Origin of the sequence: Catellatospora sichuanensis (assembly GCF_007483665.1) — a bacterium.
Lineage (GTDB): Bacteria > Actinomycetota > Actinomycetes > Mycobacteriales > Micromonosporaceae > Catellatospora > Catellatospora sichuanensis.
Genome location: NZ_VIQO01000031.1, coordinates 57,672 through 115,342, shown reverse-complemented (window position 1 = coordinate 115,342; position 57,671 = coordinate 57,672). Strand labels below are relative to the sequence as shown.

Here is a 57,671-nt window from a genome sequence, read left to right as displayed (position 1 = left end):
GGCGGTGTCGCCGTGGCCGGGGAAGTGCTTGGCGACGGCGGTCACTCCGGCGCCCTGCTCGAAGCCTGCCACCTGCGCCGCGGTCAGGCCGGCGACCTGGTCGGGGTCGGCGCCGAAGGACCGGACCCCGATGACCGGGTTGGCCGGGTTGACGTTGACGTCGGCGACCGGTGCGTACGGCTGGCGGATGCCGACCGCGCGCAGTTCGCGTCCGGTGACCTCGGCGGCCAGGTGGGCGGCGGTGGTGGAGCGCGCCGCGCCCAGTGCCATCGAACCGGGGAACTGTGCCGAGGGTGCGGGCATCCGCTGCACCACGCCCTGTTCCTGGTCGGTGGAGATGAGCAGCGGCACCTCGCCTTTGCGGCCGGTGCCGAGCGCGGCGGTCTGCAGCCCGTTGGACAGCGTCGCGATCTGCCGTACGTTGTCGAGGTTGTGCGACCAGGCGAAGTAGACGACGCCGCCGAGGTGGAACCTGTCCACGACCTCCGCGGGGGTCTCGACGCCGAAGGCCGCCAGGTTCGCGGCTCGGTCGGCTGGGGCGGGATCGGTGGCGTCGGCACCGTAGACATAGGTGCTGAAGAGCTGGCCGACCTTCTGCTCGAGACTCATGTGCCGCAGCGTCGAGGTCACCCAGCCGTGTTCGGCGGCGGGCGGATGAGCGGGCTGAGCTGGGGCGGGACCGGGGATGGCGACCGCCAGGGCCGCGACGGCGGCGACGAAGTTCCTCATCGACGACCTCCTTGGGAGAGTTGTTCGATTACGTGAAAGTTAGCTACGTAGTAGAGCAAGGTCAAGAAGCTAATCTTCAAAACTTTGGTATGCGCCGCCATGCAGGCATCGGAGCTGCTGAATTCGTCTGTCCACTGTGTATGCTCGGCCAGGGGTGGACGCCGATTGATCGAGCCTTACGACCACCGCGCGGATGCTGGCACGAGTGAAGGACGTGCCTTCCCGTAATCGCAGCGTAACTTTGGGTTGATACAAGTTCGCGTGACCTGGTCAATGCCGCACAGTCACACGAACCGTCGTCATATCCGCGAAAGCCCAGAAAGGGAGCACCCGATGCGGGACGCCTCACTGGTCGTGGTCGCCAGCCGCCTGCCCATCAACGACGCCGCCGCCTCCGAAGGCGTCTTCGAGTGGCGCCGCAGCCCCGGCGGCCTCGGCGAAGCCCTGCACCCCGTGCTGATCAACACCCCGGCGACCTGGATCGGCTGGGCGGGCAAACCCGGCCCCACCCCACCACTGCCCGACGTCGACGGCGTACACCTGATCCCGGTGGAACTGACCGACTCCGACGTCCGCGACCACTACGAAGGCTTCGCCAACTCGACGCTGTGGCCGCTCTACCACGACGCCGTCGAGCCCGCAGTACACCACCGCCGCTGGTGGGAGGCCTACCAGCGGGTCAACCAGCGCTACGCCGACCACACCGCCCGCGTCGCCGCCCACGGCGCCGTCGTCTGGGTGCAGGACTACCACCTGCAACTCATGCCCGCGATGCTGCGCGCCCAACGGCCCGACCTGCGCATCGGCTTCTTCCTGCACGTGCCGTTCCCGCCCCCGGAACTGTTCATGCAGCTGCCACGCCGCACCGAACTGCTACGCGGCATGCTCGGCGCCGACCTGATCGGATTCCAGCGCACCCAGGCCGTCCACAACTTCCACCAGCTCGCCGCGAAGGTCCTCGACACCACCGTCGACGAGCGCGGCGTACAGGTCGACGGCCGCGTCGTGTACACCGGAGCGTTCCCGGTGTCGATCGACACCGCCGAGATGGAAGCGCTGGCCAGCCACGACGAGGTTGTGGAAAAGGCCGCCAAGCTGCGCGCCGACCTCGGCGGCCCCCGGCGGGTGATCCTCAGCGTGGACCGGCTCGACTACACCAAGGGCATCGAGCACCGGCTCAAGGCATACCGCGAGCTGCTGGCCGACGGCAGGCTCAAAGTGCCCGAGACGGTGCTGGTGCAGGTCGCGATCCCGAGCCGGGAACGCGTCGAGCAGTACCGGCTGCTGCGCGACCGGGTCGAGCGCGAGGTCGGCCGGATCAACGGCGACTTCGGCCGCCTCGGCGTCGCCGCGGTGCACTACCTGAGCCAGGTCTTCGACCGCACCGAGCTGGCCGCGCTCTACCGCGCCGCCGACGTCATGGCGGTCACCCCGCTGCGCGACGGCATGAACCTGGTCGCCAAGGAGTACGTCGCCGCCCGGGTCGACGGGTGCGGGGCACTGCTGCTCAGCGAATTCGCCGGGGCCGCCGCGGAACTGACGCAGGCCTACCTGGTCAACCCGCACGACGTGGAGGGCCTCAAGGACACCCTCGTCGAGGCGCTCGAGGCGGACCCGACCGAGCCGACTGCCCAGATGGCGGCCATGCGGGCGCACGTACGCGACCACGACATCCAGGCCTGGGCCCGGTCGTATCTGACCGCGCTGGAGGCGGCCTGCGCCGGTCGGTGACGGCCCGGCCGGTCCGGCACATCGCGACCGCGGCTGCCGGCGACCCTCGTCGTCGCGAGGCGATCCTGACGGTCCGACGAAACGTCAGGCGTCCGGACGCGGCCGAATCACGCCCGCCGCCACCTGTGACGAGTGCCGTGCCGCCTTGGCCCGCAGGTTCTCCTCCTCCGCTGCGACGCCCTCGTCGGCGTATCCCATCCACCCGCAGCTGCTGTCGCCGCATACCGCCACCAGGAAGCGGCCACCCGGCCCATCGCCCGGGTCCGCTTCGACGATCTCGACCAGGTGGTCGGTTCGCGGCAGCGACGCCCGCTGCCTGTTGAGCCGGGCCTGCTCACCGACCCAGCCGGCCTTGTCCCGGTATCTCGGCGGCACGAGCCGGTGCGGGCGGTTGAACGCGTTCATCACCCACTGCAGCACCGTCAACGGCAAGGCGGCCGCCAGCAGCAATGCCGCCACCGCGAAGAACACGGCCATCAGCACGACCGCTGCCGGCGGGTCGTCGGACGAACTCCCGTCATCGAAACCGAGAATTCCGTATACGAGCAGTCCACCGCCGACAGCGGCGAAGCCGCCGTACCACGCGGTCACCGCCAGCAGCCCGCTCAGGTAACTGCGCGGGAAGATCGAGAAAAGGCGGAGATGTCTGATCGGCGACCGGCGCTCACCACGCCAGACCGCGGGCAGGGCGCGCCACAGCGAGACGAGGTAGGGCGGCAAGCCCAGCACAGCGACCGCGCTGACGACGAAGACCAACACGTTCTCCACCCGCGGCAAGGTAGGCCGTCGCCGCCAGCGGCTCGCGCACAGTCATCCCCGACGATCCGCGAGGTATGCCCCGGCCGCTCTGTCCCGAAGGCCACCATCGCGGGCTGCTCGCGAGATCCGACTGGCGCAGTTGATATGCAACTAGTTTCATAGCATGATGGCCGGCGTGGCCCTCGAACACGCGATCCTCGTCTCGCTGCTGGAGCAGCCCGGGTCCGGCTACGAGCTGGCCCGGCGCTTCGACCGCTCCATCGGCCGGTTCTGGACCGCCACCCACCAGCAGATCTACCGCGTCCTCAAACGCATGGAGACGGACGCCTGGGTCACCGCCGAGGAGATCGACCAGGACGGCCGCCCTGACAAGCGCCGCTACTCCGTGGCCACACCCGGCCGGGCAGCGCTGACCACCTGGCTGCGCGAACCGGTCCAGCCGGAGACCGTCCGCCACGAACTCGCCGTCAAGATCCGCGGCGCGGCGTTCGACGACGCCGCCGGCCGGGCGGCGCTGATCAGCGAGGTCGAACGCTACCGCGCCGACCACGAGACCACCCTGAGCCGTTACCTGGCCGGCGAACAGCGCGACTTCCCCGACGCCGCCGAACTCGACGACGGACAGCGACTGCAGCACGTCGTGCTGCGCGGCGGCATCGACTACGAGCGCATGGTCCTGGCCTGGCTCGACGACGTCCTCGACACCCTGCACAACCTCAGCCGCTGAACACCGGAAAAGGAAGATCACCATGGCTAACCCGTTGCTGCTGAACCCGCGCACCTACGACCCCGCACACCTCGACGACGACACCCGCAGACTGCTGCGCGCCACCGTCGACTTCTTCGAGAACCGCGGCAAGAAGACGCTCGTCGACAGCTACAACGACCGCACCTGGTACGCCGACTTCCTCGACTTCGTCGCCAAGGAAGGCCTGTTCGCGACGTTCCTGACCCCGGCCGCCGACGGCACCGGCACCCGCTGGGACACCGCCCGCAACGCCGCCCTCAGCGAGATCCTCGCCTTCTACGGCCTCGGCTACTGGTACACCTGGCAGGTGACCGTCCTGGGGCTGGGCCCGGTATGGCAGAGCACCAACCCGACCGCCCGCGCCCGCGCCGCCCAGCTGCTCGCCGACGGCCACGTCATGGCGTTCGGCCTGTCCGAGCGCACCCACGGCGCCGACATCTACTCCACCGACATGATCCTCACCCCGGACGGTGCCGGCGGATTCCGGGCCACCGGCGGCAAGTACTACATCGGCAACGGCAACGTCGCCGGACTCGTCTCCGTGTTCGGCCGCCGCGCCGACGTCGAAGGACCCGACGGCTACGTCTTCTTCGCCGCCGACAGCCGCCACCCCGCCTACCACCTGGTCAAGAACGTGGTGAGCGGGCAGATGTACGTCAGCGAGTTCCGGCTCGACGACTACCCGGTACGCGAGCAGGACGTGCTGCACACCGGCAAGGCCGCGTTCGACGCCGCGCTCAACACCGTCAACGTCGGCAAGTTCAACCTGTGCACCGCCTCCATCGGCATCTGCGAGCACGCGATGTACGAGGCGGTCACCCACGCGCACCGGCGGGTGCTCTACGGCAAGAAGGTCACAGACTTCCCGCACGTGCGCCGCGAGCTCACCGACGCGTACGCCCGGCTGGTCGCGATGAAGCTGTTCAGCGACCGCGCCGTCGACTACTTCCGGACCGCGGGCCCCGACGACCGGCGGTACCTGCTGTTCAACCCGATGACGAAGATGAAGGTCACCACCGAGGGCGAGCGGGTCGTCGACCTGCTGTGGGACGTGATCGCCGCGAAGGGCTTCGAGGCCGACACCTACTTCGACAAGGCCGCCAAGGACATCCGGGGCCTGCCGAAGCTCGAGGGCACCGTGCACGTCAATCTCGCGCTGATTCTCAAGTTCATGCCGAACTACCTGTTCAACCCGGCCGGGTTCGCGCCCGTGCCGACCCGGCAGGACGCCGCCGACGACGAGTTCCTCTTCCAGCAGGGGCCCGCCCGCGGCCTGGGGGCGATCCGGTTCCACGACTGGCGCGGCCCTTACGACAAGTACGCCGACCTCGCCAACGTCGCGGTGTTCCGGGAGCAGGCCGACGGACTGTGCGCACTGCTTCAGGCCCACGCCCCGGACGAGGATCAGCAGCGTGACCTGGACTTCCTGCTGACCATCGGGCAGCTCTTCGCGCTGGTCGTGTACGGGCAGCTGATCCTGGAACAGGCCGAGCTGACCGGCCTGGACCGCGACCTGCTCGACGAGATCTTCGCCGTCCTCGTCGGAGACTTCTCCGCATACGCCACCGAACTGCACGGCAAGGCCGCCACCACCGACGCGCAGGCCGCCTGGGCCGTGGCGCAGCTACGCCGCCCGGTCCGGGACGTCTCGCGCACCGCCGCCGTGTGGGCGCAGGTCGAAGCGCTCTGCGGGGCGTACGAGATGCAGCCGTAGGCGATGTCTAAGGAGGACGTCGCCGATGGTCACCTCGGCCCGGTGGGCGCACGTCACCGATCTCCACGGTCCAGAGCAGGTCGGTGACCTGTTCGAGCGCCTTGGCGAGGTGCCGGTCGTAGGTGCTCAGCGGCAGGTCGAGGACCTCGGCGGCGGCCTCCTGGGTGGGCGCGGCGCGTACGTAGGTGCGGTGCGGGACGGCCCGCATCTGCTCACCTTGGGCTCGTCGCCGAGCCGGATCACGGCGTCTTCAATCGTGGCCCGCAGCCGGGCGACGTCCGGTCCGGACGCCGTGACCGCGAGCGCGGAACCAATGAGAAGGTTGCCGCAAAGCCGGTCTCGCGCGGCCGTGGCGATCATCGTCGGAGGTATAGCCTGAGCTATAGTTGCGCGGGTGGGCAGGGTTTATGACTGAATTCCAGGACTGGGACAATGTGCGGGCAGAGCTGCACGACGGCGACGATCCCGCCCTCGAGGCCGAACGAGCACGAACTCTCGCCTGGGTGCATGCCTACCACCTCGCTGAGGAGCGACGTCGGCTTGGTCTCACGCAGCGCGACGTGGCGCGGCTGATGAACGTCACGCCCGGACGGGTGAGCCAGATCGAAAACGGTGACCTGGACGCCAACGAAGTCGCGACGCTGGCCCGTTATGCGCAGGCGTTGGGCGCCCGGATGCGCATCATCTTCGACTACGGCGACGATCTTCGTCAGATTGCGTAGTCGGTCACGGCCGACGCCATTGCGCTAGGCGTCGAACGGGACGGTCAAGCGGCGCCGTAACGGGACCAGCCGGGCCGCCGCGCCGGACTCGCCCTGCAACCGCACGGGCCCGTTCGGAGTCGTGATCACGTAACTGGGAAAGGGCTGGACGGGATGATGCGCAGGCTTGTAGCTTGCAGTCGAACGTGACACCGCCCGAGGAGGTGAGACCCATGAACGCTGTATCGATGTGGGTGCTCCCTCTTCCGTCACGGTCGGGCGATTGATGTAGGTGTCGCCGGGAGCGCCTCGCCAACAGGCACTCCCGAAAGGCAACACCCATGCACTCTCCTCAGTTCACCACCGAGCCGTCGTCGACCGATACGATCGAGCGCGACTCCACCGTGGGCGACGTACCCGGACTCCCATCGACGGCCTCCGGCACCGACCGCGCGCCCCTCATGTTCGACGTGATCATTGCCGGGTGCGGGCCGACCGGTGCGATGCTGGCCGCCGAACTGCGGCTGCACGATGTGCGGGTACTCGTCCTGGAGAAGGAAACCGAGCCCGCGTCGTTCGTCCGCATAGTCGGCCTGCATATCCGCAGTCTCGAGCTGATGGCGATGCGCGGGCTGCTGGAGCGCATTCTCGAACACGGAAGAAAGCGTCCGGCCGGCGGCTTCTTCTCCGCCATCGACAAACCCGCGCCCGAGGGCCTGGATTCCGCGCACGCCTATCTGCTGGGCATCCCGCAGCCGGTCATCGTTCACCTGCTCGAAGAACACGCGATCGAACTGGGTGCGCAGGTCCGGCGCGGTGGTGCGGTGGCCCGTTTCGAGCAGGACGACGAGGGTGTGACCGTCGAACTGGCCGACGGGCAACGGCTGCGTTCGCGTTATCTCGTCGGCTGTGACGGCGGGCGCAGTACGGTGCGCAAACTGCTCGGCGTCGGCTTCCCCGGCGAGCCCTCGCGGACCGAGACGCTGATGGGCGGGATGGAAGTGGGTGTGCCGCAGGAGGAGATCGCCGCCAAGGTGGCCGAAATCGGCGTGACCGACAAGCGGTTCAGCCTCAGGCCCTTCGGCGAAGGGGTCTATCAAGTCATCATCCCCGTCGCGGGAGTCAGCGATCGTGCGGAACCGCCCACCCTCGACGATTTCAAACAACAGTTGCGCGCCGTCGCCGGAACCGATTTCGGCGTGCACTCCCCGCGCTGGTTGTCCCGCTTCGGGGATGCCACACGGCTGGCCGAACGTTATCGGGTCGGGCGGGTGCTGCTGGCCGGCGATGCGGCACACATCCATCCACCCATCGGCGGACAGGGCCTCAACCTGGGCGTTCAGGACGCATTCAACCTCGGCTGGAAACTGGCCGCACAGATCCGCAGCTGGGCGCCGGAAGCACTGCTGGACACCTACCAGGCCGAACGTCATCCGGTCGCCGCGGACGTGCTGGACAACACCCGCGCCCAGATGGAACTGGCGTCCACCGGACCGGGCCCGCAGGCCGTGCGCAGGCTGCTCACCGAACTGATGGACTTCGACGAGGTGAACCGCCATCTGATCGAGAAGATCACCGCGATCGGCGTCCGCTACGACTTCGGCGCAGGCCCCGACCTGCTCGGCCGCCGCCTGCGCGACATCGACGTGAAACAGGGCAGCCTCTACGGTCTGCTGCATCGCGGCCGCGGCCTGCTGCTGGACCGCACCGAACGCCTGACCGTCGACGGCTGGTCGGACCGTGTCGATTACCTCGGGGACCCCACCGCGGTACTGGATGCTCCGTGCATCCTGCTACGCCCCGACGGCCACGTCGCCTGGATCGGCGACGACCAGCAGGACCTGGACGACCACCTCGCCCGCTGGTTCGGCAAGCCCGCCGACTAATTTCGCCTGAGCAACCGAAACACCTGTCTCGTCGGGTCATCGGCACCTGCGCGATCATCGGATATCCCCGACGCGCGGCTGGGCGGCGTCCTGCACCGGGAGGAGTTCACTGGCGTCACGTGCGGTCGCCGGAGGGAGAGGAGAACGGCATCCGCTGCTCGACGTGGGAACGCAGGACGAGGTCGTCCATCGTGTCCATCAGCCACAGGTCGGCCGGGGTGACGGGCACCTGGATGCGGGCCTGGTACCGGCGGACCAGTTCGCGCAGTGCCATGTAGTCCTCGCCGTGGATGTCGTCGGTCAGCTGCAGGTAACCGGCGAGCAGCGGGCGGTGCTCGGCTGTCAGCCAGGCCCGCACCGCCTCCAGCTGCCGTGCCGAGGCGGCGTCGGCGGCCTGCACCGGCAGGTAGATGCGCCCGGTGTTGAACCGTCCCAGCCATGGACCGCGGACGACCAGGTTGACCGCGGTGAGCGGCTCGTCAGGCAGCTCCGTGTTCGGGCCGAGGTCCGGTGCCAGCGTCGTATGCACCAGGTCGGCGCGCAGCCGCAGGCCGGGCCACCAGATGGCGGGCCCGAGCGCGCCGCGCAGGTCGTCGATGAACGCGGCGAAGTCGGCGTCGGCGCGCAGGGCGGCGTCGTCGACGGGGATGATCGCGGATCTGATCGGCGGCCAGTACTCCGCGGGCGACAGGTCGTCGCCCGCCAGCGGAGGCCGTGTGGCCTCGTGCAGCAGGGGTAGGTGTCGCCGCCGGTAGTGGTCGTCGAGGCGGAGTATGTCGTTGTCGTCCCAGTCGAACTGCGCTCCCTGCACGTCCAGGTTGGCGAGCGGGTCCAGCAGCGGGTGGGGCGTCGCGGTCACGGGCGGCCTCTCCGGGTGGCGGACCCGTCAGCTTATGTCCAGCGACCGGCGACGCTCCCGACCCACTGCGACGGCGGACGTGTCGAAAGTCGTCCGCCGTCTATGGACGTGGGGTCGGTTCCGGGCGGTTGGGAAGGACACCTTCCGCTTCGAAACGAGGAGAAGGTGTCCTTCCTTGCGGGGTCACGCGATATTGAGGAGGCATCCGGGCAGGTGGTAGATGCCGTCGTAGAAGCGCAGGTCGAGGCTGGCCAGGTCGGTCGCACCGCCCGGCACGGTCTGGCGCAGCACGCGTTCGTTGCGCCACAGCATGGCCTCGCCCTGTAGGCAGGGAATCGACAGGGACGCGTCCGGCCCGGCCCGGTCGCCGATGTCCAGCCGCCGCAGCGGGGTGCCGTCGCGCAGCGAGAACTCGATGAAGACCACCCCGTACGCGGCGCCCCGGGTGTCGGCCTGGACCGCGATCACGTCGTCGTGCACCTGGTACAGCCGTGGGGTCGCGTTCACCCGGATGGTCTCACCGGGGCGCAGCAGCGCGCCGACGTCCACGGTCAACTGCCGTGGCGTGCCCGTGCCTGGGTCGGTGACGGTCAGCGGGAAGGACTGGGCGGTGAGGGTGCGGTCGTCGTCGGTGCGCAGCAGCGTGCCGTCGTCGAGCACGGTCAGGGGCTCGTTCCAGCCGGTGACGAGCGTCATCTCGCGGGAGGTGCCGTCGGCCGGGGTGTGCACGAAGGGCAGGGCCGGGAAGTTGTCCGCCAGCAGTACGTGCCGGCCGGACCGGGACCAGGCTCGCACCTCGCCGGGCAGGCGCCGTTGCGTGGTGCCGGTCAGGTCCCGCAGGACGGTGCTGGACTGCCGGTCGGACCAGCTCAGCCAGCGGCCGTCGGGTGAGAGCCGCGTGTATCGCACCTGCGGCTGCAGGCGCAGCCGGTACCAGCCGGACTCGGCGGCGATATGGAGTTCGACGCCGTCGGCGGTCGACTGCGACCGGACCAGCGACGCCCGGCCGACGCCGCGGTCGGCGGGCAGGTCGGGCAGCGCCGCGCCGGCGGCCGGCAGCCTGCTCGGCAGGGTCGGGACGATGCCGAGACCGACCGGGGCAGGCGAGACGCTCGGCGACGGGGTCAGTGGCGGCGGCGGTGTCGTGGGGCCGCGCAGTGCGTACACGGTGATGCCCAGTACCACCGGCAGCAGTGCGAGCGCGGCGGCCGTGACCACCCGGCGGGCCCGCCGGGTCCGGGCCTTGGTGAGTGCGGCGTCCGCGTCGGCGTACTGGCCGGCCTGCTCGGCGAACAGCGGCAGCGCGCGGCGCAGGTGGCCGAGGGCCACGTGGGTCTGGCTCTTGACGGTGCCGATCGAGCAGCCCATGGCGGTCGCGGTCTCGGCCTCGGAGAGGTCTTCGTAGAAGCGCAGCACCACGACGGTGCGCTGGCGCGGTGTCAGGGTGTCCAGCGCCTGCCCGAGCGCGAGCCGGTCGACGATCTGATGCGGTTCGTCGGGCCCGGCCCGTTCGGGCACCTGCGCGACCGGGCGTGCCGGGCGTCGCCGCCACCACGTGATCCGCTCGTTGATCATGATGCGGCGTACGTACGCCTCGGGCTGGCCGTGCTCCACGATCTGCCGCCACCGTGCCGCCGCCTTGGCCAGCGCGGTCTGCACCAGATCCTCGGCGGCATGGTGCTCACCCGTGAGCAGGTATGCCGTGCGCGACAGGGCACCACCCCGCGCGACGACGAAATCGTGAAAGCCGTCGTACCTGTCCATCCGTCACCTCCGCCACCAACACGCGGCAGGCCGCCGGCGGGTTGGGGATTCGCGCACCGATTTTCGGCCCGGCGCGCGGATCATAAGAGGTCGGTGATGCTCACGCGGGTTTGCGGCCGGACCAGATACCCGTGACGCGCCGCAGGACACGATCGCCGGCCGGGAGCTCCAGCACCCGACGGTGGAACTCGCGGTGGTGCTCTTCCGGCAGGTCCTCGATGAACGCGCGGTAGCCGTGGCTCATCGCCCACCGCCACAGCGTCGCGTTGTCCCGGAACTCGATGCGGACCTCGGCCTGGTCCTCACGCAGATCCACGAATCCGGCCTCTTCGAGCAGGACGGCGGCGTCGACCGGGCGGCCCATGCCCCCGTTCGGGGGCAGGTGGACCGCGAACTCCTGGAACAGGGCGTCCAGGCGTCGGCCGAGCGGAAACGCGTCGGGGTCCGGCTGCACACCCCGGTCGTAGTTGCTCGTGCGGGCGCTGCCGCCGGTGAACACGAAGCGGCCGCCGGGCGCCAGGACCCGATACGCCTCGGCTACTCCGGCCGCGGGATCGTCGAGGACGTGGATGACGAAGGAAGAGACTGCGAGATCGAAGCTGTCTGAAGGAAGGTCCAGGGCCTGCACGTCCATGACGTATGCGCGAGCCGCGGGAAAGTCGGCGGCCAGGTGTTCGACCATCGCCGGTGACGCGTCGACGGCCGTCACGGCACAGCCCCGGGTCAGCGCCGGGGCGGTCAGCGCGCCCCGTCCGCAGCCCAGGTCGAGCAACCGGCAGCCGCCGGGCGGATCGAGCACATCCACGATGGCCCTGCCGAACTCGGCGAAGAACGGAGCCACCTGGTCATAGTCCGCGGCGACACGCTCGAACAGCTTCCACGCCGATTCGTTCACAGCGGACGAGTCTCATGACGTTCAGGGGCCCGCGCAACGCATTTTCTGATGCCCGAGCCGTCACCGGGAAGGGCGGCGTCGATGCCTTCGGGTCGGGCAGATCCCACCGAGCAGGCACGCCAAGCCGTGTTCGCGCACTGGAACCCGAGTTGCCGGGCCGGTTGCACTGATGCTAAATCTGCATTGGCACTCCGGTACGGCGAGTGCTTATGCAGAAGGGGGATGCCGTTGAGCCAGGTCGAGACGTTCGAGTTCCAGGCGGAGGCGCAGCAGCTGCTGCAGCTGGTGATCCACTCCATCTACTCGAACAAGGACGTGTTCCTGCGAGAACTCGTCTCCAACGCCTCCGACGCCCTCGACAAGCTGCGGCTGGAGTCGCTGATCGACAAGGAGCTCCACGCCGACACCAGCGACCTTTTCATCGAGCTGGCCGTCGACCGCGAGCAGCGCACCCTGACCGTCTGCGACAACGGCATCGGCATGACGCGCGCTCAGGTCGTCGACCTGATCGGCACGATCGCGCGGTCGGGCACCGCTGAGTTCGTCAGCCGCTGGCAGCAGGCCAAGCACGACGGCACGGCCGAGCTCATCGGCAAGTTCGGCATCGGGTTCTACTCCAGCTTCATGGTGGCCGACCGGGTCGTCATGGTGACCCGCCGCGCGGGCGAGACCGAAGGCACCCGCTGGGAGTCGACCGGCTCGGACACGTACGAGATCTCCACCGTCGCCGACGTGGCGCCAGGCACCACCATCACGCTGCACCTCAAGGCCGCCGACGAGGACAGCGCCCTGTTCGACTACGCCGACCCGGCGGTGCTGCGGCGCATCGTCAAACGCTATTCAGACTTCATCGCCTGGCCGATTCGGATGCGCACGCCGCAGGCCGAGGGGACCGAGACCGTCAACTCGATGAAGGCACTGTGGTCCCGGTCCGCCGCCGAGATCAAGCCCGAGGAGTACACCGAGTTCTACCGGCACGTCAGCCACGACTGGACCGACCCGCTGGAGACGATCCATCTGCGGGCCGAGGGCACGCTGGAGTTCGACGCGCTGCTGTTCCTGCCGGCCAACGCCCCCCACGACCTGTTCTCGCAGGGCACTCGGCGCGGAGTCCAGCTCTACATCAAGCGCGTATTCATCATGGACGACTGCGAGGCGCTGCTGCCGGAGTACCTGCGCTTCGTCAAGGGCGTCGTCGACTCCGCCGACCTGTCACTCAACGTCTCTCGGGAGATCCTGCAGCAGGACCGCCAGATCCAGGTCATCCGCCGCCGCCTGGTCAAGAAGGTGCTCGGCACGCTCAAGGACATGCTCGCCAAGGACCCGGAGCGCTACGCGGGCTTCTGGCGCGAGTTCGGCAAGGCCGTCAAGGAGGGCCTGGTCAACGATCCGGACAACCGGGCGGCGATCCTCGACGTGGTGCAGTTGGCGTCCACGCATGACCCGGCCCGGCCGACCACGCTGCGCGATTATGTCGAGCGGATGAAGGCCGACCAGACCGAGATCTACTACCTGCTCGGCGAGCAGCGGGCCACGCTGGAGAACTCGCCGCATCTGGAGGCGTTCGCCGCCAACGGCATCGAGGTGCTGCTGCTGCACGACGCGGTCGACGCGGTGTGGGTGGACCTGGTCGGCGACTACGACGGCAGATCATTCACCTCGGCCAGCCGGGGCGAGGTCGACCTCAAGGCCGCGGACGAGCAGGAGCCGGCGGCGGAGGAGTTCGCCGCGCTGCTGAGCTGGATGGGCGCGCGGCTGGCAGAGAAGGTCAAGGACGTGCGGCTCAGCACTCGGCTGACCACCTCTGCGGCGTGCCTGGTGTCCGACGCCTTCGACGCCTCGCCCTCGCTGGAGAAACTCTACCGGGCGATGGGCCAGGACCTGCCGAAGGCCAAACGCATCCTCGAGTTGAACCCGCAGCATCCGCTGGTGGAGAAGCTGCGCGCGGCCCATGCCGAGCGGGGAGACGACGACGCGCTGGCCGAGACGGCCGAGTTCCTCCACGTCATGGCGGTCCTGGCCGAGGGCGGGGAGCTCGACGACCCGGCAGGTTTCACCCGGCGGCTGGCCGACCGGCTATCGCGCAGCCTCTGAGTCCAGACCGGCGCGGGTGGGTTCACCCCACCCGCGCCGACCACGGCCTTGGGCGGAGCCGCGCTGCGGGATTCGGACCTACTAACCTCGGACTCAACGTTTGCTGGTGGAGGGGTGGGCCGAGATGGCAGGGACGGCGCTGACCGAGACGACGGTGGCCGAGGTCATGGCCGAGCTGGCCGCGATCGAGGACGCGAAGACGCGCGAGGTGAACGAGAAACACGGCGACGATCACGGTGTGAACCTCGGCAAGCTGCGTGCGCTCGCGAAGCGGCTGAAGACGCAGCAGGATCTCGCGCGCCGGCTCTGGCAGACCGATGACAGCGCGGCGAGGCTGCTGGCGATGCTGATCTGCCGCCCGAAGGCGTTCGAACGTGACGAGTTGGACGTCATGCTGCGCCAGGCGCGCACGCCGAAGGTGCACGACTGGCTGGTGAACTACGTGGTGAAGAAGAACCCGCACGCCGAGGAGCTGCGCGTGGCCTGGTCCGCCGATCCGGATCCGGTGGTCGCGAGCGCCGGCTGGGCGCTGACCACCGAACGGGTGGCCAAGCAGCCCGAGGGCCTGGACCTCGCGGGACTGCTGGACGTCATCGAGGCGCAGATGAAGGACGCCCCGGACCGGCTGCAGTGGGCGATGAACCACTGCCTGGCGCAGATCGGGATCGAGCACGCCGGGTACCGCGCCCGTGCCATCGACATCGGCGAGCGCCTGGAGGTGCTCAAGGACTACCCGACCTCCCCGGGCTGCACGTCTCCGTTCGCGCCCATCTGGATCACCGAGCTGGTGCGCCGCCAGGATCTTCCCGGATGACCGGGGTGGGTCGTCGGCTGGGCGACGCGCGGCCAGGTGAGGGATAGCCGGCGGATCATCCTGCGGTTCGGCCGGCCACGGCAGGTTTGACCGAGCGCGTGTGACCGGTCACGATAGCGTGATGATCCGTAAGACCGCAGGTGGGCCGTCGACGGCGGTACGGCGCGCGGCGCCCAGCATCCGTGACGTCGCCGCGGCCGCGGGAGTGTCTTATCAGACCGTCTCCCGGGTGCTCAACGGTTCGCCGAGCGTACGGGCCGACACCCGTACCGCCGTGCTGGAGGCGATCGAGACGATGGGGTTCCGGCCCAACCGCTCGGCGCGGGCGCTGGGGCTGGGCCGGGCGCGGGCGGTCACCGTGGTCACGTCCGACACGATGCTCTACGGCTACGCGAGCACCCTGCAGGGCATCGAGGAGGCGGCGCGGGCGGCCGGGTTCGCGGTCGGGGTCCGGGTGATCGAGTCCGACTCGGCCGACGACGTGCGCCAGGCGGCCGACTACGTCGCCGATCCGAGCGCGGGCGCGGTGGTGGTCATCGCGTTCGACCCCGCCGGTGCGAAGGTGCTGGCCGCGCTGGACGACGACGTGCCGGCGGTGGCGGCGATCGAGGCGTCCGGGCGGCGCGACACCGGCCGGGTCGTGATCTGCCTGGACGAGCGGGTGGCCGCAGCGCAGGCCACCGAGCACCTGCTGGCGCTGGGGCACCGGACGGTGCACCACGTGGCGATCCCGTCCGAGGACGGGAGCAGCGGCCGCCAGGCGGGGTGGCGTGACGCGCTGGTGCGCGCGGGCGCGCCCATCCCGGCGGTGGTGCCGGCCGGGTGGGACATGGCTGCGGCGTACGCGGCGGGCCGCCGCCTGGCCGAGGATCCGCTGGTCACGGCGGTGCTGTGCGGCAACGACGATCTGGCGCTCGGGGTGCGGCGGGCGCTGTACGAGCAGGGCCGTGACGTGCCCGGTGAGGTGAGCGTCGTCGGGTTCGACGACATCCCGGGTTCGGCGTACTGGACGCCGGCGTTGACGACGGTGCGGATGGACTTCACCGGCCTGGGCCGGGCGTGCTTCGAGGCGGCGGTCGCGCAGCTGGCGGGCGGGCCCCAGCCGGAGGTGTCGCTGACGGCGCCGTGCCTGGTCGTGCGCGAGTCGACGGCGCCACCGCGCACGAAGCCGTAGCCCGTACGTAACAGTCCGGTAACGACACTGGCGCGACGTGATGTGACCGGTCACACTCTTTTCCACAGAGAGAATGTGACCGGTCACATCGGAGGTCCCGCCGCCCGGCGAATCCTCCACCCGACCGGAAACGGCCAGCTCGTGACACCCCTCAAGGCAAAAGCCGGGGCCGTCGCGGGCGTGCCGTTCCGGCCCGGCGTGCACCGGTCAGCAGCCACGGCGCAGCCGGCCCCGCCGACCGACGGCGGGACCGGATCAGTTCGCTAGGAGGAACTCCATGCTGTCCAGACGCACATGGTCCATCGCCGTCGCGGCGACCGTCACGGCGAGCCTGCTCTCCGCCGCCCCCGCCCGCAGCGCCTCGCCACAGCTGGTCGTCGACCTGGCCACCAACACCGGCCCGCTGCGCTACGGCGCGACCGGGTTCCTCTACGGGCTCGGCGACGACGGCATCCCGAACGACACCATGCTCGCGGCGCTGCGGCCGCAGGTCACCGCACAGAAGGCACCCGACGGGCTGCAGCACCCCAACGGCGACGCGCTCAAGATCGCGCCGCTGTTCAAGCGCACCGGCGGCAAGGACATCCAGGTTTACATGCAGGACGTCTACGGCCAGTGGCCGTACGAGAACCTGGGCATCAACGACTACCTGGCCAAGGTCGACACGATGACCCGCAAGATCGTCGCCGACCCGTACCGCACCTCGTACGTGTACGTGCCGTTCAACGAGCCCAACCTCATGTGGTACTCGGGCAACCTCGCCGGTTTGCAGAACGACTGGAAGCTGGTCTACCAGAAGATCCGCTCGATCGACCCCGGGGCACGGATCGCAGGGCCGGGTTACTCCAGCTACCACGCCGCGGACTATCGAGCGTTCATGACCTGGGCGAAGAACAACAACGTGCTGCCCGACGTCACGGTGTGGCACGAACTCGGCAACGACTTCTTCACCGGCTGGTACAGCCACTACAACGACTACCGGTCCATCGAGTCCAGCCTCGGCATCAGCGCCCGCCCGATCTCGATCAACGAGTACGGCCGCTCGTCCGGTGACCTCGGCGTGCCGGGCAACCTGGTGCAGTTCATGACCCGGTTCGAAAACAGCAAGGTCGACGGCTGCCTGGCCTACTGGACCTCGGCCGGCACGCTCAACGACCTGGTGACCCGCAACAACCAGGCCACCGGCGGCTGGTGGCTGTACAAGTGGTACGGCGAGCTGACCGGCAACACCGTCGTGGTCACCCCGCCGACGCAGAACGGGTCCCTGCAGGGCCTGGCCGCCCTCGACCCGGCGAAGAAGCAGGCCCGGGTCGTCTTCGGCGGCGCGCCGAGCGTGAACGACACCTACGCCGCCGACGTCGTCGTCAAGGGCCTCGGTTCGGCGTCCTACCTGGGCACGACCGTGCACGCGACGGTGTGGGGCGTCAACACCTCCGGCCTGAACGCCTCACCGGGCCCGTACCTGGTGAAGGAGGGCGACTACGTCTCCTCCGGCGGGCAGATCACGATCCCGCTGACCGGTCTCAACGGGGCGGCCGCCTACCACGTGGTCGTCACCCCGAACACCGACCTGTCGGCGGCCTCGGCCACCCGCTACGAGGCCGAGTACGCCCGCACCGCGGGCAGCGCCACCATCACCTACGGGGCCAACACCGGCTACTCCGGCACGTACTTCGTCGAGGGCTACGGCGCCAGCAGCAACGCCAGCACCCAGTTCGTGGTGACCGCGCCGAGCAACGGCTACTACAACCTCGGCCTGCGCTACGCCGCCGGGCCCTACACCGGCGCGCCGACTGCGAGGTCGGTCCGGATGAACGTCAACGGCTCGACGCTGACCACCCTGGCGCTGCCGGGCACCGCCAACTGGAACACGTGGAACACCGTCACCACGAAGGTGTTCCTGCCCGCCGGCGTGAACCGGATCAACATCGACGCCTACACCGGCGACAACGCCGACGCGGTCAACATCGACTACCTCGACGTCACCGCGACGACCGGCACGATCACCAACTACGAGGCCGAGAGCAGCGCCAACACCCGCGGCGGCACCGCGGCGGTGGCGTCCAACAGCAGCGCGTCGGGCGGCTCCATCGTCGGTTACATCGGCAACGGCGCGGCCAACACGCTGCAGTTCAACAACGTCAACGCCCCGGCCGCGGGCAAGTACCGGGTGGTCGTCAGCTACGCCAACGGCGAGCTGGGCCCGGGTGCGTCCAACTACAACACCAACGTCGTCGACCGGTACGCCGACATCAGCGTCAACGGCGGCGCGACCAGGCGCGTCTACTTCCGCAACACGCTGGGCTGGTCGAACTTCTGGACCACCACCGTCGACGTGGACCTGGCCGCCGGCAACAACACCATCAGGTTCGCCAACAGCAGCCGGTACGCACCGGACCTGGACCGCATCCAGGTCGCCGCCGCGATCGGCTGACCCACGATCGGCCTCCGCGTCGCGTCACCGCCGCGGCGCGGAGGCACCCCCGGCCCTCACCGAGCCGGAAGAACATCGCCGCACGCGACACCGTCGGTGAACCATGCCCCGGCACCGCAGGGGCGTTTAGTGAGGAGAGACGTTCATGCCGATCGACACCGCCGAACTCGTCCGGTGGGGCCACGCCGCCCTGACCGTGCTGGTGGACGTGTCGCCGCACGAGCCGGTACGGCTGCGCACGCTGTCGTGCGGCCCGGCGGCGCCGAGCACGCCCGAGCTCAACCAGCCGCTGGTCGAGCTGCTCGTGGCGGGTTCCGGGCGGGCCCAGACCTCGCAGCGGCTCAACGACACGGCCGTCGGCCGCCGGCTGCGCCACGTCGGCAGTGTCCAGTCGGTCGACGGGAGCTGGCACCAGCTGCGCCTGGACCTGCGCGACGAGCAGAGCGGCCTGTCCGCCGCGGTGTTCCTGCGGTCCAGGGACGGGGTCAGCGCCTGCCAGACGTGGACGACGGTCACCAACGACGGCACCGCGCCGGTGCTGCTGCAGGCCGTGACGTCGTTCGCCGCCGGGTTCAGCGGGGGACCCGTCGACGACCTCGACGTGCTGTCGGCCGACAGCGAATGGCTGGCCGAGGGCCGCTGGACGCGGCGGGCGCTGCGCGAGTCCGCGGCCGTCGACCTGAACCTGGGCCTGCACGGCCAGGACGGCCGCGGCCGGCTCGCCGTCACCAGCGGCGGCACCTGGTCCACCGGCCGGCACCTGCCCACTGCGGGGCTGACCGACCGGGTCACCGGGCACACCTGGCTGTGGCAGATCGAGCACAACGGGGCCTGGCGGTGGGAGATCGGCGAGCGCCTGGCCGGGGCGTACGTCGCGCTGCTCGGCCCCACCGATCCCGACCACCAGTGGCTGGAGACCCTGCAACCGGGGGAGTCGTTCACGACCGTGCCGGTGTCGGTCGCGGTGTCCGACGGCGGTCTGGACGGTGCGGTGCAGGCGTTGACGGCGCACCGGCGGGCCCTGGTCCGCCCGGACCTGACGGGGGTCGGGCGGCCGGTGGTGTTCAACGACTACATGAACACCCTCATGGGCGACCCGACCACCGCGAAGCTGCTGCCGCTGATCGACGCCGCCGCGCAGGTCGGCGCGGACGTGTTCTGCGTCGACGCCGGCTGGTACGACGACGGCGGGGCCTGGTGGGACAGCGTCGGGCAGTGGCTGCCGTCGACGGTCCGGTTCCCCGGCGGCATCGGCGAGGTCCTGGACCGCATCCGCGAACGCGGCATGGTGCCGGGGCTGTGGCTGGAACCCGAGGTCATCGGCGTACGCAGCGTGATGGCCGACCGGCTGCCCGCGGCCGCGTTCCTGCAGCGCGGCGGCGTCCGCCTGGTCGAGCACGGCCGCTACCACCTCGACCTGCGCCACCCTGCGGCCGTGGCGCACCTCGACGAGGTCGTCGACCGGCTCGTCGGCATGGGCGTGGGCTACCTGAAGCTGGACTACAACATCGACCCCGGCCCCGGCACCGACCTGGCCGCGGACAGCGTCGGCAGCGGCCTGCTCGGCCACAACCGGGCCCACCTGGCATGGCTGGACGGCGTCCTGGACCGGCACCCGCACCTGATCCTGGAGAACTGCGCGTCCGGGGCGATGCGCATGGACTACGCGCTGCTGTCCCGGCTGCACCTGCAGTCGACCAGCGACCAGCAGGACTACCTGCGCTACCCGCCGATCGCGGTCGCCGCGCCCATGTCGATGCTGCCCGAACAAGCCGCGAACTGGGCCTACCCGCAGCCCGACATGACCGACGAGCAGATCGCGTTCACCCTGTGCACCGGACTGGCCGGGCGGCTGTACCTGTCAGGCGACCTCGCCGCGATGACCGAGCACCAGCGTGCCGCGGTGGCCGCCGCCGTGCAGGCCCACCACCTCGTACGCGACGACCTCGACACCGCCGTCGCGCACTGGCCGCTGGGCCTGCCCGCCTGGACCGACCCCTGGCTCAGCCTCGCCCTCACCACGGCCGACACCACCTGGCTGACCGTGTGGCGACGACCCGGCGCGAGCACCGACACCGCCCTGCACCTGCCCCATCTGGCCGGACGTGACGTCGACGTCGACGTGATCTACCCTCGCGACCTCGACCCATGGACGAGCCGATGGGACGCCGTCACCGCCACCCTGCACCTGGAAAGCCGCACCCCGACCCCGACCGCGCGGATGTTCCGCATCCGCGCACACCAGTAGGCGTCCCACGCCGTCCGGCCCGAACCCCGGGCCGGTGCCTCCCCCCGATAAATCAAGGAGATACCGATGAGAATGCCAAGGCGCGCCCTCGCGGCGCTGGCCCTGGTCGCCCTGGCGGCCACCGGGTGCAGCGACCCCGCCTCCGAGACCACGACCGGCGGGCCCGCCACCTGGGCCGAGCCGACCGCGAAACTCGACGGCGTCACGCTGACCATCTGGGCCGCGCAGAACAGCAACACCGTGCCCAAGCAGGTCATCGAAGCGTTCCAGGCCGCCACCGGGGCCAAGGTCGACGTCGTCACCATCCCCGACCCCTACGAGCAGAGCGTGCAGACCAAGGTCGCCACCGGCGACAAGCCCGACCTCGCGTTCTGGCAGCCCACCGCCTCCATGCTCACCGCCCTCAACGCCAAGGCCAACCTGCAGACCCTCGACGATGCACCCTGGCTCGACAAGCTCACCCCGGCGCTGCGCGACATCACCGGCCTGCACGACGGCACCCGCTACGCCGCGCTGATCACCAGCCCCGCGGTCGAGGGCGTCTACTACAACAAGGAGGTGTTCGCCGCCAACGGCATCACCGCCACCCCGAAGAACTTCGACGAGATGCTCGCCGCCGCCCGCCAGCTCAAGGCCAAGGGCGTGACCCCGTTCTTCGAGATGGGCAAGGACCGCTGGGCCACCCAGTGGTGGGTGCAGGTGCAGCTCGCCGACGCCGCAAAGGCCGGACTCTGGGACAAGATCAACAAGAAGCAGGAGACGTTCACCGGCCCCGTCGTGCTCGACGCGATCAAGAAGTACAAGTCCCTGATCGACGAGGGCCTGTTCAACGCCGACATCAAGACCGCGACCTTCGACGACCAGGGCGCCGCCCTGCTGTCCGGCAAGGCCGCCATGGCCGTACAGGTCAACTCGTTCTTCGGGCAGCTGCAGGCCAAGGCCGACACCGCCACCCTCGACAGCAAGATCGGATTCTTCCCGATCTCGCCGACCGGCAACGTCGGCACCTTCATTCCCGACCAGAGCAACGCCCTCGTCGCGTTCAAGACTGGCGACGCCAAGCGCGAAGCCGCCGCCCGCCAGCTGCTGGCCTACTGGATGGGTCCCGGCTACGCCGGCTTCATCGCCGACCGCAAGACCATCTCCCTGCAGACCGCCGTGCAGAGCCCCGCCGGCGTCCCCAAGGCTCTGCTCGACGTGCACGCCTCGCTCAGCACCTCCGTCGGCTCCATGCAGGCCCTCGCCGTGGCTAACCCCGACCTGTACATCAACCTCGCCGACATGATCGCCGGCACGATGACCCCCGAACAGGTCGCCGCCACCACCCAGGAGCAGTTCGCCCAGCTCGCCAAGGCTGCCGGCGTACCCGGCTTCTGACCCCGACCCCGCGGTGAGGGCGGCCGCCTACCCCCGCCCTCACCGCGGAACACCACGAAAGGAGCCACCCATGTCGACTGTCCTGGACCACACCACCGGCGTCCCCGCCGCGACGCCACCGCAGGACAGCACCCGGGCCACGCCGGCCAGGGCACGCCGCAGCTCGGCGATCAGCCGGCACACCCACCCGATGTGGTTCCTCGTCCCGGCGTTCGCGATCCTGTTCGTCTTCTTCTTCCTGCCCACCGTCTTTAACTTCGTCTACGCGTTCACCGACTGGTCCGGGTTCAAGAGCCAGATCAACCCCGTCGGCTGGGACAACTTCACCGACCTCGCCGGCAGCGGCACCCTGTTCCGCTCGCTGCGCATCACCATCGCCTACGCCGTGCTCGTCGCCGTCTTCCAGAACCTGTTCGGCTTCGCCCTGGCCGTCCTGCTCGAACGCGACACCCGCCTCAACCACGTCGTACGCGTGCTGTTCCTCATCCCCGTGCTCATGTCCGCGCTCGCCGTCGGTTACATCTTCCAGGCCCTGCTCAAACCCGAAGGCGCCCTCAACGGCCTGCTGTCGGCCATCACCGGCACCGACGTGCACACCGCCTGGCTCGGCAACACCAACTGGACCATCGTCGTCGTCGCCGCCATCCACGCCTGGAAGTGGATGGGCCTGTCCATGCTCATCTACCTCGCCGGATTCAAGACCATCCCGGTGGACCTCGTCGAAGCCGCCCAGATCGACGGTGCCTCACCCTGGCGGGCGTTCTGGCGCATCCGGTTCCCGCTGCTGGCCCCCGCGGTCACCTTCAACGTCGCCACCGCGCTGCTCGGCTCCATGAACGGCTTCGACATCGTCCAGGCCACCACCGCAGGCGGCCCCGCCCGCACCACCGAGATCCTCAACATCTTCATCTACCGCACCTTCGGCCAGGGCCTGTTCGCCCAGGCCACCACCATGAGCCTGATCCTGTTCCTGCTGGTCGCGCTGCTCGCCTTCCCCGTCATCCGCTTCCTGCGCAAGCGTGAGGAGATCCTGTGACCCAGCCGACCTATCCCGCCCGCCGCCCCGCCCGCGAACGCCGCCGCGACGTGAGCATCTGGTCACGGCTGCGCCCGCCGTTCGTCACCGTGCTGGCCGCGGTCCTCATCGGCGTGCCCCTGTGGCTGGTCGTCGCGACCGCGGGCAAGTCCCAGGGCGAAGCGCTCACCCCGAACCTCGCCTGGCCCACCGACTGGCAGCTCGGACAGAACCTGGCCGACGTGTGGACCCAGGGCGACATCCCCGCCGCGTTCCTGGGCAGCCTGCTCGTCATGGTGCCCGCCGTCGCCGGGGTGCTCACCCTGGGCTCGATGGCCGCCTGGGTCCTCGCGCGCCGCGCCACCCGCCTCAACGCCATGCTCTACGCCCTGGCCATCAGCGGCATCGTGCTGCCCCCGGCCGTCGTCACGATCGTGCTGCTGCTGCGCCAGCTCGGCCTGGCCGGCAGCTCACTCGGGATGATCGGCGTCTACATGGGCATCTACCTGTCCACCGTCATCTTCTTCGTCACCGGCTTCATCCGCACCGTACCGATGTCGCTGGAGGAGGCGGCACGCGTCGACGGCGCACGCCCCGCCGTCGTCTTCGTCCGGATCATCCTGCCCGTGCTGCGCCCGGTGCTGGCCACCGCGACGATCCTGATCTGCCTGTACGTCTGGAACGACGTCTTCTACTCGTTCTTCGTCGTCGGCGGCCGCCTCGACACCCTGCCGCTCAACCTGTTCCAGGTCGCCAGCGCGGGCCTCTACCTCGACAACTGGCACCTGATCTTCGCCTACATCATCCTGATGAGCCTGCCGCTGCTCATCGTGCTCGCCGTCGCCCAGCGAAAGATCATCTCCGGTATCACCAGCGGCGCCGTGAAGTGACCCACACCCCAGGCGCTGGCTCGAGCCCTGCTCGGCCGTAACCAGCAGCGTGATCGCCCCGATCCGACGTCGCGGGTCGGGGCGGTCCGCTCGCAACAACGTGAAACAGCCGAGCCCGCTGCCTGGTGCTGGTGGTGGCACACGACGACGCGCACCGACAGATGTAGCGGGGGAGGGCGGGATCGCGATCGCCGCCAACTCGCGTTGACCCCGCCGGACTCAGCTGCTTCTGGCGATGGTCGGGTGAGGTACGGATGAACACCGCGTCGTCAGATCGTGACCGGGACCAGATTGGCGTGTAATGGTGAATTCGACTAGGGCCGTTGCAGATGCCAACGTCCGGCTGGCTGCCGTTGTGTCATACCCAGCGGCTACGTTGTCGTTGTGAAGGTGGTTGTGCCGGTCCGGTTGTTTCCGGACACCGCTCAGCAAGCGGCGTTGCGCGAGACTCTGACCTTGTGTAACCAGGCCGCGAACATCGCCTCGGCTGAGGCGCACCGCACCGGTACGACAGGCAAGAACGCCCTACAGAAACTCACGTACAGTCGGTTGAAGGTTATGGGCCTGTCGGCGCAGCCCTCGATCCACGTCGCACGCAAGGTCGCCGGAGCTTATGCCACGCTGAAGGCCAACATCCGGGCCGGTAACCTCGGCAAACCTGGTTCGAAACGCCGCCGAAGGGCCGAGGGCAAGCCGGTGTCGTTCCGGCGGCATGCAGCGCAGCCATTCGACGACCGGTGCCTGTCATGGCAGATGCCAGCTCGGACCGTGTCGATCTGGACTGTCGCGGGCCGCATGACGCGCATCCGGTTTGGCTGCTCCGAGCCGCAGTACGTAACGCTGCTGGCTCACCGGCATGGTGAATCTGATCTGGTCCACCGCGACGGCATGTGGTTTCTACATGCAACCTGTGATATCCCCGATGTGCAGGTCGAGGAACCGGACGGGTTCCTCGGTGTCGACCTGGGAATCGCGAACATTGCGACCACTTCGGAGGGACGCCGCTACTGCGGCAAGGCTCTCAGCCAGGTCCGGCATCGCAACCAACGCCTCCGTGCCAAACTGCAGAAGGTCGGCACCAAGTCGGCCAAACGGCTGCTCAAAGCCCGCCGCCGCAAGGAGGCTAGGTTCGCCGCCGACACAAACCACGTCATTGCCAAACGCATCGTGACCGAGGCCGAACGCACCGGCAGCGGGATCGCCCTGGAAAACCTGGGCGGCATCCGTGACCGGGTACGGCTCCGACGGCCCCAGCGGGTCACGCTGCACTCTTGGGCGTTCGCTCAACTCGGCCGGTTCATCACCTACAAAGCGGCACGAGCCGGAATCACGGTCGTGCACGTTGACCCGGCCTATACCTCGCAAGAGTGCAATCGGTGCGGACACATCGACCGCAAGAACCGCCCCAACCAGCACACCTTCTCTTGCACGTCGTGCGGTTTCGCTGAACACGCCGACGTGAACGCAGCCCGCAATATCGCCGTACGTGGCATTGCGAGCTGGGCCGCCGTCAGCCGCGCCGAACGCGGCGTGAACATACCAGCCAGGTATGGACACGATCCGCAAGCTCGGTCTCTCAAGCCGAGTAGCTGGCCTTCGTCTACGCGTCGACCGTCGCCCCATGTCCGATCACGATGATCGGTGTGGTGGACACGGTTCGGCAGGGACTCGCTCCACGTCAGGAATGGTCGTATGCATCGCCCGTGGTGGTGGCGGGTGTTGGTGAGCTGAAGGTCGTGAGCGGGGTCGGCATCCCGACGACCGGCGATGTCTCAAACTGGATCGCGTAGGTCGGCACGGGGTTCGGCCGCCATCGACCTGAGCTTCGCGAGCAGCTCGCTGCGGCTGCCGCAGCCGAGACGCCGGCGGATACGGGCCATGTGGTGTTCGACCGTCTTGGCGGAGATGAACAGCCTCTCGCCGATCTGGCGGTAGGTCAGTCCGGCCAGCACGAGGTCGGCCACCTCCTGTTCGCGCGTGGTGAGCGGGTTCGCGTCGCGGGCCCGGTCGGGCCGTCCCGTCCCGGCGGGCTCGGAGTCCGCGGCGGCCGGGCGGTCCGGCTTCGGCTGCAGGAGCCGGGCGTAGTCGAGCAGCGTGGTCATCGTCCGCCGGTCGGTGGTGCGGATGGCGGCCTGCCCGGCGAGCCTGGCCGCGTCCCAGGGCAGGCCGACGTCGTGCAGTCCCCGGGCGGCGGCCTCGACGGCCTCGAGGTCGACGACGCCGTGCCACACCTGCCACCAGCTCTCGGCAGCGCCGGCGACCGCGGAGCCGAAACGCGTGTGCCGCAGACGCGCGAGCGCGGCCACCTGCTCGGCGGCGGCGGTCTCGTCCTCGGAGATGATCGCGGCGTGCAGACTGGCCCAGTGCAGCGGCGCCGCCCACAGCGGCGGGTCGCCCAGCCGGCCGAGCAGCAGGTGCGCCTCGTGCAGATGCTCACGGACCAGGCCGGGCTCGCCGGCCCGCGCCGCCGCGACGGTGAACTCGCCGAGTGGGAGCAGCGTGAACAGGTCCACCGGGTGCCGCATGAGGGCTTCGCGGGCCCGTGCCCAGCCGCGGAGCAGCGCGGGCAGGTCGCTGTTGCGGCGCGCGACGCCGACCTCGAGCGCCGTGGCGAACAGTTGGTCGCGGGGCTCCAGCGGGGCGCCGTGGCGGGCCATGGTGTCGAGGACCTCGGCGGCCGCCGCGGTCTGTCCGCGCATCATGTGGATCCACGCCTGCAGCAGCCGGTGGCGCAGGGTCAGCAGCGACCCGCCGACGCGGGCTCGCATGGCGCGAACGAGGACCGAGCTGCTGAGGTCGAACTCGCAGCAGTGGAGCCCGACGAGCGCGGTGAGCGCGGCAGGGCTGTCCGGCAGGAGCTCGGCCCGGCCGGCGGGTTCCAGCAGCGCAGCGGCCTGCGTCAGCGACGACAGGGCGGCAGTCGGTGAGCCCGACAGCGTCTCCCGAAGGCCTCGGACCATGAGCACGGACGCGCTGGTGAGCAGGGTCGGCGGAGCCGCCGGTCGTTGATCCGCGGCCGCGTCGAGCAGCTCGGGCCGGCCGGTCGCGGTGGCGGCGATCGCCGCGAACGCCGCCGCGCCGGCGGTGTCCGACCAGCCGTACAGGTCGGCGCTGCGGCCGAGCTGGCCGCGGTGCGCCAGCACGGCCGCGGTGACCATGGCGGCCTCGGCGCGTACGGCGGGATCCGGTTCGGCCAGCGCCCGGTCCGCCAGGCGCAGCGCGACGTCCAGGTCTCCGGTCAGCGCGGCCGCGCGTGCCCAGCGGGCCGGCGAAGTCCTGCCCCCGGCGGCGGCCGCGGCGGCGAGCAGGTCCGCCGCGAGAGCCGGTTCGTCGGCCAGGACCTCGTCGGCGGCCGCCGCGAGCGGACCGGTCAGGTGGGCGTCGGCGAGCCCGGCCCGGCGCAGCACCCGGACCACGGGCAGCGCCGCGACACCGCGCTGGAGCTGGATCTCGGCCAGCCGCTGCCAGACACCCTCCCGCAGGTCCGCGGGGCTGTGCGCCACGACCGCCTGCCGCACGACCGGTGACAGCCGGCCGCTCGGCCCGAGCAGGCCCGCCGCGCGCGCGGCCGCGTGCATCGCCTCCAGCTCGTCGGCGGTCCTGCCGAGCAGCGCGCATGCCACCGCGAGCGGCAGGTCCACACCTGACGCGGCGGCCAACAGCAGGCGGCGTACGTCCGCGCCCGCGTCGTCGAGGTCGGCGGCGAACGGGGCCAGCGCCGCGGCCGGCAGATCCGACGCCTCGCCCGCCCTGCGGTCGTCCGGGGCGCCGGCCAGTGCCCGCGCCAGCCGGTCGACGTGTCCGGGCACGCCGCCTGCCTGCGCGTGTACGAAACGGATGGTCGCCGGCGGCGCGGCGTCGCCGAGCACGGCCGCCAAGTGGGCCGACGTCTGCTCCTCGCTGAACGGGCCGAGGACCAGCGGCGGGCCGTGCCGCCGCAGCACGTCGGTCAGCTCCGCCAACGCGGCCGGGCGCGGCCACGGCCGGTAGGCGACCACCAGCCTGCACCGGTTGCCCGTGACGAGCTCGCGCAGTTCGCGCAGGCTGTCGGGGTCCAGGGCGTGCGCGTCGTCCACCAGCAGCACGCTGTCGGGCGTACGCGGCGTCGAGCGGTCGAGCCGGTGGTCGATGACGGTGACGCCGGCGGACCCGTGGGCGCGGGCCAGCTCGCGCAGGACCGCGCTCTTACCGTGCCCGCCGGGAGCCTGGATGGCGACACCGGCCAGGAAGGGCGCCTGCTCGGCGAGGAATTGCCGGACGCTGCCGGGCAGGAAAGGGGACTGGGCGGTCGTCCGCACTGTGGTTCCTTACTGGGCGGGAACGGGTGGTCCGGTCTGGTGATCGGCCCGGCTACGGAACCCGGCCGCGGGCGTGGGCGAACATCGTCGATGACCTGCTCCTGGGCAGGCTCAGGTCGGTGATGCGTACGGGCGGGCGCGGCGGCGCCGGGTCGTGCCAGGCGGTGCCGCCGCCGTCGGGCGTCGGGTGGTCGTCGCCCGGGTCGGGTTCGGCGGCGTGCTGGCGCGGCTCGTCGCGTGGCGCCTGTCCGGCTCCGGAGACCCGCCGCTGTGCCACCAGTGCCGCGCCCATGGCCGCCGCGGGCTGGGGGTCGGCGCCGACCGCGACGTCGCCGGGCAGCTGCTCGCCGATCATCTCGGCGAGCAGCGGCAGTTGTGCCGCGGCACCGGTGAGCAGCACTGCGTCGAGCTGATCCGGGCGCAGCCCGGCGGCACGCACGGTGCGCAGCAGGGTGTCGACGATCAGCAGCAGCATCGGGCGCACCGCCTCACCGAACGCGGCCCGGCCGACGGGCACGGCCGTCAGCCCCAGCGGCAGGGGGACCAGGACCTCGGTCTGCGCGGCGGTCGTGAACGTCAGCCGTGCCTTCGCACAGGCCGACTGCAGGTCCAGCAGCGCCAACCGGATCTGCGGATCCTGTAGGTAGCCGCGTCCGAACTCGCGGGTCAACCGGGCCCGGACCAGCTCGGCGAGCGCCTCGTCGAAGTCGTCGCCACCGAGCGGGTCGGTGCCCTGCCGGCAGCCGGCCATGGTGAATCCGGTCGGTGTCCGGCGCACCACGGACGTCTCGAATCCGTTGCCGCACATGCTCAGCACGGCCAGCGTCCGGCCGCCGAACTCGCGCCAGGCGTGGGCCGTCGCGGCCGCCACCGGTGCGGGCAGCAGGGTCGCCTCGCCGAGCCCGATGTCCCACAGCGCCCGCCGGAGCAGGCTGCGGCGGTGCTCACCCCAGGCCGCCGGGTGGCTGACCGCCAGGTGCTCGGGGCGTTGTCCGGTCTGTGCCTGGGCCCGCTCGACGGCCCAGTCGGCCAGCACGGCGGTCAGCGTGTGCGGCAGGCACGGCTCGCCGGCGACGATCTGCGGCACGTCGTCGCCGACCCGCTGCACGAAGCCGCGGGCGATGCGGTGGCCGTCGACCATCGGCCCTTCGGCGGCCTGGTCGCCGACGGTGAACGCCCCGTCGGCGGCGACCCGGAGCACGGCGGGCACGGTGTACGCCTGCGCCCCGAACCGTACGGGCTCGGGCGGGCCCCACGTCCAGTCGGCGAAGCTCGACCTGGCGACGCTCAGGTGAGTGCCGCTGAGATCGATCCCTAGGACGTACGACATCGGACTTCCTTCCCCCGAGGGGCACCGCCCCGGTGGGCCCCGGCGAGGCCCACCGGGTGTGTATCGTCCTGGCTCCCCCATTCGTTACAGCGGACCTCCCGAACGGTCTCCGCATCACACCGAACGGATATCCCCTAATCCCCTCACGCCCGAGTGGGGGAGTTCCCGGGCAGGTGCGTCGGTGATCGGGGTTGCGTCCCCGACGCCCGTGGGCGCCGGCGGACCCTACGGTCGGAGCCGATCAAGAACCACGGATCGACCACCGACATCCATGAAGGAGATCGTCACCATGGACGGACACCAGACGCTGCGCGACTTCGTGCTGGAGCTGATCACGGATTCGCAGGCCCGCGCGGCGTTCGAACTGGACCCGGAGGGCAGCTTGCAGGCGGCCGGGCTCGGTGACCTGACCCCGGCCGACGTGCAGGACGTCATCCCGCTGGTCGCCGATCTCGCCCCCGCGCAGGGCATCGCCAGCCCGGTCCAGTTCGCGCAGAACCTGGGGCTCGACGCCCTGCCCACCGACGGCGCGGCCGCCGTGAGCCAGCTGCAGCACCTCGCCGAGCTGCTGCCGGTCGGGGCGCACTCCGGCAACGGCGATCTCAACGTCGCGACCCTCGGCGCGTTCACCGCCGCCCCGGCGCTGTCCGCCTTCGGCGGCGGCCTGTTCGCGCCCGCCGTGGTGGGTACGGAAACGACCACCACCTTCGGCACCGGCGAAGGGACGGTCGGCCTGTCGTCCGAGCACGACGTGTCCGGCACCCTGGACGCCGACCTGACCATCCCGGGTCTGCCCGCGACGGGTCCGCTCCCCGTCGGCGGCGACGGCGGACTGCTGCAGCCGGTGCAGGGGACGGTGGGTGACGTGCTCGACGGCAACCCGCTCACCTCGGTCGTCGACGGTGTGGGTGAGCTTCCCGTCCTGGGCACGGTGACCGGCGAGCTCGACAGCGTGCTCGGCGGCACGGGCGGCCTGACCGGCGGCCTCGACGGCGGGGTCGGCGGCCTGCTTGACGGCACCGTGCACGGGGCGACCGAGGTCACCGGTGACCTCGGATCCACGCTCGGCGTCGGCCACCTCGGCCTGAGCGGCGACGCCCACGCCGGTGGCACCGGCGTGCTCGGTCTGGCCGACGGGCTGCTCTGACTCGGACGGACAGCCCTGCGCCAACGGCTGGACCGCGCGGCGACGAGCGGTCCAGCCGCCCACTACTTGATAATTCCTCTGATATCGGCAGAATCCATCGCGTGATAGCACCAATCTGGCTTGACGTCCTCGACGAAACCGCCCGCCTGAGCGCGGCCCACGGCCGCACCGACCTGGTCGAGTCGGTGCAGCAGAAGCGAACCCAACTGCTGGACCCCCGACTGCGCGTCGTCGTGGTGGGCGAGCCCAAACAGGGCAAGAGCCAGCTCATCAACGGCCTGCTCAACGCCCCGGCCTGCCCGGTCGGCGACGAACTCACCACCGTGCTGCCGACTATCGTCACGCACGCCGACACCCCGACCGTCACGCTGGTCCACACACCACCCGTCCGCAACCGCCACGGCGGCGCGATCGCCGAGGCCGACCGCACGGCACTGCCCGTCGACCAGGTCGCGGCGGCTGTCGGCGGCAAACTCGGCGGCCACCCCGGCGCCGCGCACGTCGAGATCGGCCTGCCCCGGGCCCTGCTGGGCAGCGGCATCGTGCTGATCGACACCCCCGGCCTCGACGTGCTCGACCCGGCGCAACTCGACGCGCTGACCGCCTTCGCCCGCGCCGACATCGTCCTGGTCGCCTCCGACGTCAACAGCGAACTCTCCCCGTCGGAGATCTCCACGATCGGACACCTGGCGCAGTCGCACGCGCGAGTCGTCCTGGTGCTCACCAAGATCGACATGTCGCCGCGGTGGCGGGACGTCACCGAGCAGTCCCGCCGCCGCCTGGCCGCCATCGGCGTACGACCGGCGGTCATCCCCGTCTCCGCCGACCTGCGGCTGCGGGCCGCCGGCAGCAACGACAGCACCGTCAACGCCGAATCGGGATTCCCCACGCTGCTCGCCCGCCTCAACACCGACCGGGCCGCCAAGACCGACGAACTGGCCCGGGCCGCCGTCGGGCAGCTCACCCGCACCGTCATCGAACAGCTGGCCGCACCGCTGCGCACCGAACCACCCGAGGCCGAACCGGCACCGGCCCCCGGGCCCATCTCACGACTGCACGAGGCCCAACGCACCGTCGACGAACTGCGCCGCTGCTCCGTACGATGGCAGCACACCCTGAACGACGAGATGGCCGACCTGCTCTCCGACCTCGAATACGATCTGCGCGACCGGACCCGCAAGATCCTGCGCAAGGTCGACGAGGTGTTCGACAAGGCCGACCCGCTGTCGGACTGGCACACCTTCGCCCAATGGCTCGACGAGAACCTGCTCGAAGCCGACGAGGCCAACCACGGCTGGATGCTCCAGCGCTTCGACGTCATCGGCCGCCGCGTCGCCGAACACTTCCTCGCCTACGGCTACCCCGACGACACGGCACCGCGCTGGTCGCCGACCTCCCGCGACCACCTCACCGAAAACGTCCCGCTCATGGAACAGCCCCACGTAGAGCGGTTCACCTACGCCCAGAAATTCTTCACCGGACTGCGCGGATCGTACGGCGGCATCCTCATCTTCGGCCTCGCCACGAGCCTGGCCGGCATGCCGCTGATCAACCCGGTCTCACTCGGCGCCGGCGCCCTGTTCGGCGGAAAGACCGTCCTGGACGAAAGCCGCGCACTGCTCAAACGCCGCCAGGCCACCGTGAAGGCCGCCTCCCAGCGCCACGTCGACGACTTCTTCCTCCTGGTCAGCAAGGACTGCCGCGACATGGTCCGCCAGCTGCAGCGCCTGCTGCGCGACCACTACACGGCCCTCACCGAACAACTCCAGCAGCAGATCGTCGAATCCCTGCGCCGCGCCAAGCTGGCGGCCGACGCCGACGTCGCCGAACGCGACCAGCAGATGCGGCAGCTGGCAGTCCTGCAGGAACAGGCCCGCCGACTGGCCGCGACACCCACCGGCACCACCGCGGGAACACGGGCATGAGCCGCAGCACCCGCACCCTCGACGACGCGGTCCGGCAGCTCATGCAGGAGGCCTGGAACCTGAGCCGAGAGGACGGCCGCGCCGCGGCACAGCTCGACCACCTGTACGGCCGCCTCCAAGAACCGGTGCACCTCGCCGTCGTCGGCCCGGCCCGGTCCGGCAAATCCACAGTGGTCAACGGCCTCATCGGCGACCAAATCGCCCCACTGCCGCTCGGCGACGGCCACGACGTCGTCACCCGGTACGCCGACGGACCGCAACCACGCGTCACCGCAAGGACCGCCGACGGCGCCGCCCGCGAACTGGCCACCACCCGCTCCGCCCACGGCCTGCGGATGGACCCGCGCACCACGCGGCGCTCGGCGATCACCGAGCTCAGGGTGACCTGGCCCGCCCGCTCCCTGCGGCACATCAACCTCGTCGACACACCCGGCACCGACGCCGACGACGGACACCACGCCCCTGTCGAGCACGTCACCGGCGAAGCCGACGCCATCCTCTACGCAAGCCAGGAGATCCGCACCACCGACCTGCAGACCCTCCAGACCGCCCAGCACGGCGCCGTCGCGACGGCCGCACCCGTCAACACCGTCATCGTGCTTACCCACGCCGACGAAATCGGCGGCGGACGCATCGACGCCCTGCTCACCGCGCGGCAGCTCGCCCGACGCCACCAGCGCGATCCCGCCATCGCAGCGATGTGCACCGGCGTCGTCGCCTACGGGGGCCTCGTCGCGCTCGCCGGCCGCACGCTGTCCGACGCCGACTTCACCGCCGTGGCCGCCATCGCCGCAGCACCGCGCGAGACACAGGACGCGTGCCTGATGTCAGCCGACCGCTTCGCCGGCGACGACGGCCCGCTACCGGTCGACCCCGACGTACGGCGCCGGCTGCTGCACCGGCTCGGCATCCACGGCGTACGCCTCGCCACGACACTGGCCCGCACCGGCTGCGCCACCCGCGCCGAACTCGCCGCCGAACTCATACGCCGCAGCGGCCTCGCCGAACTCCGCGAGGTCATCAACGGCTGCTTCGTCGAACGGCGCACGATCCTCAAAGCACGCACCGCGCTGGCAGGCCTGGAACGCCTGGCCGGGCGCCTGCCCGGCCAGGACGGCGTCCACCTGCGCGCGCGGGTGGAACAGCTGCTCGCCACCGCGCACGACTTCCGCGAACTGCGGCTGCTGGCGGCAATGCGGTCCGGGCAGGTCGCGTTCACCGGCGACGCCGGCACCGAGGCGCACCGGCTGCTGGGCGGCAACGGCACCGATGCCGCGGTGCGGCTGGGGGCCGAGCACGAGCTGTCCGGCGGCGAACTGTGGGACCTGACCGCCGACGCCCTGCACCGCTGGCAGCAGCACGCCGAGGACCCGCGGCTGGGCCTGCACCAGCGGCGGGCGGCCACGGCCGTCGTACGCAGCTGCGAAGGCATGCTGGTCGCCCTGGGTGACGGATGACCACTGCGGCGGAGGTTCGCGTCGGCGGTCAGACCACGAGGACCGGGTTGCCGCGCAGATTCCCGTCGGCGCAGGGCCACGGGCCGGCCGCGAGCGGTGCCAGGCCGGTGTCGCGAAAGATGAGCAGTTGGTCGTCGAGCGCGAACGCGACGGTTCCCGCGCCGAGGAGCAGGACCCGGCTCATGACGGCTCTGTCGTCGGTCGTGGTGTACAGATCGCGCCGATCGAGTTCCCGGTCGACGGTCACCAGGGCGCCCTTGCGCCAGAACACGGTGGTGCCGTCGGCGTCCAGCGCCGGGCAGGCGGTGTAGTAACCGGTCAGGTCGGGTCCTTCGCGCATCGACCCGTCCGGGTCCAGGACCCGGAACTGCGAGCGGGCGCTGGAGTTGTCCGACTCGGGACCACGGATCACGCCCTGCTCGTCGACGACCATCAGGCCGTGGGTCCGCCAGGTCTGCGCCGGCCGCCCGGCGTGGTCGTACAGGGTGCTGGAGAACGAACCGTATCCCTGCGAGCCGACCAGGAATCGGCCGGGCCCGACGATGGCCTTGCGCGCGTGAGGTCCGGGCTCGGTGGTCGCGATGACCTGACCGGTGGCGGTGTCGAGGAGGGTGCAGACACCTATGCCGCTGCCGTAGTCGTCGATGTGGACCAGGACGCGGTCTCCGGCGACGAGCAGCGGCTCCCGGTATCCCACCGTGAGAGTGGACGGCGTCCATGCCCGCTTCGGTCGCACCTGCCACGCGGTGTGCACGCCGGCTTCGACCACACCCGGGAACGACACCGCGGAGAGGGGGAGCGGTGTGGACCACAGGATGTCGCCCGTGTCGTGGTAGCGGGCGAGGCGGGCCGTACCACCCTCGGGCACCTGGCGGAAGCGGGAAGTGGGCAGCCACACGACGCAGAACCCGTTCGGCATCCGCACGAAGGCGCCCACGCACTCAGGCGGATCATGCTGCAGTACTACGGAGCGCAGTGTCACCCCCTCGGAGTCGACCGCGGTGAAGACGCAACGGTCGCTGCCGGCCGTTTCGCGATGCGCGATCCATATGGTGCCGTCCGGATCGACGCGCGGCGAGTACGGGTGCCCGGCGAAGCTGCGCTGCCAGATCGTCGCGCCTGCCAGGTCGACGGCGGTGAGGACGGTGGTGTCGAGGTAGCGGTCGTTCGTGTCGCGGTCGTCATAGCTGGTCACGTACATCGGGCCTGCGGGGTCGGCGGCAGCCAGGCCCCAGACCTGCCCGGGCATCGTCACGGTGCCGGGCTTCGCCGTCATGTGACCATCCACCTCTCCGTCGGCAACGCGGGCATCAGTAGGCCCATACACGTCCCTCGTCGCCGCCGACTATAGGTGCCCGTTGAAGCACCGGGCCGGCGTGGCTGAACGCGTGCCGCTAGCGTGACCGCATGGCGCGCAGATGGTTGCTTCCGATTCTTTTCGTGCTGATCGGGCTCGCGATGGCGTTGAAGCAGGTGAGCGCCGGGTCGACCGGTGCCGGTGTCGCGCTGGGGCTGGTGTTCGTCCTGCTCGGCGTGGCTCTGTCGCCGGTGGTCTTTCCCCGGTCGCTCGCCGCGGCCGAGGCGCAGCGGCGCAGCGCGGTGGATGGCAGGCCGATCGTCTACTGGCGGCCCGGATGCCAGTACTGTCTGCGCCTTCGTGTCCGCCTGGGCACCGCGGCACGGCGTGCTCACTGGGTCGACATCTGGCGCGACCCGGACGGCGCAGCGGCGGTGCGTGCTGTCACCGGCGGTGATGAGACGGTGCCGACGGTCGTGGTCGCCGGGCAGCCGTACGTCAATCCCGACCCGGGCTGGCTGCGCGGGCAGCTGGCCCGATGACCCGACACACGTGACCGGCCGGGCGCTGGTGCACCCGGCCGGAGTTCACAGCTGATGTGGTGGTGCCTGGGCGATCCGCGCGCCACCACGTTGCGTCAACGGCTGGGACGGAACTGCATCCGGGCGAGCAGGACCATCCAGACGGCGAACCCGCCGAGGAAGGTCACCCACGACCAGGTCCAGCCGACGGTGAAGCTGAGCACGAGGAAGACGGCGGAGGAGACGGTCCACACGACCACGGTGTAGATGCCGAACCTGGCGGCTGTCTCGGGTTCCTGCTCGAACCGGTTCGTCATGGGGGGCTGGGTGCGCTGGAGGGCGCGTACCCATGCCTTGTTGCGGTTGGTCTGGGTGGCGCCGAGGAATGCGAACAGGATGATGGCCGCCACCGTGGCGGGCACGGCGAAGGCGACCGCCCACATGGGCAGGGCGCCGAGCGCGACGAGTCCGCCGATGCCGAGCCCGTAGACCGCGAGGAGCGAGGCCAGGAAGTATCCGCCCGCCCGTGACGCGGGCATCGGGTGGTTGGTCGTGGTCTCCTGGGCCAGGGAGTCGCCGACGATCCATGCGACGCCGGTGGCGCCGATCCCGAGCACGGCGATCATGATCCCGATGGGCAATGGCAGCACGCCGGTGGCGCCCAGCACCGTGAGGACGAGCCCGGCCGTCGCGGTGAAGGCCGCCACGACGATCCCGACGACGAACCGCGGCTTCGGGCGCACCCGGTGGCGCCGACCGGCCTCTTCCCAGCCCATGGGGGACCCCGTCGCGGGTGCGCCGGGCGTGTCGAGCAGGGCGTGCACGTCGCCGAGTTCGTCGATCGCGTGCCGTGCGGCGTCGGCCGGGGACCGGCCCGCCGCCTCCAGTTCGGCGACGCGGGCCAGGAGGTTGGCCCGGATCTCCTCCTTCAGATCCTGTGCGTCCGGGGTCATCTCCACCCCGGCGAACGCCGCGTCGAGAAGACGGTGCAGGTCGCCGCCGACGGGGCGGTGCGAATCGTCAGTCATGGCGTGGTGTCCTTCACGTCGAGGAGGGCGTCGATGATGCGCCGCGTGGTGATCCAGGCCGCGACGTTGCCCCGGAAGACCGCCCGGCCGGCGTCGGTGATGCGGTAGTACTTGCGGCGTCCGCCCTGGGTCTCATCGCCCCAGTACGACTCGACGAGGCCGTCTCTTTCCAGGCGCCGGTACGCCGCGTAGAGCGTGGCTTCCTTGATCTCGTGGTCCCCGCCGGTCGCCATGCGGATCGTCTTGAAGATCTCGAAGCCGTAGCTCTCGCCCTGGCTCAGGACCGCCATCACGATCGTGTCCGTATGCCCTCGCAGGAGGTCGGCGGCGAACGCGTCGCTCGCCGGAAAGGTATCGCTGTCAGACTTCTCAGGCACGTTCAGTACTGTAACAGATAAAGTACTGGAGCTGACAACAGCCAGTGGTCCGGTGGCCCCGGAGATGATCTTGTTGCCGTACTGCCGTGTCCGCAACCCGGCGGCGGTACGCAACTCCCCGCGCCTGATCGCCGAGCTGCTGGCCGATTTCGCGGCGGAGCAGTAGACCACGACGAATTCGCCGTGCTGCCTCGCCCGGTCAGATCACCGGGTGTCGCGCCGTAACGGGTGGTCGTCGGGGACCTCGACGAGCACGATGCGCACGCCGTCCGGGTCCTCGATCCACATCTCGTCCAGGCCCCACGGCTCGCGCCGGGGTTCGCGGACGATCCCCGCGCCCAGGGCTGCGAGCCGTTCATGCTCAGCCCGCAGATCGCGGACCTGCAGCCAGATCCGCACCGGCCCGGCGGGACCGCCGTCGGTCCGGCCGGACACCTCGAGCATCCCCTGGCCGAGGAAGAAGACCAGTCCGGGATCGTCGGGCGGCCCGAACTCCCGGTAGACCGCCAGCCCGAGCACGTCGCGGTAGAAGCGGCGCGACAGCTCCGGGTCGGACGGACGGAGCAGGATGCGGCTGCTGAGAACCTCCATGCCTCGATCATCGCGCGGCGCACCCGGCGCCGCGCCTGAACGGCGGCGGCGCCGGGGCACGGCTCAATTGCCGGTACGGCGTTTGAACAGCATCGCCGCGGCCGTACAGGAGATCGCCGTGATGGCGGCGAACCACCCGACAGCCAGCCAGGCGCTCGCTCCGATCGGGGTGCCCATCAGCAGGCCTCGCACGGTCTCGATGACCGGGGTGACCGGCTGGTGTTCGGCCACCGGGTGCAGCCAGGACGGCATTGTTTCGGTCGGCACGAACGCGCTGCTGACGTAGGGCAGGAACATGACGCCGAAGGTGACTCCGCCGGCCGCCTCGACGCTGCGTACCAGCAGTCCGAGCGCGGCCGAGGCCCAGGAGATCGCAACCATGAACAGGATGAGCGTGCCGACGGCGGCGAGCCATTCCAGGACGCCGGCGGTGGGCCGGAAGCCCATCGCGAAGGCGATCGCGACGATGATCGTCATGGCGCAGACGTTGCGGGCGACGCTGGCCACGACGTGGCCGGTGAGCACCGCGGAGCTGACGATGGGCAGGGACCGGAACCGGTCCATGGCGCCGGACTCCAGGTCGTGGGCGACGGCGACCGCGGTCGTGGAGGCGCCGAACCCGGCGCACAGGATGATGATGCCGGGCACGACGTAGTTGATGTAGGCCTGGCCGGTGTTGATGGCTCCGCCGAACACGTAGACGAACAGCAGCATCAGCGTGACCGGCAGGATGACCGCCAGGAGCAGGGCGTCGAGGTTGCGGGAGGACAGCCGCAGGCTGCGCCCGACCATGGTCGCCATGTTGTCGAGGGCCCAGCGCAGCTCTGCGGCGCGGGTGGGCGGTGTCGTGGCGCTCATGCGTTGACCTCCGTGGCTGGGGCCGGGCGCGCGGTGAGGGACAGGAAGACGTCGTCGAGGGTGGGCTTCTTCACGGCGATGGCGTCCGCTTCGACGCCGACCGCCGCCAGGCGGTCGAGCATCCGGCGGACCTGGGCGGCGCTGCCGTCGGTGGGCACCCGCAGCACGGGTGCGCCCGGATCGGGACGGGTCGCCTCGGCACCGAGGTGCGCGGCGGCCGCGGACAGCGCGACAGGGTCGGCGAAGGTCAACTCGACATGCTCGCCGGCGAGGGTGGACTTCAGCTGTGCGGCGGTGCCCTGAGCGACCACCCGGCCACCGTTGATCATCACGATGTGGTGGGCGAGCCGGTCGGCCTCTTCGAGGTACTGGGTGGTGAGGAAGACGGTCGTGCCGGCGTCGGCGAGGTCCTTGATGAGGTCCCACATGTCCTGGCGGCTGCGAGGGTCGAGTCCGGTGGTCGGCTCGTCCAGGAAGATCACCGGCGGTCTGGTGACCAGGCTCATGGCGAGGTCGAGCCGCCGGCGCATGCCGCCGGAGTAGGTCTTCACCGGCCGCCGGGCCGCCTCGGCCAGGTCGAACCGTGCGAGCAGCTCGGAGGCGCGGCGGCGGGACTCGGCTCGGCCGAGCCGGCGCAACCGCCCGATCATCCGCAGGTTCTCCACGCCGGTGAGCAGCTCGTCGACCGCGGCATTCTGGCCGGTGAGGCTGATGGCGGCCCGCACCTGGTGGGGTGCGCGCACGACGTCGTGCCCGGCGACCACGGCTTGGCCGGCCTCGGGGTGCACGAGGGTGCTCAGGATCCGCACCAGGGTCGTCTTTCCGGCGCCGTTGGGGCCGAGCAGTGCGAACACGGTGCCGCGCCGGACGTCGAGGTCGATGCCGCGCAGCACCTTCACCTGGCCGTACGACTTGGTCAGGCCGCGCACGCGGATGGCGGGATCGGCGGTGTGCATAGAACCATCCTCCTTACTGTGTATGCCCTACTGTATAAGCCATACACGATTTAGTTTATGTTATATACAGTGCGTGGATCCACGTCAAGAAGCGAACGGTGACCAGGCTCGGGAGCTACCTGCGGCCCTCGCGATCCTGTGGGGCCGGCGCGAACGCACCCGCCGCGGCCCGAAGCCGGCCCTGACCGTCGAGCGCATCGTCGAGGCGGCCGTGCAGATCGCCGATGCGGAAGGCCTCGGCCCACTGTCGATGGGCCGGCTCGCCGAGGCGCTGGGCTTTACCCCGATGGCGCTCTACCGCTACGTGGGAAACAAGGATGTGCTGCTGCAGCTGATGGCCGACGTCGCCGGCGGTCCGCCGGACCCGCGGCCGTGGCCCCCGGGCTGGCGGGCGGGCCTACGGCGCTGGGCGGGGGAGTTGTTCGCCATGTACCGCAGGCACCCCTGGCTGCTGCAGGTGCCGATGGACGGCATGCCGCCGGCCGGCCCGAACGGCCTGCTATGGCTGGACGCCGGGCTGCGGTGCCTGGCCGGCACCCCCCTGTCCGCCGAGGACCGGCTCAACGTGGTGACGCAGCTGTCGATCCACGTCCGGGGCGAGGCGCACTTCGCCCAGCAGTACGAGCAGCCCGGCAACCCCGGCGCCGCCGGCACCGCGCCGACCTACGGCGACCTGCTGCGCTCGCTGATCGACGCGGACCGCTACCCGGCGCTGTCCGAACTGCTGCAGACCGGCGTCCTGGACGGGCCGGACGCCGGGCAGGCGGAGTTCGACGCCGCGGCGGAGGCCGAGTTCGGGCTGGGCCTGATGCTCGACGGCATCGCGGCGCTGATCGAGGCACATCAGCGGGCCTGAGCCGCCCGCCCGATCCCCGGCTGTCCTCGGCCGGACAGTCGGCCTGCCGACTGATGCTGGCCCGCGCATACGACCACGACCAGCATCTGCTCCATGGGGGATCTGGTTCGGTGGCCGGTACGCGCCACCACGGTGGCGCTGGTGTGCGGGCCGCTGCTGGCGGCGTACTGGACGACCCCTTGGGAGCTGGCCTGCCTGGCCGTCGCCGGGGTGCTGCACACCGAGGTCGGTCTGTGGCTCTGGCGCGAGCGCCCCGCCAGCCGCATGGGGCCGCTGCTGGTCGTCTCCGGCCTGGTGTGGCTACTGGACTCCTGGGGGCGCATCTCACTGCCCGCCCTGTGCGCCGGCGGCCTGATGCTCAGCCTGCTGCACGACCCGATGCACCTGCACGCGGGCCTGGTCGTCACGTCCGGCCGCCTGCGCGGGTGGTGGGACCGCACGGTCGCCGCCGCCGGGTACGCCTACTGGCCCGTGCTGATCGCCGGGACGCTCGCGGCCGGGCAGCTGGGCCGCGCGCAGGTGCTGCACCTGCGCGCCCTGACCTATCCCGTGGTGGGCCTGTTCCTGGCCGGTGTGTTCCTGATGCGCTACCGCCGCGCCGGGCGCGACGACCGGCACGCCTACGCCCCGTTCTGGGCCGCGCTCGCCGCCAACGGCCTTTGCACCGCAGCACTGAGCACCCTCACCCACGGCCCCGGACACTGGCCCACCGTGCTGTACGCCCTCGGTGCGAGCCTGATCCCGGCAGGCGCCGCGCTCAGCGCCCACCGCGCCGAACGCCGCCGCCTGGTCCAGGCACGCGACCACGAGCGCCGCCGGGTCGAACGCGACGTGCACGACGGAGTGCAGCAGCGGCTGCTCGCCGCCGCGATGATGCTGCGTCAGGACGATCCGGTGCTGGTCGCCCGGGGCGCGGCGGAGGTCGAGCACGCCATCGCCGACCTGCGCGACCTGGTCCGCGGGATGAACCCCGCCGCGCTGGTGTGCCACGGACTGTCCGGCGCGGTGGCCGCCCTCGCCGAACGGGCCGGGATCCCGGTCGCCGTCGACGACCGCGTCGGGCACGTCACCCTGCCCGAACCCGTCGCGACGGCCGCCTACTTCGTCACCATGGAGGCCGTCGCGAACAGTGCCAAACACGCGCGGGCAGCCCAGGTCACGGTCACCCTCGCGGCCGAGGGAGACCGGGTGGAGGTGACCGTGCGCGACGACGGGGTCGGCGGCGCGCTGGCGGTGCCCGGCGGAGGGCTGCACGGCCTGCGGGAACGTGTCGAGTCCTGCGGCGGAACCTTCCGGGTGTCCAGCACCCGCGGCCGCGGCACCGCGGTGCGCGCCGTGCTGCCGCTGGCGGCGGCATGACCACCGCCGTGCTGGCCGACGACTCGGTACTGCTGCGCGGCGGGCTGAAACTGCTGCTGGAACGGCACGGGGTCACCGTGGCCGCCGACGTCGGCGACGGCGAGCAGTTGCTGGCGGCCGTCGCCGAGCACCGGCCCGACGTCGCGATCATCGACATCCGCATGCCGCCCACGTTCACCGTCGAGGGCGTACGGGCGGCGCTGGCCGTGCGCCGAAGCCATCCCGGCGTAGGTGTGCTGCTGCTGTCGCAGCATCTCGAGCACCGCGAGGCCCTGGCCGTGCTGCAGCAGCCCGGCGGCGGCATCGGATACCTGCTCAAGGACCGGATCACCGACATCACCGCATTCGCCGCCGACGTGCACGAGGTCGCCGCGGCAGGCACCGCCATCGACCCGATCGTGGTCGACCGGCTGTTGCGGCGTCCCCGCGCGGCCGACGGGATCGGTGTGCTGTCGCCGCGCGAGCGCGAGATCCTGGCCCGGATGGCCGCGGGCCGCTCCAACGCCGGCATCGCCGCCGACCTGCACCTGGCCGAGCGCACCGTCGAGGCCCACGTACGTAGCATCCTGGCCAAACTCGGCCTCGACGACGAGCCGGACACCCACCGGCGGGTGCTCGCGGTGCTGACGTTCCTGTCGTCGTGACAGCTGCCCGACTCCGGTTAGGTGTCTGCACTGATGTGACGCGACCTGCGGATTTCTAGTGTCGATCACATCAGAAGGCACCGAACGAAGGAGAAGGACATGAACGTCCGAACTGCACTGACCCGGCTCGCGATCGTGACGGCAGTGGTCGGCGGTGCGCTGGTCGGCACCACGCCCGCACACGCCGCGGCCGTGGCGGCGGTCGTCTGCGAGGAGACCATCCAGGTCGCGGAGGCGTCCTGGGACGTCAACACCGGCTGCTCGCTGCGCAGCGGCGACCGGGTCCAGATCAACGCCTCCGGGTCGATCTGGGCCGGGGTCTGGTTCACCGGCGACAACGGCCCGCAGGGCTGGACGAACATCGCCAACGACACGAAGTTCCCGATGGCCAGTGCCCGCGTGTACTCGCTACTGGCCAAGACCAACGGCAACTACCGCTACGCCGGGACCGGCACGATGTTCACCTACACCGGCACCGGCAGCCCGCTCTACCTGCGCATCAACGACGACAAGCCGGGCAACGGCAACGGCGCGTTCACGGTCGACGTGATCGTCACCCGCGGCTGACCATTCGGCAGGCGCGGCCCTGGGAGCGAGGCTCCCAGGGCCGCCGTCGTATTAGTTGCACGTACCGACGAATGCACATACGCTGACCCGTGCGCGGATGAGTCAGGGCAGCGATCAGCGATCAGGCATACACGCCTGCGGGCATGACGCGATCCGCCCCTTTCCCGGGGCCTCCTCCAGAGGTGGGAAATGAAACGACTCCTCACATCCGTCGGTGTCGCCGTGCTGGCCGCCGCCGCATCCATCCTCGTCGCCGTCAGCCCCGCTGACGCCGCCGTCGGGCTGCACATCAGCGGCCGCAACATCGTCGAAGCCAACGGCCAGAACTTCATCATGCGCGGCGTCAACCACGAGCACGTCTGGTTCACCGGCCAGACCAGCTCGTTCGCCAACATCAAAGCCGCCGGCGCCAACACCGTGCGCGTGGTGCTCGGCAGCGGCAAGCGCTGGGGCCCGTCCACCGACGTCGCCAACGTCATCTCGCTGTGCAAGCAGAACCGGCTGATCTGCGTCCTGGAGGTGCACGACACCACCGGATACGGCGAGGACGCCGCGGCCGCCACCCTCGACGAGGCCGTCAACTACTGGATCAGCCAGAAGGCCGCGCTGGTCGGCCAGGAGAACTACGTCGTCATCAACATCGGCAACGAGCCGATCGGCAACACCAACGCCGGCCAGTGGACCGCCGCGACCACCGCCGCGATCCAGAAGATGCGCACCAACGGCTTCCAGCACCTGCTCATGGTGGACGCGCCGAACTGGGGCCAGGACTGGCAGTACGTCATGCGCGACAACGCCCAGACCATCCTCAACGCCGACACCCAGCGCAACACCGTGCTGTCGATCCACATGTACGACGTGTTCAACACCGCCACCGCGATCCGCGACTACCTCGACCGCTTCCAGAACAACGGCTGGCCGCTGGTCATCGGCGAGTTCGGCTGGCAGCGCTCGCCCAGCAACGTCGACGACCAGACCCTGATCGCCGAGGCGAACGCCCGCGGCCTGGGCTACCTCGGCTGGTCCTGGGCCGGTAACAACGACCCGTACCTGGACATGACGGTCAACTTCGACCCCACCCAGCTCACCGAGTGGGGCCTGCGGCTGTTCAACGGCCCCAACGGCATCAAGGCCACCGCCAAGGAGGCCACGATCTTCGGCGGTACGCCGTCACCGAGCGCCACCGCGTCGCCGCGCCCCTCCGCGTCACCGAGCGCCTCCGCGTCACCGAGCCCCTCGCCGTCGCGGAGCACGTCACCCTCGCCGAGCGCGCCCCCGTCGCCCGGCGGACGCGCATGCACCGCCGCGTACTCGATCGTGGGCCAGTGGCCCGGCGGCTTCCAGGCCGACGTGCGCGTGACCGCCGGGACTGCGGCGATCGGCAGCTGGACGGTGACCTGGACGTTCGCCAACGGGCAGACCGTCACCCAGGCCTGGAGCGCCACGGTGACCAGCAGCGGATCGGCCGTGACCGCCCGTAACGTGAGTTACAACGGCAGCCTGGCCGCCGGCGCCGGCACGAACTTCGGGTTCCTCGGATCATGGAACGGCACGAACGCCGCTCCCGCGGTGACCTGCACCGCGAGCTGATCTTCGGTGGAGCCGGGCCGGGTGGTGACCGCCCGGTCCGGCTCTCGCGGGCATCGAGCAGCAGGCCTGTGTGTGCCTACATCGGGCGGCAGCACCTGTGCGTGATCGGCGCGCCGGGGCCCCCGCTGTGTGTCCGGCAGGCCACAGCCGGGCACACGGCCTTGCCCGAGCCTGCCATGCTCGGTCCGTGCCGACCGTCTACCGCAGCAGCAAGCGCCTTCGCGGCAGCAGCCGCCGTACCCGTGTACTGCGCACGCTCGGCGTCGTCGCGGTCGTCGGCGTCGTCGCGGCCGTCGCCCTGTGGCTGTGGCCCGCGGGCCCGCGGCCGCTGTTCCAGCTGCCCGCCGCGTGCGGCGAGAAATGGCAACTGGGCACCTATCCGGGCCACGGCGACGACGACGTCGACATGTTCCCGATGTCCGGGCAGTCCTGGGGCCATCCCGTGCTCGCGTCCTACGGCGGGACGGTCGTCGAGGCCGGGATCAACGGTGAGCTGGGCGGGCGCACGCCGCAGAACCCGCAGGGCCCGCGGGGCAGCGGCGGCGGCTACTGGGTGAAGATCGACCACGGCGGCCGGTGGACGACGGTGTACATGCACCTGCTCGAACCGCCGATGGTCGAGGAAGGCCAGCGGGTCGAGCAGGGCCAGCAGATCGGCAAGGTCGGCAGCACCGGCGACTCCGGCGCGGCCCACCTGCACTACGAGCAGCGCCGCGGCCTGGAAACGGTGGAAAGCTACTTCGACGGCGTCGCGTCAGGCATCACCCACGACGACCGCGAGTACACCGTCCTGCGCACCAGCGACAACTGCGTCGGCAAGAAGCCGTAGCGCGGCGACGCCGCCGTCGAGTCCCTCCGCGCCGCGGGTAGCCGGCTGCATCACGCGCCGAAGCGGTGCACAGCAGTGCGCCGGCCCCGGTAGGGAGTCCAGCCCTGCGCGGTCAACGCGGCCGCGCCGCCGGTGGCGAACGACAGCCATGCCGAACGCAGCGGCCTGCCGTGTTCGGTCACGTCGTGCCAGGTCTGGCCGGTCAGCATCGGTGTCTGCGCCCATGCGGCCTCGTCGCCGAACAGCCACGGCAGGTCGCTGCAATGGCCGGCCCGGTAGGGCGAGGCTGACGGCGGGCCGTCGATGCCGTACGCGAAGACCCGGGCACCGGCTCCGGCCAGCAGCCTGGCGAACCGCCGCGTCGGCCGGGTGAACGCCGTCCAGGTGACCATGCCGATGACACCGTTCTCGACGGCGCGCCCGACCAGCGGCACCCGCTGGGAGATCGGGCCGCCGGCCAGGAAGTACGCCATCTCGCGCCGGGTCGTGCCGAGCACCACCTCGAGGTCCTGGGCGCCCGCCCGGCACGCGGCCAGCCAACCGGCCGTATCGGGCAGCGGATCCGCGCCGGCCACCGGCCCATAGGCCGGGGTGAACCCGCGTCCGGACACGTCCCTTTCGGCCGCCTGCTGCGCCGCGAGCACCCGCTCCAGTGAAGCCTCGTGCGGATCGCCGCCGAGCCGGGCGAGGAAACGTTCAGCCAGCCGCCCGGTGTCGGTCGCGCCGCCCAGTCCGAGCCCCAGCGGCGGGCTCTGCAGCACGACCCGGCGGAACAGCGGCCGCGCCTGCGCGATGCCCAGCAGGCAGGCGATCGAGTGGGCGCCGGACGACTGCCCGACCAGGGTGACGTTGTCCGGGTCGCCGCCGAGGTCGGCGGCGTTGTCGCGGACCCAGCGCAGGGCTTCGAGCTGGTCCAGCAGACCCAGGTTGCCGGGGGAGACGCCCGGCGCGGCCAGGTAGCCCAACGCCCCGAGGCGGGAGTTGACGCTGACCACGACCACGTCGCCTTCGCGGGCGAGGCGGTCGGTGCGGTAGCGGTCCCAGGACCCTGCACCGGAACGGTACGAGCCGCCGTGCAGCCAGACGATCACCGGTCGGCGGCCACCGTCGGCCGCGGGAGTGACGATGGTCAGGTTGAGGCAGTCCTCTGACTGGAGCCCGATCTCGGGAGAGCCGCCGGCTGAACCCGGCCGGGCCGGCGGCTGCGGGCTGACGCCACCGTGCTGGACCGCATCGCGTACGCCCGACCATGGCTGTTCCGGCACGGGCGGCCCGAACCGCGGTGCGGTGGCGTACCGGACGCCGCGCAGCACCGTCAGCCCGTTCTCGCGCCGCCCGCGCAGCGTGCCACCGCGGACCGTGACCAGCACGTCCTGCGAAGCCGACCCGGCTTCGGTCGGGTCACCGCTGCGGCTGGGGGAGTCTGACGGCACCGGTGATCCTGCCTTTCGTTCGGCGGTCGCGTGGACGGCCGGACGGGGGCTGCTCCGCGGCGTGACGCGACGACGTCACGATATGCCGGAGACGTCCGTGGATGCACCCCGGCGGTATGCCGAGTGGTCCAGATGGAAGAGCTCCCGACACGGCGCACCCGGGCAGCGCGTCGAGGGACGTTCGGCATCGCATGAGGGTCCGTGCAGGCGAACCCGCGCGGGGCCAGTCGGATCACGACGTCAGCGGTCGCGTCAGGGCGGTGACAGGGCGGTGTCAGCCGTGGCACCGATGGTGGACACATCGCAGAAGACAGCGCTTCCTCACCTGAGCGCGGTCGCCACCCCAGATCCAAGGAGTACGCCACCATGTCCATCACCCTCTCCGACCAGGACAAGACCACGCTGCGGATCGCCGCGTACGGCGCCGTCACGCTGCTGTCCGCCGCCGGTGCCGCCGGCGGCTCGCCCCACAAGATCGCCACCAACGGCAGCATCGCGCTGGGCTCGGCCACCGGCCCGGTCGGGCACGTGCTCGCCGAGTATCCCAAGGGCAAGGAACTGAACGGCAAGTCCGTGGCCGAGATCGCCGACCGCGTGCTGCCGGCCCTGACGGCGGCCATGAACCTGCTGAAGGCGCAGGCTCCGGAAGAGGCCGAGAACTTCCGCAGTGCCGTCGTCACCGCGATCGAGTCCGCCACCCACCACGCCTCGCCCGGCCCTGTCGTGTCCGACATGATCCGCAAGATCACCAAGGCCCTCGACGCCGCCTGACAGGACGCCGACCCGCGCCGTCGTGCCGCAGGGTTCCTTTCCGGATCCTGCGGCACGCGGTCACGGGAGATGCGGCAGGGCGAGGTCCATGAGCGCCACCCCGAGACAAGTCACACAGCTCGAACACCAGAGGCAAGGAGATCACTGATGGGACAAGGCAACAGCGGCTTCTCCGGAGCAGGGCTGCACAGGATGCGCGACGTACTGGCACGACATGTCGATTCCGGGAAGATTCCCGGGCTCGTCGCCCTGATCAGCCGGGGTGGTGAGACGCACGTCGAAGCGATCGGCACGATGCGCCATGACGGTGGCCCGCCGATGCGCCGCGACACGATCTTCCGGATGGCCTCCACGTCCAAGCCGGTCACGATCGCGGCGGCGATGGTCCTGCTCGACGAGTGCAGGCTGCGCCTGGACGACCTGGTAGAGGAGTGGCTGCCGGAACTCGCCGGCCGCCAGGTGCTCAAGCGGATCGACAGCCAGCTGGACGACACCGTACCGGCGCGGCGGCCGATCACCGTGCGGGATGTGCTGACCTCCACGTTCGGGCTCGGCATGGACATGACGGTGCTGGGCACTCCGATCATGGGCGCGATCTTCGAGCAGGGACTCACGCCCAATCTCCCGACGCCGATGCCTGAACCCGACGAGTGGATGCGCCGCCTGGGTACGCTGCCGCTGATGCACCAGCCCGGGGAGCGCTGGCAGTACCAGATCAGCAGCGACCTCGTCGGCGTGCTCGTCGCCCGGGTCACCGGCCAGCCGTTCGAGACGTTCCTGCGCGAACGCATCTTCGACCCGCTGGGCATGAAGGACACCGGTTTCCACGTGCCCGCCGACAAGATCGACCGGCTGCCGGTCCTCTACGCCCCCGATCCGCAGACCGGAGAGTTCCACGTGTGGGACGAGGCTGAGGGAGGACGGTGGAGCCGGCCTCCGGCGTTCCCGGGCGGCGGCGGTGGGCTGGTCTCCACCGTCGACGACTACCACGCCTATTTCCGGATGCTGCTCAATGGAGGGCTGCACGGCAGCGAACGGATCCTGTCCCGGCCCGCCGTCGAGCTGATGACCACCAACCGCCTCACGCCGGAGCAACAGGCCGCCCGTGACGCCATGGCCCGCGACCACGTCCACATCTCGTTCGGCCAAGGCCAGCACGGCAGCTGGGGCTTGGGGATGGCGGTGCGCACCTACCGCGGCGACTACGCCTCCATCGGCCAGTTCGGCTGGGACGGAGGAAGCGGCACCTCGACCTATGCCGACCCGGACAAGCAGCTCACCGGAATCCTGCTCACCCAGGTCGGGGCGAGCGTCCCGGATTCCATCAGGGCCATGCACGACTTCTGGACCACGACCTACCAGGCAATCGACGACTGAGCCGTTTCCCGCTCCATGGGCGAACGTGATCGCGACCAGGTCGCGATCACGTTCGCCCGCGGCCCGTCCGGAGTCGCCTCGGCGAACACTGGTTCGCCGAGGCTTCGTGCGGTCTGCTCGATCCCCGCCGTGTATGAGCACCGACTTCGCCGCCACAGGTCCAGGCGCTGAGTGCTGGGCGTAGGATCGCAGCCCATGGATTCGTTCCGCCTCCAGCGCCAGCGCCCCCGGTGGTATCTCGAGGTGGCGCCGCTTCTCGGCGGATACCTGCTCTTCGGTCTGGTGCGAGCCGCGATCGATCGCGGCGATCCGGCGGCGACGGACAATGCGGTGCTGGTGCAACGCCTGGAGCAGGCCCTGCACATCGCGGTCGAGTATCCGCTCAACCAGCTGATGCTGGACCGTCCATTAGCGATCCACCTCACGGGCTACTTTTACCGACTCTGCCTCATCGCGGTGCCCGCCATCCTGATCTGGCTGTACATCTCCTGGCCGGAGCGCTACCGGCACCTGCGAACCGTTCTCGTCGTGACGACGCTGCTCGACCTGCCCCTCGTGTGGCTCTACCCGGAGGCCCCGCCACGGTTCGCCCTGGACGGCATCGTCGACTACATGGCGACGTACGACATCCTCTTCAGCGCCGCTTCCCGCCATCCCCGCCCGGGAGTGAACCTGCTCGCGGCGATGCCGAGCATGCACGTCGCCTGGACGACCTGGTGCGCGTACGCCGTGTGGTCGGTGGTTCGTGAACACAGTCCACGAGGCGCGTGGTTGGCCTGGCTGTTTCCGCTGCTGACCGCGTTCGTCGTGCTCGTGACCGGACACCATTACGTCCTTGACGTCCTGGCGGGGATGGCCGTCGTAGCGTTCGCGGTCCAGCTGACCAGGTGGATGACTCGTGGGCGCCGCAACGTGGCGGCGAAGGAGCCGATATCTACCTGACCTCGAACACGAACCGGTGACTGGATCGTCCGGCCGGTGCGACAGTGGTGCAGATCAGCCGGTATACCCGGTCCGGCCGGGCCTGGTGATCCGTGGCGACCGCTTCCTCCACCGCGGCCTGCGGGCAGTCGTGCGTGAGCGTGACCAGGCCGTCCCAGTCCGCGGAGCCGTCCGTCAGCGTCGGCTCGTGGCGGCTGATGAAGATCTCCTCGACGGGCAGCGCCCGCTCGGCGTCGATCTCGTCGGTCAGTTCGAGCCGCCCGTCGGCCTGCCAGCGGAAGCGCCGGACCAGTGACCGCAGCCCGGCGATGTCGTACGCCGAGGTCAGGTCGAGGTCGAAGCGGATCGTCTCGCCGTCGTCGCGGTAGTCCAGGACCTTCGCCGCCCGGTTCGCGCCCGGCAGCTGGACCCGGCCGTCGATGACGGGCACGGAGTGGCCGCGCGCCGACGGGTGCAGGTACTCGTAGCGGCCGGGTCCGAAGTAGCCGGCGGTGTACTCGCCCGCGCCGAGGTCGTCCAGCACGCTCTGGCCGCGGGTGTGCAGGATGAAATGACCCAGGTCGTTGTGGTTGTGCGGCTCGTCGTTGTGGCCGCCCTTGGCGGCGAACGCGAACCGGCCGCGGTGGATCACCCAGGCCAGGTCGGGCAGGAAGCTCGTCGTCCCGGTGGCGGTGGCCGGTGCGGCGGGCCGGAACCAGGCGAGGGTCCGCGACAGGTGCCCCCACCGGTAGCAGTGGTCGTCGTGCAACGACGGCACGACCTGCGCAGGAGGGGTGCCGAAGCGTTCGGCGAGCCGGGTGAGCAGCCCCGCGGGCAGCCACGGCCGTTCGGAGGCGTCGGAGAACGGGGCGTATGCGCCCGCGCCCAGCGCCACGCGGTGCGGGAACGCCGCGATCTCGGCCACCTTCGCCGAGTCCAGCAGATCCTCACCGGAGTGCTCGCGCAGCGCCTCGGCGAAGTACACGAAGTAGCCGAAGCCGTATACCCAGTAGTCCACGCCCTCGGCGCAGCCGCCGTCGTCGCCGAACCCGGCCAGGTAGCGGTCCATGGCCCGGCGGCTGCGGTCGAGCATCGCGGCCAGCCGGGAGCCGTCGGCGGGGGAGTCGCGCAGCAGCGCCAGGGCCGCCAGGCCGGTCGCCCCGGCGCACACCGCCTCCCAGTTGTTGGCGTAGCCCTCCCAGTTCAGCGGCCGGGTGTCGGTGTAGGGCACGAACACGCGCCGCTCCACCTCGGCGCGCACCCGGTCGGCGACGCGCCGGTCGAGCCGGTCACCCAGCGCCGCGACGGTCTCGGCGAGGGTGTGCGCGGTCTCGGCGGCGAACAGGTCCAGGCACTGCTCGGGGCCGCGGTCCTGGTCCGCGCTGTGGCGCACGTGCGCGGGCAGGGCCCAGGTGTACTCGTCGCAGACCGACCACAGGGTGTCGGCCAGCGGGCCGAGGCCGGTGTCCGGGTCGAGCAGCGCCTGGGCGGCGCGGGCGGCCAGCCGGGCGCGCCTGCGGAAGTAGCGCCGCTCGTACCGGATGCGGTTGCCCGTGTCGAAGTAGTCGCGGTAGGCGGAGAAGCCGAGTTCGGGCATGGTGTCGTCGGCGGCCGCGGCGCGGATGTCGCGCAGCAGCGAGGTCAGCTCGCCGGCCGGTCGGGGGAAGACGATGTCGGGCATGGTCGGCCGGCCGTCAGGGGCGGGCGCCGCTGGAGTCGCGCACGATCAGCTGCGGGCTGATCGACACGCGGTGCACGGGCCGTCCCGGGTCCTGCAGGCGCTTGGACAGCAGCTGCATCGCGCTCTCGCCGATGGTGTACTTCGCCGGCCGGACCGCGCTGAGCGCCGGGTTGGCCAGGCCCGCGACCTCGTCGTCGAACGCGACCACGGCCAGGTCGCCCGGGACGTGGATGCCGCGCTCCTCGCACCGGGCGACCAGCGAGATCGCCTCCCGGTCGGAGTGCGCCAGCAGCGCGGTCGTGCCGGTGGCGATCCAGGCGTCGATGCCGCGGTCGATCTCGGCGTCCCACCGGGGGTCGCGGTGGTCGGGGCTGATCAGTTCATGGGTGCCGGCGAGGTCGAGTCCGATCTCGGCGGCGGTCTGCTGCCAGCCGCGCCGCACGGCGGGTGTGTGCGGGCTGCTGGCCGAGGCCAGGAAACCGACCCGGCGGTGGCCCCGTGCGGCGAGGTGCCGCACGGCCAGGCTCGCGCCGAACGCGTGGTCGGTGAAGACGGACTCGACGTGCTCCTGGTACAGGCCGACCGTGGCGGTGCGCTCGATGAACACCACCGGGATGTCCAATCCGGCCAACCAGTCGATGAGCTGTGCGGCGTCGTCGCCGATGGTGGGCGGTGCGATGAGCAGGCCCTGGATGCCGGCGGTCTCCAGCAGCCATGCGGTCTGGCGGCGCACGTCGGCGACGTCGTCGTAGGAGGAGCCGCGCAGCACTATGCGCACCCCGGCGTCCGGGGCGGCGTCGCGGGCGCCGCGCACGATCTCCGGCCAGTAGTAGTCCAGCGACGGGACGACCATGCCGACGGCGGGCAGCGACGCCTCGTCGGCGCTCGTGGACCTGCTCGGCTCCTCGACGGCGACGCTGAACTGGGGCTGTCCTTCGCCGTTGCGGGGCAGCCGGATGCCGCCGTGGACGCGTTCGATCGCGCCCTCGTCGGCGAGCTGGGCGATGTCGCGGCGCACGGTGACGGTGGTGACGCCGAGGGAGCGGGCGATCTCGCTGACCCGCAGCGTGCCGTGGGTGTGCAGGTCTGCGAGGAGCCGCTCGCGGCGCTGGTCGGGCAGCAGCGGTGGCTCGGACAGGGTCACGGTCGTGCCTCCACGGTGGTGTCGCGCGCGTCGGGCTCGATTGTGCACGGACGCGTGGTGTGGCATGGCACGCGGCGGGCCGCCGTCCGGACGGACCTGACCGGCCCGGACGGGTATCGACGGCGGGATGTTCGCACCATCGTTGCCTTCCTCTCGCTTCAAACGAACATATTCGTTCATAAAGAAAAGGCCAGGTCTACGCGTTCCGTGTTACAGCTTCGTAACGGGCCCTTGTCGTGCAGTTTCCGGGCTGGTCTACTCATCGCACTGTTCGAACGAACATAAACAAACATATCAGCAACGCACTGGAAACCGGGGAGAGGCCACCGCATGTACCGTCCGCAGGCACTGCTCGTGATGGGGCCCGAACCGTTCCGGCTCCAATTCGGGCCCAAGGAGCTGCAACGGTTGCGGACGCTGGCCGACCTCGGCGACCCGATCTGGACCGACGACCTCGACGACCCGCACACCCGGGCCCGCCTGGCCGACACCGAAGTGCTGCTCACCTCGTGGGGCGCGCCCACCCTGACCCCGCAGCGGCTGGCCGCCGCACCGAAGCTGCGGGCCGTGCTGCACTGCGCCGGCAGCGTGCGCAACCTCGTCTCCGACGAGGTCTGGCGCCGCGGCATCCTCGTCACCAGCGCCGCCGAGGCCAACGCCACTCCGGTCGCCGAGTACACCCTCGCCGCGATCGTGTTCGCCGGAAAGAAGGCCCACGTGCTGGCCGCCGAGTCACGGCTTCGCCCGGCCGACTGGGACGCCGTGCACCACCGCGAGGACCTGTCCAACTACGGCCGCACCATCGGCATCGTCGGCTTCTCCCGCATCGGCCGCCGCGTCGTCGAACGCCTGCAGACCCTCGACACCGCGCAGGTGCTCGTCACCGACCCGTACGCCGACCCGGTCGCCGTCGCCGCCGCCGGCGGCCGCCTCGTCGAACTCGACGAGCTGCTGGCCAATGCCGACATCGTCTCGCTGCACCTGCCCGAACTGCCGCAGACCCGGCACGCCATCGGCGCCCGCGAGCTGGCCCTGCTGCCCGACGGCGCGACCGTCATCAACACCGCCCGCGGCGCCGTGATCGACACCGCCGCGCTGGAACGCGAATGCGCCACCGGCCGGCTCAACGCGATCCTCGACGTCACCGACCCCGAGCCGCTGCCCGCCGGATCCCTGCTGGCACAGCTGCCCAACGTCATGATCACCCCGCACATCGCCGGGTCGCTCGGCTCCGAGACGCGCCGCCTCAGCGCCCAGGCCCTCGACGAACTCGAACGCCTCGTGCACGGCCGACCCCCGCTCGACGCCGTCACCAGCGAGGCCATGGAGGTGATCGCGTGAGCGAGCGAACCATGTCACCGGTTGCTCATGCCGCCGACGAGCACAGCGAGGAGAAGGCATGAGCATCTCGCCGTACACCGGCTGGACCCGCACCGAATGGGCGTCCCTGGCCGACCACCTGCTCGCCTCCGCCTGGCAGCACGCCTCACCCACCGGCGCCCTGATCACCCCGCCCGGCCGGCCCGGCGGCTACGGCACCGCCGTCGACGGCCTCGAAGGTTTCGCCCGGACGTTCCTGCTGGCCGGGTTCCGCATCGCCGGTGAGCACGGCCGTGACCCGAACAACCTGCTCGAACGCTACGCCCGCGGCATCGCGGCCGGCACCGACCCGCACTCGCCAGAACGCTGGACCACGCCGCACGAGCACGGCCAGGCCAAGGTCGAGGCCGCGTCGATCGCGCTGATCCTCGACCTGACCCGCCCGTGGCTGTGGGACAACCTCGACCCGGGTGTGCAGCAACGGGTCGTGGAATACCTCGCCCAGGTCGTCGGCGACCGCACCTACCCGCAGACGAACTGGGTGTGGTTCCGCATCGTCGTCGAGCAGTTCCTCGCTTCCGTCGGCGGCCCGTGGTCACCCGACGACATCGCCGCCGACCTGGCCACGCACGAGTCGTTCGCCCGTGACGGCGGCTGGTACTGCGACGGAAGCGAACGCAGCTACGACCACTACGCCGGCTGGGCCCTGCACCTGTACCCGATCCTGTGGAGCCGCATGACCGGCGCGCAGGCGCAGGCCGCACCGCTGCTGCCCGAGTACACCCGCCGCCTGGACCGCTACCTGCTCGACGCGGTGCGGCTGGTCGGCGCGGACGGCTCGCCGCTGATCCAGGGCCGCAGCCTCACCTACCGCTTCGCGGCCGCCGCCCCGTTCTGGGCCGGCGCGCTGGCGGGCACCGACGCGCTCGCGCCGGGGCTGTTGCGCCGTGCCGCGTCCGGGATCGTCAAGCACTTCGCCGACCGCGGCGCCCCCGACGCCGACGGGCTGCTCACCCTGGGCTGGCACCACCCGTGGCGGCGCATCGCCCAGCGCTACTCCGGGACCGGCTCGCCGTACTGGGCGTCCAAGGGCCTGCTCGGCCTCGCCCTACCCGCCGAGCACCCGGTGTGGACCGACGTCGAGCAGCCGCTGCCCGTCGAGCAGGCCGACCAGTTCGCCGTCATCACCGCACCCGGCTGGGCGCTGTCGGCGACCGCGGCCGACGGCGTGGTGCGGGTCTACAACCACGGCACCGACCACGCCCGCCCCGGCGACCGCAGCACCGACTCGCCGCTGTACGCGCGGCTGGGCTACTCGACCGCGACCGCGCCCGCGATGGACGACGACGGCTGGGACTGCCCGCTCGACCAGTCCGTGGTGCTGCTCGACGCGCACGGCGAAGCCACCCACCGCAGCGGCTTCACCACCCTGGACGTGCGGGCGCTCGACGGTGACGCCGCCGTGCTGGCCTCCCGCGCCCGCTGCCACTGGGTCAAGCCGGACCGCAACGCCCCCGACCACGGCTCCGGCCTGCCGGGCGACGCCGTCGACGCGGCCACCGTCACCACGGTGTCGGTCGTGCGCGGCGCGTGGGAGGTCCGGCTGATCCACGTCGAGGCGGCCGGCGCGCCCGGCTGGGACCAGGTCACGGCGCTGCGCGTCGGCGGCTGGCCGGTCCCGGTGGCAGCTGTCGAGGACGGGTCGCGACCGGTCGGCGTCGCCTCCCCCCAGCCGGAGACGGGCTCGCCCGCCTCCGAACGGCTCGTCGCCGAAGCCGTGGGCACCACGCTCACCTCTACCGCGGTGGGGCTGCACGGCCTCGACGTCGCCGGGGTGCACACCGTGCACGACGCCACCCCGCTGGCCGAGCGCACCGCCATCCCATGGCTGCAGGCCAGACCGGGACGGGCCGACTGGCACGTCGCCGCGTTCGCGCTCAACGGCGGCGCCCTCGCGCCGTTGGCCCAGATTTCAGGACCCGAGGACGCGCCGGTCGTCCGGGTCACGTGGCCCGACCAGGCCACCACGACGGCGGCGCTGCCCGCGCCGCCGACCGGCGGGCACCACCACGCACAGAACAGATCCTCCGCCGCGTAAGCGGCCGTCCTTTAGGAAGGAACGTTCGTGAAGAGAAGGAAGATGCTGGCAGTCGGCCTGGCGATGGCAGTCGCCCTGCCGCTGGCCGCCTGCGGCTCCGGCGAAGACAACGCCGAGAGTGGCCCCGTCGAGCTCACCGTCGCCGTCTGGAACCTCGCCACCACGCCGGAGTTCCAGACCCTGTTCGACGCCTTCCACAAGGCGAACCCGGACATCACCATCAAGCCCGTCGACATTCTGGCGGCCGACTACCCGACCAAGGTCACCACGATGCTCGCCGGTGGGGACACCACCGACGTCATCACCATGAAGACCCTGGCCGACTATGTGCGCTTCGCCGGGCGCGGCCAGCTCAAGGACATCACCTCGCTGGCGACGTCGACCGAGGGCAGCAAGCTCGCCGGGCTCGACCAGTACAAGCAGGACGGCGACAAGTACTACGCGCTGCCCTACCGGCAGGACCACTGGGTCCTGTACTACAACAAGAAGATGTTCGACGCCGCCGGGCAGGCCTACCCGACGAGCCTGACCTGGGACCAGTACGTCGAGGTGGCCAAGAAGCTCACCTCGGGCACCGGCGACAAGAAGGTCTACGGCGCCTACCAGCACACCTGGCGCTCGATCGTGCAGGCCATCTCCGCCGCGCAGACCGGCGGCGACCAGCTCGCCGGCGACTACAAGTTCTTCGCCGACCAGTACAAGACGGCGCTGGCGCTGCAGGAGGCCGGGGCCACCCTCGACTTCGGCACCGCAGTCACCCAGAAGACCGGCTACGCCTCGATGTTCGAGACCGGCAAGACCGCGATGCTGCCGATGGGCACCTGGTACATCTCGAAGATCCTGTCGGAGAAGCAGAAGGGCACCACCGACGCCGACTGGGCCATCGCACCGATGCCGCAGCGCCCCGGTGCGAGCGGCGTCACCACGTTCGGCGCGCCGACCGCGTTCGCGGTGAACAAGAAGGCCAAGCACGCCGACGCGGCACAGAAGTTCGTCGAGTTCGCCGCGTCGCTCGAAGGCGCCAAGGCGATCACGGGCATCGGCATTGTCCCGGCCTACAAGAGCGACGAGATCCTCAAGCAGTACTTCGCGCTGCCGGGCATGCCCACCGACGAGCTGTCGAAGAAGGCCTTCAGCCCGGACAAGGTGAACCCCGAGATGCCGGTCAGCGACAAGACCGCGAAGATCGACACGATCCTCAACGAGGAACACCAGCTGATCATGACCAAGCAGAAGTCGCTCGACGACGCGATCAAGGAGATGGAGTCCCGCGTCAAGAACGAGGTCAACTGACCCACGCGCAGTTACGCGGGGACGGCCGCCCGGCCGTCCCCGCGCAACCCGGGAGGACGAGATGGCAGACCTGCTCACCGCGACGCCGGCGACCGCGAGCGCCGCGCCTTCGCCGCGGGCGCGCGACAGACGGCGCGCCCGGCGCAACACGCTCATCGGCTGGAGCTTCAT

At 70.7% G+C, this 57,671-nt stretch carries 47 protein-coding genes and 1 pseudogene (2 of these 48 cut by a window edge); 31 read left to right on the top strand and 17 right to left on the bottom strand.

From position 1 onward, the window contains the following. On the bottom strand, nt 1-729 hold the 5' portion of the coding sequence (locus tag FLL47_RS35065) for a glycoside hydrolase family 3 protein (RefSeq protein WP_144126951.1). 1,071 nt of this gene lie to the left of the window's left edge; the window shows 729 of its 1,800 coding nt (coding positions 1-729); its start codon is at nt 727-729; its stop codon lies beyond the left edge, outside the window. 333 nt (nt 730-1,062) lie between these two features. On the opposite strand from FLL47_RS35065, the gene FLL47_RS35060 reads away from it, so the two are divergent. Beyond that, a complete protein-coding gene (locus FLL47_RS35060; protein WP_144126950.1) occupies nt 1,063-2,460 on the top strand; it encodes an alpha,alpha-trehalose-phosphate synthase (UDP-forming) in 1,398 nt (465 codons plus the stop codon). An 84-nt stretch (nt 2,461-2,544) separates the two neighbouring features. Here the strand turns inward: FLL47_RS35060 and FLL47_RS35055 are convergent, their stop codons facing one another. Beyond that, nucleotides 2,545-3,228 carry a hypothetical protein gene (locus FLL47_RS35055; protein ID WP_144126949.1) on the bottom strand — a complete coding sequence of 228 codons (684 nt, stop codon included), beginning with the start codon at nt 3,226-3,228 and terminating at the stop codon, nt 2,545-2,547. Between the two features lie 166 nt (nt 3,229-3,394). Between FLL47_RS35055 and FLL47_RS35050 the strand changes: the two genes are divergently transcribed. Beyond that, nucleotides 3,395-3,946 carry a PadR family transcriptional regulator gene (locus tag FLL47_RS35050; protein WP_144126948.1) on the top strand — a complete coding sequence of 184 codons (552 nt, stop codon included), beginning with the start codon at nt 3,395-3,397 and terminating at the stop codon, nt 3,944-3,946. Between the two features lie 22 nt (nt 3,947-3,968). After that, nucleotides 3,969-5,681 carry an acyl-CoA dehydrogenase family protein gene (locus FLL47_RS35045; protein WP_144126947.1) on the top strand — a complete coding sequence of 571 codons (1,713 nt, stop codon included), beginning with the start codon at nt 3,969-3,971 and terminating at the stop codon, nt 5,679-5,681. 7 nt (nt 5,682-5,688) lie between these two features. Here the strand turns inward: FLL47_RS35045 and FLL47_RS43295 are convergent, their stop codons facing one another. Beyond that, on the bottom strand, nt 5,689-5,889 hold the full coding sequence (locus FLL47_RS43295) for a hypothetical protein (RefSeq protein ID WP_186316084.1): 201 nt from the start codon (nt 5,887-5,889) through the stop codon (nt 5,689-5,691). Between the two features lie 199 nt (nt 5,890-6,088). On the opposite strand from FLL47_RS43295, the gene FLL47_RS35035 reads away from it, so the two are divergent. Beyond that, nucleotides 6,089-6,403, top strand: a complete 315-nt coding sequence (locus FLL47_RS35035) for a helix-turn-helix domain-containing protein (protein WP_144126946.1) — start codon at nt 6,089-6,091, stop codon at nt 6,401-6,403. A gap of 440 nt (nt 6,404-6,843) precedes the next feature. Further along, the gene (rox, locus tag FLL47_RS35030; RefSeq protein ID WP_222106345.1) at nt 6,844-8,268 is read left to right on the top strand and encodes a rifampin monooxygenase; all 1,425 of its coding nucleotides are present in this window, start codon (nt 6,844-6,846) and stop codon (nt 8,266-8,268) included. A 115-nt stretch (nt 8,269-8,383) separates the two neighbouring features. Here the strand turns inward: rox and FLL47_RS35025 are convergent, their stop codons facing one another. From FLL47_RS35025 to FLL47_RS35015, 3 genes and pseudogenes are all read right to left on the bottom strand, one after another. Continuing rightward, nucleotides 8,384-9,127, bottom strand: a complete 744-nt coding sequence (locus tag FLL47_RS35025) for a hypothetical protein (RefSeq protein ID WP_144126944.1) — start codon at nt 9,125-9,127, stop codon at nt 8,384-8,386. Nucleotides 9,128-10,432: 1,305 nt separating this feature from the next. After that, nucleotides 10,433-10,891, bottom strand: a pseudogene (locus FLL47_RS44410) (SigE family RNA polymerase sigma factor); the annotation flags it as partial. Nucleotides 10,892-10,991: 100 nt separating this feature from the next. Then, the gene (locus FLL47_RS35015) at nt 10,992-11,786 is read right to left on the bottom strand and encodes a class I SAM-dependent methyltransferase (RefSeq protein ID WP_144126942.1); all 795 of its coding nucleotides are present in this window, start codon (nt 11,784-11,786) and stop codon (nt 10,992-10,994) included. 222 nt (nt 11,787-12,008) lie between these two features. On the opposite strand from FLL47_RS35015, the gene htpG reads away from it, so the two are divergent. The 9 genes from htpG (at nt 12,009) to FLL47_RS34970 (ending at nt 25,470) form a co-directional block, all read left to right on the top strand. Then, entirely contained in the window at nt 12,009-13,880 is a 1,872-nt protein-coding gene (htpG, locus tag FLL47_RS35010) for a molecular chaperone HtpG (RefSeq protein WP_144126941.1), read from the top strand. Between the two features lie 124 nt (nt 13,881-14,004). Continuing rightward, nucleotides 14,005-14,694 carry a DNA alkylation repair protein gene (locus tag FLL47_RS35005; RefSeq protein ID WP_144126996.1) on the top strand — a complete coding sequence of 230 codons (690 nt, stop codon included), beginning with the start codon at nt 14,005-14,007 and terminating at the stop codon, nt 14,692-14,694. Between the two features lie 121 nt (nt 14,695-14,815). Next, complete coding sequence (locus FLL47_RS35000; RefSeq protein WP_144126940.1) at nt 14,816-15,868, top strand: LacI family DNA-binding transcriptional regulator; 1,053 nt, start codon at nt 14,816-14,818, stop codon at nt 15,866-15,868. 277 nt (nt 15,869-16,145) lie between these two features. Then, complete coding sequence (locus FLL47_RS34995; RefSeq protein ID WP_144126939.1) at nt 16,146-18,302, top strand: carbohydrate-binding protein; 2,157 nt, start codon at nt 16,146-16,148, stop codon at nt 18,300-18,302. Between the two features lie 145 nt (nt 18,303-18,447). Then, complete coding sequence (locus tag FLL47_RS34990; protein ID WP_144126938.1) at nt 18,448-20,550, top strand: glycoside hydrolase family 36 protein; 2,103 nt, start codon at nt 18,448-18,450, stop codon at nt 20,548-20,550. Between the two features lie 66 nt (nt 20,551-20,616). After that, entirely contained in the window at nt 20,617-21,927 is a 1,311-nt protein-coding gene (locus FLL47_RS34985) for an ABC transporter substrate-binding protein (RefSeq protein WP_144126937.1), read from the top strand. Nucleotides 21,928-21,997: 70 nt separating this feature from the next. After that, entirely contained in the window at nt 21,998-22,963 is a 966-nt protein-coding gene (locus FLL47_RS34980; protein WP_186316083.1) for a carbohydrate ABC transporter permease, read from the top strand. Then, nucleotides 22,960-23,832, top strand: coding sequence for a carbohydrate ABC transporter permease (locus tag FLL47_RS34975; RefSeq protein WP_144126936.1), 873 nt, complete (start codon nt 22,960-22,962; stop codon nt 23,830-23,832). Before FLL47_RS34980 ends, FLL47_RS34975 begins: the two co-directional genes overlap by 4 nt. Nucleotides 23,833-24,216: 384 nt before the next feature. Continuing rightward, a complete protein-coding gene (locus FLL47_RS34970) occupies nt 24,217-25,470 on the top strand; it encodes an RNA-guided endonuclease InsQ/TnpB family protein (protein ID WP_222106339.1) in 1,254 nt (417 codons plus the stop codon). A 134-nt stretch (nt 25,471-25,604) separates the two neighbouring features. Here the strand turns inward: FLL47_RS34970 and FLL47_RS34965 are convergent, their stop codons facing one another. After that, on the bottom strand, nt 25,605-28,130 hold the full coding sequence (locus FLL47_RS34965) for a helix-turn-helix transcriptional regulator (RefSeq protein ID WP_222106338.1): 2,526 nt from the start codon (nt 28,128-28,130) through the stop codon (nt 25,605-25,607). Between the two features lie 52 nt (nt 28,131-28,182). Then, a complete protein-coding gene (locus FLL47_RS34960; RefSeq protein WP_144126935.1) occupies nt 28,183-29,460 on the bottom strand; it encodes an Hsp70 family protein in 1,278 nt (425 codons plus the stop codon). 289 nt (nt 29,461-29,749) lie between these two features. Here FLL47_RS34960 and FLL47_RS34955 point away from each other — a divergent pair, with 289 nt between their 5' ends. The 3 genes from FLL47_RS34955 to FLL47_RS34945 all read left to right on the top strand — a co-directional run bounded on the left by FLL47_RS34955 (nt 29,750) and on the right by FLL47_RS34945 (nt 33,989). Beyond that, on the top strand, nt 29,750-30,607 hold the full coding sequence (locus FLL47_RS34955; RefSeq protein ID WP_144126934.1) for an IniB N-terminal domain-containing protein: 858 nt from the start codon (nt 29,750-29,752) through the stop codon (nt 30,605-30,607). 101 nt (nt 30,608-30,708) lie between these two features. Further along, nucleotides 30,709-32,532 (top strand): dynamin family protein, encoded by a 1,824-nt coding sequence (locus FLL47_RS34950; RefSeq protein WP_246159061.1) that lies wholly within the window; start codon nt 30,709-30,711, stop codon nt 32,530-32,532. Then, a complete protein-coding gene (locus FLL47_RS34945; protein WP_144126933.1) occupies nt 32,529-33,989 on the top strand; it encodes a dynamin family protein in 1,461 nt (486 codons plus the stop codon). The genes FLL47_RS34950 and FLL47_RS34945 overlap by 4 nt, the downstream gene beginning before the upstream one ends. Before the next feature lie 28 nt (nt 33,990-34,017). On the opposite strand, the gene FLL47_RS34940 is transcribed toward FLL47_RS34945, so the two are convergent. Then, on the bottom strand, nt 34,018-35,265 hold the full coding sequence (locus tag FLL47_RS34940) for a hypothetical protein (RefSeq protein ID WP_246159059.1): 1,248 nt from the start codon (nt 35,263-35,265) through the stop codon (nt 34,018-34,020). Nucleotides 35,266-35,396: 131 nt separating this feature from the next. Here FLL47_RS34940 and FLL47_RS34935 point away from each other — a divergent pair, with 131 nt between their 5' ends. Continuing rightward, a complete protein-coding gene (locus FLL47_RS34935; protein ID WP_144126932.1) occupies nt 35,397-35,828 on the top strand; it encodes a glutaredoxin domain-containing protein in 432 nt (143 codons plus the stop codon). Between the two features lie 95 nt (nt 35,829-35,923). On the opposite strand, the gene FLL47_RS34930 is transcribed toward FLL47_RS34935, so the two are convergent. The 5 genes from FLL47_RS34930 to FLL47_RS34910 form a co-directional block, all read right to left on the bottom strand. Next, the gene (locus FLL47_RS34930) at nt 35,924-36,835 is read right to left on the bottom strand and encodes a permease prefix domain 1-containing protein (protein WP_144126931.1); all 912 of its coding nucleotides are present in this window, start codon (nt 36,833-36,835) and stop codon (nt 35,924-35,926) included. Continuing rightward, nucleotides 36,832-37,212 (bottom strand): PadR family transcriptional regulator, encoded by a 381-nt coding sequence (locus tag FLL47_RS34925; RefSeq protein ID WP_246159058.1) that lies wholly within the window; start codon nt 37,210-37,212, stop codon nt 36,832-36,834. Before FLL47_RS34925 ends, FLL47_RS34930 begins: the two co-directional genes overlap by 4 nt. Before the next feature lie 204 nt (nt 37,213-37,416). Continuing rightward, nucleotides 37,417-37,803 carry a VOC family protein gene (locus FLL47_RS34920; protein WP_144126930.1) on the bottom strand — a complete coding sequence of 129 codons (387 nt, stop codon included), beginning with the start codon at nt 37,801-37,803 and terminating at the stop codon, nt 37,417-37,419. Between the two features lie 63 nt (nt 37,804-37,866). Continuing rightward, nucleotides 37,867-38,661 (bottom strand): ABC transporter permease, encoded by a 795-nt coding sequence (locus FLL47_RS34915; RefSeq protein ID WP_246159056.1) that lies wholly within the window; start codon nt 38,659-38,661, stop codon nt 37,867-37,869. Beyond that, the gene (locus tag FLL47_RS34910; RefSeq protein WP_144126929.1) at nt 38,658-39,617 is read right to left on the bottom strand and encodes an ATP-binding cassette domain-containing protein; all 960 of its coding nucleotides are present in this window, start codon (nt 39,615-39,617) and stop codon (nt 38,658-38,660) included. Before FLL47_RS34910 ends, FLL47_RS34915 begins: the two co-directional genes overlap by 4 nt. A gap of 73 nt (nt 39,618-39,690) precedes the next feature. On the opposite strand from FLL47_RS34910, the gene FLL47_RS34905 reads away from it, so the two are divergent. The 6 genes from FLL47_RS34905 (at nt 39,691) to FLL47_RS34880 (ending at nt 45,462) form a co-directional block, all read left to right on the top strand. Next, nucleotides 39,691-40,473, top strand: coding sequence for a TetR/AcrR family transcriptional regulator (locus FLL47_RS34905; protein ID WP_222106337.1), 783 nt, complete (start codon nt 39,691-39,693; stop codon nt 40,471-40,473). A gap of 93 nt (nt 40,474-40,566) precedes the next feature. After that, entirely contained in the window at nt 40,567-41,832 is a 1,266-nt protein-coding gene (locus tag FLL47_RS34900; RefSeq protein WP_144126928.1) for an ATP-binding protein, read from the top strand. Then, the gene (locus FLL47_RS34895; protein WP_144126927.1) at nt 41,829-42,476 is read left to right on the top strand and encodes a LuxR C-terminal-related transcriptional regulator; all 648 of its coding nucleotides are present in this window, start codon (nt 41,829-41,831) and stop codon (nt 42,474-42,476) included. Before FLL47_RS34900 ends, FLL47_RS34895 begins: the two co-directional genes overlap by 4 nt. A gap of 99 nt (nt 42,477-42,575) precedes the next feature. Further along, nucleotides 42,576-43,043, top strand: coding sequence for a hypothetical protein (locus tag FLL47_RS34890; protein WP_144126926.1), 468 nt, complete (start codon nt 42,576-42,578; stop codon nt 43,041-43,043). A 189-nt stretch (nt 43,044-43,232) separates the two neighbouring features. Then, nucleotides 43,233-44,633, top strand: a complete 1,401-nt coding sequence (locus FLL47_RS34885) for a cellulase family glycosylhydrolase (RefSeq protein WP_144126925.1) — start codon at nt 43,233-43,235, stop codon at nt 44,631-44,633. A gap of 187 nt (nt 44,634-44,820) precedes the next feature. Continuing rightward, the gene (locus FLL47_RS34880) at nt 44,821-45,462 is read left to right on the top strand and encodes a M23 family metallopeptidase (RefSeq protein WP_144126924.1); all 642 of its coding nucleotides are present in this window, start codon (nt 44,821-44,823) and stop codon (nt 45,460-45,462) included. 50 nt (nt 45,463-45,512) lie between these two features. Here FLL47_RS34880 and FLL47_RS34875 read toward each other — a convergent pair whose 3' ends face one another. Continuing rightward, a complete protein-coding gene (locus FLL47_RS34875; protein WP_144126923.1) occupies nt 45,513-46,895 on the bottom strand; it encodes a carboxylesterase family protein in 1,383 nt (460 codons plus the stop codon). 366 nt (nt 46,896-47,261) lie between these two features. On the opposite strand from FLL47_RS34875, the gene FLL47_RS34870 reads away from it, so the two are divergent. From FLL47_RS34870 to FLL47_RS34860, 3 genes are all read left to right on the top strand, one after another. After that, nucleotides 47,262-47,666, top strand: a complete 405-nt coding sequence (locus FLL47_RS34870) for a hypothetical protein (RefSeq protein ID WP_144126922.1) — start codon at nt 47,262-47,264, stop codon at nt 47,664-47,666. A gap of 147 nt (nt 47,667-47,813) precedes the next feature. Beyond that, nucleotides 47,814-49,043, top strand: a complete 1,230-nt coding sequence (locus tag FLL47_RS34865) for a serine hydrolase domain-containing protein (RefSeq protein WP_144126921.1) — start codon at nt 47,814-47,816, stop codon at nt 49,041-49,043. 195 nt (nt 49,044-49,238) lie between these two features. After that, entirely contained in the window at nt 49,239-49,985 is a 747-nt protein-coding gene (locus FLL47_RS34860; protein WP_144126920.1) for a phosphatase PAP2 family protein, read from the top strand. Here the strand turns inward: FLL47_RS34860 and FLL47_RS34855 are convergent. Both FLL47_RS34855 and FLL47_RS34850 read right to left on the bottom strand, forming a co-directional pair. Beyond that, nucleotides 49,978-51,645, bottom strand: a complete 1,668-nt coding sequence (locus FLL47_RS34855) for a heparinase II/III family protein (RefSeq protein ID WP_144126919.1) — start codon at nt 51,643-51,645, stop codon at nt 49,978-49,980. The two genes, FLL47_RS34860 and FLL47_RS34855, sit on opposite strands and share 8 nt — an antisense overlap. A 13-nt stretch (nt 51,646-51,658) precedes the next feature. Further along, nucleotides 51,659-52,789 (bottom strand): substrate-binding domain-containing protein, encoded by a 1,131-nt coding sequence (locus FLL47_RS34850; RefSeq protein WP_144126918.1) that lies wholly within the window; start codon nt 52,787-52,789, stop codon nt 51,659-51,661. 330 nt (nt 52,790-53,119) lie between these two features. On the opposite strand from FLL47_RS34850, the gene FLL47_RS34845 reads away from it, so the two are divergent. The 4 genes from FLL47_RS34845 to FLL47_RS34830 all read left to right on the top strand — a co-directional run. Beyond that, on the top strand, nt 53,120-54,130 hold the full coding sequence (locus FLL47_RS34845) for a hydroxyacid dehydrogenase (protein WP_144126917.1): 1,011 nt from the start codon (nt 53,120-53,122) through the stop codon (nt 54,128-54,130). A 58-nt stretch (nt 54,131-54,188) separates the two neighbouring features. Beyond that, nucleotides 54,189-56,207: a DUF2264 domain-containing protein gene (locus FLL47_RS34840; RefSeq protein ID WP_144126916.1), complete on the top strand. Its 2,019-nt coding sequence runs from the start codon at nt 54,189-54,191 to the stop codon at nt 56,205-56,207. A 27-nt stretch (nt 56,208-56,234) separates the two neighbouring features. After that, nucleotides 56,235-57,500: an ABC transporter substrate-binding protein gene (locus FLL47_RS34835; protein WP_246159054.1), complete on the top strand. Its 1,266-nt coding sequence runs from the start codon at nt 56,235-56,237 to the stop codon at nt 57,498-57,500. A gap of 61 nt (nt 57,501-57,561) precedes the next feature. Continuing rightward, nucleotides 57,562-57,671: the 5' end (the start) of a carbohydrate ABC transporter permease gene (locus FLL47_RS34830; RefSeq protein WP_144126915.1), read on the top strand. The gene runs 832 nt beyond the window's last position; only the first 110 of its 942 coding nucleotides appear in the window; its start codon is at nt 57,562-57,564; the stop codon falls past the right edge of the window.

What these genes read in the sequence shown, in the direction of transcription:
- FLL47_RS35060 (WP_144126950.1), top strand. Translation starts at nt 1,063, where the DNA reads ATGCGGGACGCCTCACTGGTCGTGGTCGCCAGCCGCCTGCCCATCAAC.
- FLL47_RS35045 (WP_144126947.1), top strand. Translation starts at nt 3,969, where the DNA reads ATGGCTAACCCGTTGCTGCTGAACCCGCGCACCTACGACCCCGCACAC.
- FLL47_RS43295 (WP_186316084.1), bottom strand. Translation starts at nt 5,889, where the DNA reads ATGCGGGCCGTCCCGCACCGCACCTACGTACGCGCCGCGCCCACCCAG.
- FLL47_RS35035 (WP_144126946.1), top strand. Translation starts at nt 6,089, where the DNA reads ATGACTGAATTCCAGGACTGGGACAATGTGCGGGCAGAGCTGCACGAC.
- rox (WP_222106345.1), top strand. Translation starts at nt 6,844, where the DNA reads ATGTTCGACGTGATCATTGCCGGGTGCGGGCCGACCGGTGCGATGCTG.
- htpG (WP_144126941.1), top strand. Translation starts at nt 12,009, where the DNA reads ATGCCGTTGAGCCAGGTCGAGACGTTCGAGTTCCAGGCGGAGGCGCAG.
- FLL47_RS35005 (WP_144126996.1), top strand. Translation starts at nt 14,005, where the DNA reads ATGGCAGGGACGGCGCTGACCGAGACGACGGTGGCCGAGGTCATGGCC.
- FLL47_RS35000 (WP_144126940.1), top strand. Translation starts at nt 14,816, where the DNA reads ATGATCCGTAAGACCGCAGGTGGGCCGTCGACGGCGGTACGGCGCGCG.
- FLL47_RS34995 (WP_144126939.1), top strand. Translation starts at nt 16,146, where the DNA reads ATGCTGTCCAGACGCACATGGTCCATCGCCGTCGCGGCGACCGTCACG.
- FLL47_RS34990 (WP_144126938.1), top strand. Translation starts at nt 18,448, where the DNA reads ATGCCGATCGACACCGCCGAACTCGTCCGGTGGGGCCACGCCGCCCTG.
- FLL47_RS34985 (WP_144126937.1), top strand. Translation starts at nt 20,617, where the DNA reads ATGAGAATGCCAAGGCGCGCCCTCGCGGCGCTGGCCCTGGTCGCCCTG.
- FLL47_RS34980 (WP_186316083.1), top strand. Translation starts at nt 21,998, where the DNA reads ATGTCGACTGTCCTGGACCACACCACCGGCGTCCCCGCCGCGACGCCA.
- FLL47_RS34960 (WP_144126935.1), bottom strand. Translation starts at nt 29,460, where the DNA reads ATGTCGTACGTCCTAGGGATCGATCTCAGCGGCACTCACCTGAGCGTC.
- FLL47_RS34955 (WP_144126934.1), top strand. Translation starts at nt 29,750, where the DNA reads ATGGACGGACACCAGACGCTGCGCGACTTCGTGCTGGAGCTGATCACG.
- FLL47_RS34945 (WP_144126933.1), top strand. Translation starts at nt 32,529, where the DNA reads ATGAGCCGCAGCACCCGCACCCTCGACGACGCGGTCCGGCAGCTCATG.
- FLL47_RS34940 (WP_246159059.1), bottom strand. Translation starts at nt 35,265, where the DNA reads ATGACGGCGAAGCCCGGCACCGTGACGATGCCCGGGCAGGTCTGGGGC.
- FLL47_RS34935 (WP_144126932.1), top strand. Translation starts at nt 35,397, where the DNA reads ATGGCGCGCAGATGGTTGCTTCCGATTCTTTTCGTGCTGATCGGGCTC.
- FLL47_RS34930 (WP_144126931.1), bottom strand. Translation starts at nt 36,835, where the DNA reads ATGACTGACGATTCGCACCGCCCCGTCGGCGGCGACCTGCACCGTCTT.
- FLL47_RS34920 (WP_144126930.1), bottom strand. Translation starts at nt 37,803, where the DNA reads ATGGAGGTTCTCAGCAGCCGCATCCTGCTCCGTCCGTCCGACCCGGAG.
- FLL47_RS34915 (WP_246159056.1), bottom strand. Translation starts at nt 38,661, where the DNA reads ATGAGCGCCACGACACCGCCCACCCGCGCCGCAGAGCTGCGCTGGGCC.
- FLL47_RS34910 (WP_144126929.1), bottom strand. Translation starts at nt 39,617, where the DNA reads ATGCACACCGCCGATCCCGCCATCCGCGTGCGCGGCCTGACCAAGTCG.
- FLL47_RS34900 (WP_144126928.1), top strand. Translation starts at nt 40,567, where the DNA reads ATGGGGGATCTGGTTCGGTGGCCGGTACGCGCCACCACGGTGGCGCTG.
- FLL47_RS34895 (WP_144126927.1), top strand. Translation starts at nt 41,829, where the DNA reads ATGACCACCGCCGTGCTGGCCGACGACTCGGTACTGCTGCGCGGCGGG.
- FLL47_RS34890 (WP_144126926.1), top strand. Translation starts at nt 42,576, where the DNA reads ATGAACGTCCGAACTGCACTGACCCGGCTCGCGATCGTGACGGCAGTG.
- FLL47_RS34885 (WP_144126925.1), top strand. Translation starts at nt 43,233, where the DNA reads ATGAAACGACTCCTCACATCCGTCGGTGTCGCCGTGCTGGCCGCCGCC.
- FLL47_RS34870 (WP_144126922.1), top strand. Translation starts at nt 47,262, where the DNA reads ATGTCCATCACCCTCTCCGACCAGGACAAGACCACGCTGCGGATCGCC.
- FLL47_RS34865 (WP_144126921.1), top strand. Translation starts at nt 47,814, where the DNA reads ATGGGACAAGGCAACAGCGGCTTCTCCGGAGCAGGGCTGCACAGGATG.
- FLL47_RS34860 (WP_144126920.1), top strand. Translation starts at nt 49,239, where the DNA reads ATGGATTCGTTCCGCCTCCAGCGCCAGCGCCCCCGGTGGTATCTCGAG.
- FLL47_RS34855 (WP_144126919.1), bottom strand. Translation starts at nt 51,645, where the DNA reads ATGCCCGACATCGTCTTCCCCCGACCGGCCGGCGAGCTGACCTCGCTG.
- FLL47_RS34845 (WP_144126917.1), top strand. Translation starts at nt 53,120, where the DNA reads ATGTACCGTCCGCAGGCACTGCTCGTGATGGGGCCCGAACCGTTCCGG.
- FLL47_RS34840 (WP_144126916.1), top strand. Translation starts at nt 54,189, where the DNA reads ATGAGCATCTCGCCGTACACCGGCTGGACCCGCACCGAATGGGCGTCC.